The sequence below is a fragment of the Pseudoflavonifractor sp. AF19-9AC genome, from assembly GCF_003478995.1.
Taxonomy (GTDB): domain Bacteria; phylum Bacillota; class Clostridia; order Oscillospirales; family Oscillospiraceae; genus Lawsonibacter.
In genome coordinates, this window is sequence record NZ_QUGI01000007.1 from 1 (window position 1) to 56345 (window position 56345).

63 protein-coding genes and 1 riboswitch (1 of these 64 running past the window's edge) are annotated in these 56345 nt (G+C 57.7%); of the genes, 18 read left to right on the plus strand and 45 right to left on the minus strand.

All coding sequences use genetic code 11. From position 1 onward, the window contains the following. From DWX58_RS11805 to DWX58_RS11885, 17 genes are all read right to left on the minus strand, one after another. Positions 1-1043 (minus strand): aromatic amino acid ammonia-lyase (locus DWX58_RS11805; protein ID WP_147382270.1); only part of this gene is annotated, 1043 nt, incomplete at its 3' end. 63 nt (positions 1044-1106) lie between these two features. Further along, on the minus strand, positions 1107-2321 hold the full coding sequence (locus DWX58_RS11810; protein WP_158579277.1) for an MFS transporter: 1215 nt from the start codon (positions 2319-2321) through the stop codon (positions 1107-1109). Positions 2322-2433: 112 nt separating this feature from the next. After that, complete coding sequence (gene dhaL, locus DWX58_RS11815) at positions 2434-3078, minus strand: dihydroxyacetone kinase subunit DhaL (RefSeq protein ID WP_118644086.1); 645 nt, start codon at positions 3076-3078, stop codon at positions 2434-2436. Between the two features lie 38 nt (positions 3079-3116). Next, entirely contained in the window at positions 3117-4100 is a 984-nt protein-coding gene (gene dhaK, locus DWX58_RS11820) for a dihydroxyacetone kinase subunit DhaK (RefSeq protein ID WP_118644088.1), read from the minus strand. Positions 4101-4191: 91 nt separating this feature from the next. Next, positions 4192-4905: an ABC transporter ATP-binding protein gene (locus tag DWX58_RS11825; protein ID WP_347559176.1), complete on the minus strand. Its 714-nt coding sequence runs from the start codon at positions 4903-4905 to the stop codon at positions 4192-4194. Next, entirely contained in the window at positions 4902-5666 is a 765-nt protein-coding gene (locus DWX58_RS11830; protein WP_199648809.1) for an ABC transporter ATP-binding protein, read from the minus strand. The genes DWX58_RS11825 and DWX58_RS11830 overlap by 4 nt, the downstream gene beginning before the upstream one ends. 95 nt (positions 5667-5761) lie before the next feature. After that, a complete protein-coding gene (locus DWX58_RS11835; RefSeq protein ID WP_118644090.1) occupies positions 5762-6280 on the minus strand; it encodes a hypothetical protein in 519 nt (172 codons plus the stop codon). Between the two features lie 2 nt (positions 6281-6282). Further along, entirely contained in the window at positions 6283-6726 is a 444-nt protein-coding gene (locus DWX58_RS11840; protein ID WP_118644092.1) for a hypothetical protein, read from the minus strand. A gap of 23 nt (positions 6727-6749) precedes the next feature. Next, entirely contained in the window at positions 6750-7271 is a 522-nt protein-coding gene (locus DWX58_RS11845) for a hypothetical protein (RefSeq protein WP_118644094.1), read from the minus strand. A gap of 3 nt (positions 7272-7274) precedes the next feature. Next, entirely contained in the window at positions 7275-7565 is a 291-nt protein-coding gene (locus DWX58_RS11850; RefSeq protein ID WP_118644096.1) for a hypothetical protein, read from the minus strand. A 204-nt stretch (positions 7566-7769) separates the two neighbouring features. Next, positions 7770-8780, minus strand: a complete 1011-nt coding sequence (locus tag DWX58_RS11855) for a branched-chain amino acid ABC transporter permease (RefSeq protein ID WP_118644098.1) — start codon at positions 8778-8780, stop codon at positions 7770-7772. Between the two features lie 2 nt (positions 8781-8782). Next, positions 8783-9673, minus strand: coding sequence for a branched-chain amino acid ABC transporter permease (locus DWX58_RS11860; RefSeq protein WP_118644100.1), 891 nt, complete (start codon positions 9671-9673; stop codon positions 8783-8785). An 82-nt stretch (positions 9674-9755) separates the two neighbouring features. Then, complete coding sequence (locus tag DWX58_RS11865; RefSeq protein WP_118644102.1) at positions 9756-10271, minus strand: hypothetical protein; 516 nt, start codon at positions 10269-10271, stop codon at positions 9756-9758. Between the two features lie 3 nt (positions 10272-10274). Then, on the minus strand, positions 10275-10619 hold the full coding sequence (locus DWX58_RS11870; RefSeq protein WP_147382271.1) for a hypothetical protein: 345 nt from the start codon (positions 10617-10619) through the stop codon (positions 10275-10277). 118 nt (positions 10620-10737) lie between these two features. After that, on the minus strand, positions 10738-11259 hold the full coding sequence (locus DWX58_RS11875; protein WP_118644106.1) for a hypothetical protein: 522 nt from the start codon (positions 11257-11259) through the stop codon (positions 10738-10740). 3 nt (positions 11260-11262) lie between these two features. After that, positions 11263-11715, minus strand: a complete 453-nt coding sequence (locus DWX58_RS11880) for a hypothetical protein (RefSeq protein WP_118644108.1) — start codon at positions 11713-11715, stop codon at positions 11263-11265. 98 nt (positions 11716-11813) lie between these two features. Further along, the gene (locus tag DWX58_RS11885) at positions 11814-13070 is read right to left on the minus strand and encodes an ABC transporter substrate-binding protein (RefSeq protein WP_118644110.1); all 1257 of its coding nucleotides are present in this window, start codon (positions 13068-13070) and stop codon (positions 11814-11816) included. A gap of 327 nt (positions 13071-13397) precedes the next feature. Here DWX58_RS11885 and DWX58_RS11890 point away from each other — a divergent pair, with 327 nt between their 5' ends. Next, positions 13398-14270 (plus strand): LysR family transcriptional regulator, encoded by an 873-nt coding sequence (locus DWX58_RS11890; RefSeq protein WP_118644112.1) that lies wholly within the window; start codon positions 13398-13400, stop codon positions 14268-14270. A gap of 66 nt (positions 14271-14336) precedes the next feature. Here DWX58_RS11890 and DWX58_RS11895 read toward each other — a convergent pair whose 3' ends face one another. The 7 genes from DWX58_RS11895 to DWX58_RS11925 all read right to left on the minus strand — a co-directional run bounded on the left by DWX58_RS11895 (position 14337) and on the right by DWX58_RS11925 (position 18887). Further along, complete coding sequence (locus tag DWX58_RS11895; RefSeq protein ID WP_118644114.1) at positions 14337-14573, minus strand: helix-turn-helix transcriptional regulator; 237 nt, start codon at positions 14571-14573, stop codon at positions 14337-14339. Positions 14574-15044: 471 nt separating this feature from the next. Beyond that, a complete protein-coding gene (locus tag DWX58_RS11900; RefSeq protein ID WP_118644116.1) occupies positions 15045-15200 on the minus strand; it encodes a rubredoxin in 156 nt (51 codons plus the stop codon). 57 nt (positions 15201-15257) lie between these two features. After that, positions 15258-15800, minus strand: coding sequence for an NADH peroxidase (locus DWX58_RS11905; RefSeq protein ID WP_118644118.1), 543 nt, complete (start codon positions 15798-15800; stop codon positions 15258-15260). 30 nt (positions 15801-15830) lie between these two features. Further along, positions 15831-16262: a transcriptional repressor gene (locus tag DWX58_RS11910; protein ID WP_118644120.1), complete on the minus strand. Its 432-nt coding sequence runs from the start codon at positions 16260-16262 to the stop codon at positions 15831-15833. Positions 16263-16419: 157 nt separating this feature from the next. Further along, positions 16420-17100, minus strand: a complete 681-nt coding sequence (locus DWX58_RS11915; RefSeq protein ID WP_118644122.1) for a VTT domain-containing protein — start codon at positions 17098-17100, stop codon at positions 16420-16422. A gap of 116 nt (positions 17101-17216) precedes the next feature. After that, positions 17217-18083 (minus strand): methylenetetrahydrofolate reductase [NAD(P)H], encoded by an 867-nt coding sequence (gene metF, locus DWX58_RS11920; RefSeq protein WP_118644124.1) that lies wholly within the window; start codon positions 18081-18083, stop codon positions 17217-17219. A gap of 45 nt (positions 18084-18128) precedes the next feature. Next, positions 18129-18887: an exodeoxyribonuclease III gene (locus DWX58_RS11925; protein WP_118644126.1), complete on the minus strand. Its 759-nt coding sequence runs from the start codon at positions 18885-18887 to the stop codon at positions 18129-18131. Between the two features lie 247 nt (positions 18888-19134). Here DWX58_RS11925 and asnA point away from each other — a divergent pair, with 247 nt between their 5' ends. From asnA to DWX58_RS11950, 6 genes are all read left to right on the plus strand, one after another. Beyond that, positions 19135-20148 carry an aspartate--ammonia ligase gene (gene asnA, locus DWX58_RS11930; protein ID WP_118644128.1) on the plus strand — a complete coding sequence of 338 codons (1014 nt, stop codon included), beginning with the start codon at positions 19135-19137 and terminating at the stop codon, positions 20146-20148. A 115-nt stretch (positions 20149-20263) separates the two neighbouring features. Beyond that, positions 20264-20392: a hypothetical protein gene (locus tag DWX58_RS15910; protein ID WP_279229867.1), complete on the plus strand. Its 129-nt coding sequence runs from the start codon at positions 20264-20266 to the stop codon at positions 20390-20392. A gap of 50 nt (positions 20393-20442) precedes the next feature. Further along, positions 20443-21120 (plus strand): methionine synthase, encoded by a 678-nt coding sequence (locus DWX58_RS11935; protein ID WP_118644130.1) that lies wholly within the window; start codon positions 20443-20445, stop codon positions 21118-21120. Beyond that, positions 21071-23500, plus strand: a complete 2430-nt coding sequence (locus DWX58_RS11940; RefSeq protein ID WP_199648811.1) for a homocysteine S-methyltransferase family protein — start codon at positions 21071-21073, stop codon at positions 23498-23500. Before DWX58_RS11935 ends, DWX58_RS11940 begins: the two co-directional genes overlap by 50 nt. A gap of 129 nt (positions 23501-23629) precedes the next feature. After that, the gene (locus DWX58_RS11945; protein ID WP_199648813.1) at positions 23630-24532 is read left to right on the plus strand and encodes a glycoside hydrolase family 25 protein; all 903 of its coding nucleotides are present in this window, start codon (positions 23630-23632) and stop codon (positions 24530-24532) included. Positions 24533-24592: 60 nt separating this feature from the next. Further along, entirely contained in the window at positions 24593-25825 is a 1233-nt protein-coding gene (locus DWX58_RS11950) for a glycerate kinase (RefSeq protein ID WP_118644134.1), read from the plus strand. Positions 25826-25881: 56 nt separating this feature from the next. On the opposite strand, the gene DWX58_RS11955 is transcribed toward DWX58_RS11950, so the two are convergent. The 6 genes from DWX58_RS11955 to DWX58_RS11980 form a co-directional block, all read right to left on the minus strand. Further along, on the minus strand, positions 25882-26967 hold the full coding sequence (locus DWX58_RS11955; protein WP_243093465.1) for a hypothetical protein: 1086 nt from the start codon (positions 26965-26967) through the stop codon (positions 25882-25884). Positions 26968-27131: 164 nt separating this feature from the next. After that, positions 27132-27788, minus strand: a complete 657-nt coding sequence (gene deoC / locus DWX58_RS11960; RefSeq protein ID WP_118644136.1) for a deoxyribose-phosphate aldolase — start codon at positions 27786-27788, stop codon at positions 27132-27134. A 156-nt stretch (positions 27789-27944) separates the two neighbouring features. After that, on the minus strand, positions 27945-29126 hold the full coding sequence (gene metK, locus DWX58_RS11965; protein WP_118644137.1) for a methionine adenosyltransferase: 1182 nt from the start codon (positions 29124-29126) through the stop codon (positions 27945-27947). A 74-nt stretch (positions 29127-29200) separates the two neighbouring features. Beyond that, a riboswitch (SAM riboswitch) is annotated at positions 29201-29300 on the minus strand. Positions 29301-29375: 75 nt separating this feature from the next. Further along, positions 29376-30278, minus strand: coding sequence for a 3-hydroxyacyl-CoA dehydrogenase NAD-binding domain-containing protein (locus DWX58_RS11970; RefSeq protein ID WP_199648825.1), 903 nt, complete (start codon positions 30276-30278; stop codon positions 29376-29378). 189 nt (positions 30279-30467) lie between these two features. After that, positions 30468-30971 carry a GreA/GreB family elongation factor gene (locus tag DWX58_RS11975; protein ID WP_118644139.1) on the minus strand — a complete coding sequence of 168 codons (504 nt, stop codon included), beginning with the start codon at positions 30969-30971 and terminating at the stop codon, positions 30468-30470. Positions 30972-31051: 80 nt separating this feature from the next. Beyond that, positions 31052-32296, minus strand: coding sequence for an adenosylhomocysteinase (locus tag DWX58_RS11980; RefSeq protein ID WP_118644140.1), 1245 nt, complete (start codon positions 32294-32296; stop codon positions 31052-31054). 175 nt (positions 32297-32471) lie between these two features. On the opposite strand from DWX58_RS11980, the gene DWX58_RS11985 reads away from it, so the two are divergent. Continuing rightward, positions 32472-33341 (plus strand): derlin, encoded by an 870-nt coding sequence (locus DWX58_RS11985; RefSeq protein WP_243093467.1) that lies wholly within the window; start codon positions 32472-32474, stop codon positions 33339-33341. A gap of 308 nt (positions 33342-33649) precedes the next feature. On the opposite strand, the gene DWX58_RS11990 is transcribed toward DWX58_RS11985, so the two are convergent. The 10 genes from DWX58_RS11990 to DWX58_RS12035 all read right to left on the minus strand — a co-directional run bounded on the left by DWX58_RS11990 (position 33650) and on the right by DWX58_RS12035 (position 44071). Continuing rightward, a complete protein-coding gene (locus DWX58_RS11990) occupies positions 33650-34222 on the minus strand; it encodes an SIS domain-containing protein (protein WP_118644141.1) in 573 nt (190 codons plus the stop codon). Next, the gene (locus tag DWX58_RS11995; RefSeq protein ID WP_118644142.1) at positions 34219-35259 is read right to left on the minus strand and encodes a PfkB family carbohydrate kinase; all 1041 of its coding nucleotides are present in this window, start codon (positions 35257-35259) and stop codon (positions 34219-34221) included. The genes DWX58_RS11990 and DWX58_RS11995 overlap by 4 nt, the downstream gene beginning before the upstream one ends. Further along, a complete protein-coding gene (locus DWX58_RS12000) occupies positions 35256-36245 on the minus strand; it encodes a hypothetical protein (RefSeq protein WP_118644143.1) in 990 nt (329 codons plus the stop codon). The genes DWX58_RS11995 and DWX58_RS12000 overlap by 4 nt, the downstream gene beginning before the upstream one ends. Further along, complete coding sequence (locus tag DWX58_RS12005; RefSeq protein ID WP_118644144.1) at positions 36226-37068, minus strand: HAD family hydrolase; 843 nt, start codon at positions 37066-37068, stop codon at positions 36226-36228. The genes DWX58_RS12000 and DWX58_RS12005 overlap by 20 nt, the downstream gene beginning before the upstream one ends. 18 nt (positions 37069-37086) lie before the next feature. Beyond that, entirely contained in the window at positions 37087-38073 is a 987-nt protein-coding gene (locus tag DWX58_RS12010; RefSeq protein WP_118644146.1) for a sugar phosphate isomerase/epimerase family protein, read from the minus strand. A 13-nt stretch (positions 38074-38086) separates the two neighbouring features. Then, on the minus strand, positions 38087-39124 hold the full coding sequence (locus tag DWX58_RS12015; RefSeq protein ID WP_347559174.1) for a Gfo/Idh/MocA family oxidoreductase: 1038 nt from the start codon (positions 39122-39124) through the stop codon (positions 38087-38089). A 93-nt stretch (positions 39125-39217) separates the two neighbouring features. Then, positions 39218-40210 carry an ABC transporter permease gene (locus DWX58_RS12020; RefSeq protein ID WP_118644148.1) on the minus strand — a complete coding sequence of 331 codons (993 nt, stop codon included), beginning with the start codon at positions 40208-40210 and terminating at the stop codon, positions 39218-39220. Continuing rightward, positions 40188-41705 carry a sugar ABC transporter ATP-binding protein gene (locus DWX58_RS12025; RefSeq protein ID WP_243093469.1) on the minus strand — a complete coding sequence of 506 codons (1518 nt, stop codon included), beginning with the start codon at positions 41703-41705 and terminating at the stop codon, positions 40188-40190. The genes DWX58_RS12020 and DWX58_RS12025 overlap by 23 nt, the downstream gene beginning before the upstream one ends. A gap of 158 nt (positions 41706-41863) precedes the next feature. Continuing rightward, positions 41864-42973 carry a sugar ABC transporter substrate-binding protein gene (locus tag DWX58_RS12030; protein ID WP_118644152.1) on the minus strand — a complete coding sequence of 370 codons (1110 nt, stop codon included), beginning with the start codon at positions 42971-42973 and terminating at the stop codon, positions 41864-41866. Positions 42974-43051: 78 nt separating this feature from the next. After that, entirely contained in the window at positions 43052-44071 is a 1020-nt protein-coding gene (locus tag DWX58_RS12035) for a LacI family DNA-binding transcriptional regulator (protein ID WP_118644154.1), read from the minus strand. Positions 44072-44305: 234 nt separating this feature from the next. On the opposite strand from DWX58_RS12035, the gene DWX58_RS12040 reads away from it, so the two are divergent. Next, positions 44306-45256 (plus strand): ROK family protein, encoded by a 951-nt coding sequence (locus DWX58_RS12040; RefSeq protein WP_118644156.1) that lies wholly within the window; start codon positions 44306-44308, stop codon positions 45254-45256. A gap of 370 nt (positions 45257-45626) precedes the next feature. Here the strand turns inward: DWX58_RS12040 and DWX58_RS12045 are convergent, their stop codons facing one another. Genes DWX58_RS12045 through DWX58_RS12055 form a run of 3 tightly spaced genes read right to left on the minus strand, consistent with a single transcriptional unit; the run spans position 45627 to position 47123 of the window. Beyond that, entirely contained in the window at positions 45627-46343 is a 717-nt protein-coding gene (locus DWX58_RS12045; protein WP_243093473.1) for a sigma-70 family RNA polymerase sigma factor, read from the minus strand. Next, the gene (gene spoIIAB / locus DWX58_RS12050) at positions 46340-46777 is read right to left on the minus strand and encodes an anti-sigma F factor (RefSeq protein ID WP_118644158.1); all 438 of its coding nucleotides are present in this window, start codon (positions 46775-46777) and stop codon (positions 46340-46342) included. The genes DWX58_RS12045 and spoIIAB overlap by 4 nt, the downstream gene beginning before the upstream one ends. Positions 46778-46817: 40 nt before the next feature. Next, positions 46818-47123, minus strand: coding sequence for an STAS domain-containing protein (locus DWX58_RS12055; protein WP_118644160.1), 306 nt, complete (start codon positions 47121-47123; stop codon positions 46818-46820). Positions 47124-47425: 302 nt separating this feature from the next. Here DWX58_RS12055 and DWX58_RS12060 point away from each other — a divergent pair, with 302 nt between their 5' ends. Then, a complete protein-coding gene (locus DWX58_RS12060) occupies positions 47426-48763 on the plus strand; it encodes an MATE family efflux transporter (protein ID WP_158579278.1) in 1338 nt (445 codons plus the stop codon). Positions 48764-48810: 47 nt separating this feature from the next. Here DWX58_RS12060 and DWX58_RS12065 read toward each other — a convergent pair whose 3' ends face one another. Continuing rightward, complete coding sequence (locus DWX58_RS12065; RefSeq protein WP_243093475.1) at positions 48811-50211, minus strand: MATE family efflux transporter; 1401 nt, start codon at positions 50209-50211, stop codon at positions 48811-48813. 308 nt (positions 50212-50519) lie between these two features. Here DWX58_RS12065 and DWX58_RS12070 point away from each other — a divergent pair, with 308 nt between their 5' ends. From DWX58_RS12070 to DWX58_RS12085, 7 genes are all read left to right on the plus strand, one after another. Then, positions 50520-50900: a GntR family transcriptional regulator gene (locus DWX58_RS12070; protein WP_118644166.1), complete on the plus strand. Its 381-nt coding sequence runs from the start codon at positions 50520-50522 to the stop codon at positions 50898-50900. Next, positions 50897-51760 (plus strand): ABC transporter ATP-binding protein, encoded by an 864-nt coding sequence (locus DWX58_RS12075; RefSeq protein WP_118644168.1) that lies wholly within the window; start codon positions 50897-50899, stop codon positions 51758-51760. Before DWX58_RS12070 ends, DWX58_RS12075 begins: the two co-directional genes overlap by 4 nt. Beyond that, positions 51757-52392, plus strand: a complete 636-nt coding sequence (locus DWX58_RS12080; RefSeq protein WP_118644170.1) for an ABC-2 transporter permease — start codon at positions 51757-51759, stop codon at positions 52390-52392. The genes DWX58_RS12075 and DWX58_RS12080 overlap by 4 nt, the downstream gene beginning before the upstream one ends. Beyond that, positions 52393-52560 (plus strand): hypothetical protein, encoded by a 168-nt coding sequence (locus tag DWX58_RS15250; RefSeq protein WP_158579279.1) that lies wholly within the window; start codon positions 52393-52395, stop codon positions 52558-52560. Positions 52561-52573: 13 nt separating this feature from the next. After that, positions 52574-52738, plus strand: a complete 165-nt coding sequence (locus DWX58_RS15255) for a hypothetical protein (protein WP_158579280.1) — start codon at positions 52574-52576, stop codon at positions 52736-52738. Positions 52739-52821: 83 nt separating this feature from the next. Beyond that, the gene (locus DWX58_RS15915; protein WP_279229868.1) at positions 52822-52950 is read left to right on the plus strand and encodes a hypothetical protein; all 129 of its coding nucleotides are present in this window, start codon (positions 52822-52824) and stop codon (positions 52948-52950) included. 79 nt (positions 52951-53029) lie between these two features. Further along, positions 53030-53536, plus strand: a complete 507-nt coding sequence (locus DWX58_RS12085; protein WP_118644172.1) for a cob(I)yrinic acid a,c-diamide adenosyltransferase — start codon at positions 53030-53032, stop codon at positions 53534-53536. A 13-nt stretch (positions 53537-53549) separates the two neighbouring features. Here DWX58_RS12085 and DWX58_RS15150 read toward each other — a convergent pair whose 3' ends face one another. Then, the gene (locus DWX58_RS15150) at positions 53550-53849 is read right to left on the minus strand and encodes a hypothetical protein (RefSeq protein ID WP_147382272.1); all 300 of its coding nucleotides are present in this window, start codon (positions 53847-53849) and stop codon (positions 53550-53552) included. 40 nt (positions 53850-53889) lie between these two features. Between DWX58_RS15150 and ppdK the strand changes: the two genes are divergently transcribed. After that, positions 53890-56345: the 5' portion of a pyruvate, phosphate dikinase gene (ppdK, locus tag DWX58_RS12090; protein ID WP_118644174.1), read on the plus strand. Its footprint extends 178 nt past the window's final position; 2456 of the gene's 2634 nt are visible here — the first part of the coding sequence; the start codon lies at positions 53890-53892; the stop codon falls past the right edge of the window.

Genomic DNA, 56345 nt, shown 5'->3' on the forward strand with positions numbered 1-56345 from the left:
CCGCCGGACAGGAACTCGTAGTGGCCGTCGCCCTTGGGGAAGATCAGGGGGTTGTCGGTGGCGGAGTTGATCTCCACCTCGATGAGATGCTTGACGTAGGTCAGGTTCTCACGGCAGATGCCCTGAACCTGGGGCATGCAGCGCAGAGAGTACACGTCCTGAACGCGCTCCTGATAGTGGGGGTGCATGATGTCGTAATCCAGGTGCACCTTGCGGGCATCCTCGGTCACGCGCTCGCTGCCCTCCACCAGGCGCATCACGTTGGCAGCAGCCTTGATCTGGCCCTCGTAGGGACGGACGCTCTGGATGCGGGGATCAAAGGCGCGGGTCTCGCCGCGGACGGCCTCCAGAGACAGAGCGGTGGTCACCTCAGACAGCTTGTACAGACGCTCGGCATCGTGGAAGCACAGGCAGGACATGGCAGCGAACATGGTGGTGCCGTTCAGCAGAGCCAGGCAGTCCTTGGCCTTCAGCTGGAACTCAGGCTCCATACCGGCCTTCTTCAGGGCCTCCTGAGCGGGCAGCCGCTCACCCTGGTAGAAGGCCTCGGCCTGGGGAACGCCAATGAGCACGGAGACAATGTGGGCCATGGGAGCTAGGTCGCCGCAGGCGCCCACGGAGCCCTGGAAGGGAACCACGGGATGCACGCCCTTGTTCAGCATATCAATGAGGCGGTCCACCACAACGATCCGCAGACCGGACACGCCGCGGCAGAAGGCGTTCAGACGCACACACATGGTGGCGCGCACCACTTCCTCGGGGGCGGGGTCACCCACGCCGCCGCAGTGGGACAGGACGGTGCGATACTGGTGCAGGTCGCTCTCCTCAATGGACACCTTGCAGTCCTTGTGCTTGCCCAGACCGGTGTTGAAGCCGTACACAGCGGGAGCGTCCTCGCGCATCCACTCCTCTTCCATGTACTTGCGGACTTCCTCAATCTTGGCGCGGCACTCGGGGGCCAGCTCCACCTGATAGCCGTGGCGGGCTACGTTTACCACATCTTCGATCTTCAGGTCGGTTCCGTTCAAAATTACCTTGTTCATTGATGTCCTACTCCTTTTAAATCCATTGATGCACGTACAAATACATATCAGCACTGCACACCATTAGTTCTCATTTAAATCATCAATACTTTGTCTACGTAAAAATGGGCTGCATAAAAATTGATATATCAGGATTTGCACGCACGCTACTACGGCACATAAGATAAAAAGTGATTGAAAAGCCTTTAACCCAATTAACCATCCCGACAGCATTGACGCCGCACTCGTCCCGATATAATTGGAAAAGATTCGCATCCCGGCATAGCTGCCGCGCCATTGCTGGGGGACTGATTGCAACATAGGGCTGTCTACGCTAGTGTACAAGATATTGCAGGTTGCTGTACGCAATATTGTCATCCCAACGAATAACCCTCCAGGTGCAAACGTCATTACCACAAAAGCGACGACTTGCAAAAGGAAGGTCACTTTTGAAATTTGATGCAATTCAATCCGGCGCACCACAGCAGGCAATAAGAGCAGAATTGCGCATCCCGCTACTGAGTTCAGTGAAAATACAATCCCTACGACACGATCTGACATACCGTGCCATAAACGCAGTACCAGATTGAGCATGCCCGTTGACAGCGTCAACAGTCCAAAGGTGAGGAACCCGTAAACCAAATAATATCGAACACTTCTCTTTCTCAAAAGTATCCATACTCCATTGTGCTCACGGTGGTGACTCACATTGGCCGGTTGACGAGGCAATCTCCCTCGAAACCACGTAAGCAACATATAAAGGCCAGCGCAAAGCATCAAGATATATCGGTACGGATTTTCTGCTGGAAACAATGGAAGGCAAATACTGCATAATGCACTTCCCGCAATGCTGCCTAAAAAATAGATTGCCAACACCAAATTATAGCTGTATTGACGCTGGGATTCTTTTACCAGGCTCAGCGGAAGGTTAAATTCCATGGACATAACGCAGCCAAGTCCGGCACAATAGATCCCGTGACCAAGGTAAAACAGGCATAGTTGCTGAACATTTGAGACCAATATTAGGGACGCCCCCATTAAGAAGGTGCCAACTGCCATAACAAGCGGAAAACCGTATTTATCCCCTGCTGTTCCTACAAAAAATGATGTAATTGCGGTTACCAAATATCCGAGACACAGCAGTGTTCCAATTTGAGTCTCATTAATTCCGCAAGCAGCAAGGTAAAAATTCATAGCAATGGACCATGCACCATAGCAGACTCCAAAAAGGAACTCACTAAAGATGCACCGCCGTCCCAAAACAGGCAAATCTTTCAGCCTCGTCTTGTCCTTGTTCACTTGATCCCCACCCAACATTTATGCATCCAGCCCAGCCACCAGAATGAGTGTCAACAGGATGCCCCCGTTGCTCTGTATCAAGCCAGCTTGCTTATTGTCTGACTGGTATTGCTCAACACTGTTCCAACATACATTCGGAGAGAACCTTCAGCTGATAATACATAGTCACTGCACCGGGATCCAGATGTCCGACACCTTTCTCCGCCTGGTAATAGGCACGTCCGCGAATTGCCTCCATCTCCTTGGTACTCTCCATTCCGCGATAGGCAGCCCGCTCCATACGCACCAGTGCATCTCGATCCTCGGCTCCTTCCTCCACCGCCTCTTTCAGCTCGTTGGCAGCAGCGTAGAGCGTATCAATCATTGTCTTCATGCCTGGTCCGGAGTTTCCTCGCTTACAGATACCCTCCAGCATAGCCATGAGAATGCGGCTGAGAAGTGCAACATCAATATTATCCTGAGTTCCAACTTCTTTCGCCGCACTGATGTATCCGCTTCCATAGAGTACGCCGGAAGAGCCACCAATGCCACTCATCATAAGCATCCCAATCTTTTTGAACATTTCGTTCAAAGGCAGCTTAGACAGCTCATCTTTTGCCTCTACAACCTTCTGAAACCCCATGTTCAAATTAGCCCAATGATCGCCGTCACCCGTGACTGCGTCCAGTTCTGTAATGTAGTCTTTCTCCTGCGCAATTAACTCTGCCGCGCGCTGGCAGTAGTCCATATATTCCTTGCTACCGAACGAAATACTCATTGTTCTATCCCCACTTTTCTTTGTCCGAGATTTCCCGTTTACTGCCGGAGTGCTGGAGTATCACAGGGCGCATCAAGCAATTGTTTAAGCTCACCATCCAGTTTCAGCAGACTGACAGAACACCCAGCCATTTCAATGGAGGTCATGTAATTTCCTACATAAGAGCGATATACCCGTACCCCGAGCTGCTCCAGGTAGTTACACACATCGTTCTCCAAAATATATAGCTCCATCAAAGGCGTACCGCCCAGGCCATTGATCATAAGGGCCACTTCACTGTCAGTATAATCATAGTCCTCCATGATCTTGCTCACCAGAAGCTGCGCAATTTCTTGAGACGTTTTCATCTCTGTCTTGCTGACCCCTGGCTCTCCATGGATTCCCATCCCGATCTCCACTTCGTTTTCTTCCAGTGTAAAACCAGGCTTTCCTACACCGGGCAACACGCACGGGGACATTGCCATTCCCATGCTCCGAACGTTATCAATCACCTTTTGTGCTACGTCGGCAACTTCATCCAGACTTCCACCTGCCGCTGCTTTTGCGCCAGCACATTTGTGTACAAACACCGTTCCAGCAATGCCACGGCGACCGGTCGAAAACGTGCTATCCGGTACAGCTACGTCATCTTTGACCACAACACTGCGAACGGAAATTCCTTCCATCTCCGCCAGTTCCTGAGCCATAGAGAAATTCATAACGTCCCCGGAATAGTTTTTAATAACGAGCAGAACACCTTTTCCGGTGTCTGCCAATTGAATGCCTTTCAGGACACGGTCCGGACTGGGGGAGGCGAACACATTCCCGGCAACGGCTGCACTCAGCATTCCCTCGCCCACATAACCAGCATGGGCCGGCTCATGTCCAGAACCTCCACCAGAGACAATTCCGACCTGATCTCCCATTTCCTTACGGCTAATCACCTCTACTTCAGGGGTGTAGCACAACTTTGGGTATGCTTTTGCCATACCTTGGAGCATTTCTGTTACTACATTTTCGGGCTTGTTAATAATTTTTTTCATAACGGTTATGCCAACTGGTAAATTTAGATTACCAACTGACTGCTCCTTTCTTTCCAGGTTCTTAAAAATCCGTCACATGAAACCGAATCATTTAGACACCCAGATAGGCCTTGCGGACATCATCATTCTCCGCCAGTTCCGCGCCGGTTCCAGACATCTCAATTGTTCCATTTGTCAATACATATGCACGATCTGCGACTCCCAGAGCACGCACAGCATTTTGTTCCACCAGCAGAATGGTTGTTCCCTCAGCTGCGATCTGCGTAATAATTTCATATACGTCATCCACCACAACCGGGGCCAAACCCAGAGAGGGCTCATCCAACATAAGCAGCTTAGGCCGAGACATCAGCGAACGGGCAATGGCCAGCATTTGCTGCTCACCGCCGCTCATCAGGCCGGCTTTCTGGTTCTTTCGTTTTCCCAGGATAGGAAATTTTTCATAATATTTTTGAATATCTGCTTTTACCCCATCCCGGTCACGTCTGGTATAGGCTCCAGCGTTCAAATTGGCCTCAACCGTTAAATCAGGAAATACCTGTCTGCCCTCAGGCGTGTGGGCAATGCCCAATTTAACAATTGTATTAGCCTCAAGCCCAGCAATGGATTTTCCCTCGAACACAATGTCTCCACGAGTAGGCCGTACCAGCCCGGAAATAGTTTTCAGGAGAGTAGACTTTCCAGCTCCGTTGTGCCCAACGATAGCTACAATTTCTCCTTCCTTCACTTCAATGTTGACACCCCGGAGAGCTTCAATGGGGCCATAATGCACATCCAAGTCCTTAATGGAAATCAGCATTTTTATTTCCCTCCCAAATAGGCTCTGATCACGTGCTCATTGGTTTGGATCTCTGCAGGAAGGCCTTCCGCAATTTTATGTCCATTGTCCATTGCCACAATTCGTTGGGCTACACGCATCATTACTTTCATGTTGTGCTCGATCAAGATAATGGAAATTTTCTTCTCCTCTTTGATTTTTGCCACCAGTTCCATCAATTCCTGGGCCTCTACGCTATTCATACCCGCAGTAGGCTCGTCCAGCAGAAGAAGGCGGGGCTCGCACATTAATGCCCGGGCCAATTCCAGGCGCTTCTGCTGTCCGTAAGGCATGCTTCCGGCAATTTCCTGATCCATGCCCTTAAGTCCGACCAGAGTAAGCGCGTCTTCAACCAAATCTGCCGCTTTCTGCTCCTCCTCCTTAAATTTGCGTGTATGAAGCATATTATCCAAAAACGAAGTTTTAATGTTCAGATTCTGGCCAATGAGGGCATTTTCCTTCACTGTGAGTGCATGGAAAATTCTCAGATTCTGGAAGGTACGTGCAATGCCCAGGCCCGCCATCTTATCCAGCTCTTTACCCGTAATATCTTTGCCTTCAAAGATAAACGTTCCGCCTGTTGGCTTATAGATTCCTGTCAACGCATTGAAGAACGTGGTTTTTCCAGAGCCGTTTGGACCAATAATACCGAGCGTCTCATTGGTATCGACAAACAGGGACACGTCATCCACCGCGTGCACGCCACCGAAGTACATCTTAATGCCATTGGCTTCTAATAAATGTTCCACTGAATATCCTCCCGTTCATCGTGCATTCAACGGAGCTGCACGATTTCTTATTTTTGGTCGTACACGGCGCTGTGCCGTCTGATATCAGTGATAAATCAGATACCCTCGGCCAGCTTTCTGCCAACTTCGTAATAGGCTTTGTCCTTTCTGTGGAACGCACGACCGACACCCCACGGCATATACTGATATACCCATACGTTAATATTACTCAGGTAACTCCGGTAGCTGTCCAGAACCGCGACCAGCTCTGACTTCTCCAGTCCGTCCATAATCTCGTCCAGCTGCTGGAAAAACTCATACTGCTTTCTCAGGCCACAGTAACTACCAAATTCAGAGGGCTGCTTAATCCAGAAGCGTGTCATCTGACAAAGCTGCTCCATGCTATAGTTCTCTTTCTTCGCCAACTCGATGATAAAATAGCACCAATCAGCCAGGTAATTTACATCAGCGCCACCAAAAAACCAGGTGGTAAAAATCTGGTTGTCGTTGGGAACGCCGGCTCCTCCCTTGCTAATGGAATACCGGAATACATCTACCACATCCTGCACGGGCTCCAATGTGGTCAAAAGAGATTCCCGATCGATCTCAGCTTTTAATTCCTGCCAGGTCTTCATCTTTATTCCACCTCCATAAATTCGACGTGGTAAATTTCCTTCGTTCTGGTCGCGCTCTGCCACTGAAGTCTTCCCACTTTCTTCAGTACCTCCAAGTCCTTCTCCGCAACCTGCGCCACTGGGATATAGTCACGGTCATCCACACAAGCGTCATACTTTACCAGCAGCTCAGTAGTTCCTCCCTGGGGAAACAGCAGGGAAACCCGGCCGATCGGAGCATCCTTCATTTTCTCATTCTTCATCTGAGCCGCTTCCAGCTCAAAGGGAACCTTCTGAAGGTGTACCGCGCGGGCGCGCAGCATCCAGCCACCTACCATTTCGTGGCCCTGAATGGCCTTCACAGGCATATTGTCCACAAGGATATCCAGTGCCTCCTGATTTTCAGAAATCCCATCGCACATAACTTCCATTTTCAATGCGGGCCAACGCATTTTAAATTTTTTCATCGTTATTCTCTCCTTCGCTGCTTTTAGACAAAACTCTCAACATTCCGGGTGCCCATATCCACCAGTTCCTCACGGGTGGGAATCCGGAAGGCCTGTCCAATGCCCCACTTCATATAGTGATGGATCCATGCGTTCATATTGGACCCATACAGATATAGAGCATTAAGCAGCTTCAGCATATCCTCCTTCGTGTCCAGATCCTTCATGCAATCCAGAACTTTTTGGGCAAGTTCGGCATAGGTTGCCATTCCGCACAGCTTCGCAGTACCCACTGCTTTGGGCAGCAGCTGGAATGTCATTTCCTTGACTTGCTGAGCCGTGTAGCCAGGCAGACCTGCCAGCTTGACAATATTGTAAACGTAATACGGACCTACATAGCGGCTGGCAGTCGCTCCTTCAAACCAGGGGCCCAACATCAGCCCGCCAGTTCCGCCCTCGGTTTCCAGAATTTCATATTTAAAAACGCGCAGTACATCTTCGGGAGGTGTTTTAAGGATTCTGGCATTTTCCTCATCAATGGTCTTTTTCACAGTTTTCCAGTCCATGATTTATTCCTCCACACCTAAAAATTCCACATAGATCGGCATCTTATCGCTCATGGTGTTCTCCCAGACCCGATTGCCCACCTCACGCAGAATGGGCTTGTCCTCTTCCACCACTTCCGCCCAAGTCACATAGGACATAGGCTCGGTCATTTGATCAAATTTGCAGCTGAGATTTGCCACATTGCCCGTAGTCATAAAGAAGGTCATCCGGCCCTCTGGCATCTCCACAACATCTTCCAGTGGACAGTTCTCCTGGATCCAGTTGCATTCCTGGCTCATAGGCAAATTCAGCATAAACAAAGACTTTCCTGCCACAACGGTAACAGTCTGCAAACAAGATGTGGGGAGATTTGTCAAGAACCAGTCAAAAATTTCCTGGTTATGATCAATGGACTCCACTCGCACTTGCTTGTTCAATGCACTCCATCTCATTATAAATTGCTTTTTAGCCATCTTAATCTCCTCAATTCCTTATAGTGATAGACAGCAAGTTCATACTTAAGCCTGCTTTGCCTGCTGTCTCTTGCGCAGGAAGGAACGGATCTTTTCCTGGAAACCTCCCTTGCCCGCATAGGCTCTGGAGCCCATAATGCCTTGAGGCCGGAACAGCATGCACAGAATCATGATCACACCGCCGACACCGACTCGGTAAACTGCCAGCGGCCGGATAACTTCAGGCATAATGACAAAAAACGCTGCACCAACAATTGCACCAGGCATACTGCCCAGGCCGCCGATGATACACATCTGCAGAACCAGCAATGACTCGTCAAACGTAAAGTTGGTCGGACCCACAAATCCGATAAAGTGAGCCATCAGGCTGCCTGCTAAACCGGCAAAAAACGTACCGATTGCAAAAGCCAAAACTTTACTGTTATTCACATTTACGCCTACAGAGCTGGCACCGATTTCATTATCCCGTACTGCCTGCAGTGCCCGTCCGATTCTGGACTTAATTAAGTTATTCAGAATCACATAGGTCAACACAACCACGCCGAACATCAGATAAAAATTTCTGATCGGTGTATTAAACTCAAACCCAAACAGCTTGGCTGGAGGAATTCCAGGTACGCCGGAGGGTCCGCGGGTCAATCCCGTCCAATTGTTCAGAATGGCAGTAAAAATATTGGCAAATGCAATGGTGATAAGGCTTAGGAAGTCGGTCTCCACACGCAAGCACGGAACTGCAATGATGACACCAATCAAAGCAGTAATTAGACCCGCTGCCAGAAAACAAACAATAAACGGAAGATCAAAATTAACGGCCAACAGCGCCGAAGCATAGGCTCCTACTCCATAAAAGGCCGCCATACCTTGGTTCAGCATTCCTGTGTAACCGCAAATCAGCATGGCACCCATCGTTAAGATGGAGTAAATCATGATGTTTGTGCCCACACGGATTGTCATACCGCTACTGACCCATGGGAAAATAATTACCGCTACAAACAGAAGAACAATGAACAGGCGTTTATGTTTTTTGGCCGTTGATTTTAATACACGTATATCCATGCTTACACCTTCTTTGCTCTCTTTTTGCCAAACAGGCCAGTGGGTTTAAACAACAGAATGATGACAATCACAATGTAGCCAATGGCCTCTTTAAAGCCCGTGCTGATATATGCTCCAGCAAAGGTTTCCGCCAGGCCAAACAAAATGCCGCCAAAGAAAGAACCGTAAAAGCTTCCGACACCGCCCAGCATAGCCGCAGCCCATGCTTTAATTGTTCCCCACATGCCCATATCAATGGAAATGATATTATAATACGAGGAAAACAGCACGCCGCCGATCACGCCAAAGAAACCGCCCAAGCCATAAATCAGAGGAATAATCTTATTGACAGGGATACCCATCAGGGAAGCTGTGGTAATGTCCTGCATAATACATTGTGTTGCTTTTCCCAGCTTAGTCTTTTCCATGACCCAAGTCAGGACCAGCATGGCAACAGCAGCAACAGCCAGAACAAGCATCTGCTGATACTGAATCTGGAACTCACCAATGGTAATGCCTGCGCCTCGGGAAATCAGAGCAGGGAATGCCATCGGTTCAGTTCCCCATGTGACCTGCGCAATCGTCCGAAGCACGAAAGCAGCTCCCAGAGCACTAATCATGGGCACCATACGACTGGCTCCACGCACAGGACGATATACGGTACGTTCAATGGTCATTCCGATTAATGCGGCAGCGAATCCAGCCAAAATCATGGCCGCCACAATAGGTAATCCACTGGTACACAGGGCAAGTGCGATAAAGGTACCAAACACGTACAAGTCGCCGTGTGCAAAGTTAATTAAGTACAAAAGGCTATACACCATGCTGTATCCTACCGCGATCATGGCGTACATGCTGCCCAGGGAAAGGCCGTTAATAAGCTGATTTAAAAAATATTCTAGTTCTGGGTTCATGCTCTCATTCCTTTACAAAAAAATCGCACTGTAACCACCTATCTATGCATAGCGAGAACTTTCTCTTTTTCCTGCTATGAAATTATCCATTGCAAAGGGACAGGGCTTCCTCATAATACTTCTGATCCTTGCGCATAAAAGCCTGACCCACACCCCATGGGAAATACTGGAACACCCAAACATTTACATTTGCAATATAGGCACGGAAAGCAGAAAGCAATTCCACAAATTCCTGTCGGGTAAGCGTATCCATGATCTTGTCAATCTCTTTGGTGAAATAATACTGCTTATAGAGTCCACAATACTCTCCAAAGTGAGAGGGTTGTACAAACCAGAAGCGAGCAATTTTGCAAAGCTCCTCCATGGAATAATACTCGTCTCTGGCCAGTTCTACCAAGAAATAACACCAATCTGTTACATATCCGCAGTCGGGAGCTCCATAGAACCAGGTTGTGAAAATCTGGTTATCCTGAGGATATCCAGCGCCCGCTTTGCTGATGGAATAACGGAACACATCCAGCACATCCTGATCGGGCTCCAGAGACGACACGGCGATCTGCTCCTCAATTTCAGCCTTGAGCTGTTTAAACGTCTTCATATTTCAGTCCTCCGCAACAAATTCCACAACCAACACTTCTTTAGTGCGTGTGGCGCTCTTCCACTGCAGCTTTCCAACCTGCTTCAGGGTCTCCAGATCCTCTTCCACCACATCCGCCACAGGCGTATAGCTGCGAGAATCCTCACACTCATCATACTTTACCAGCATCTCTGTACTGTTCCCCTGAGGAAACAGCAGACTGATTCGCCCGACCGGGGCATCCTTCATGCATTCACTCTCCATCTCCTGGGGCGGAATGTCAAAAAAGCGCTTTCCCATGTAGACAGATCGATTTCGGAGCATCCAACCGCCCACCATCTCATGGCCTTGGATCGTCTTAATGGGCATATTCTCAATAAGTGCTTTCAGTGCATTTTCATTCTTTCCACAGGACTGGCAACGGACAGACAAATTGAGCTGCGGCCAAACCATTTTAAACTGTAACATCATTTGTTCCTCCCAAGGTTCAAATATAGCTTTCGTCGGCGCGGCAAGCCATTTCCACCAGTTCTTTGCGGTTGGGAATGACAAACGCGGCACTCAGGCCCCACTTGACCCGATAATTTTGCCAGGCATTGATGCTCGAGCCATACAAATAGAGCGCGTTGAGCAGCTGCAAAATCTCATCTTTATCGTTCATCTCGTTGACACATGCCATGGTACGGCGGGTCAAATCAGCCAGAGTCCACATACCGGACAGTTCTGCAGTTCCAAGCGCCTTCGGAAGTAGCAGATTCATCTGCTGCTTCATCTTCTCTACCGGCAGATTGGAATCCTTGGTCAGTTTGATGATATTGTAGACATAATAGGGAACCAGATAGCGGCTTGCCGTAGCACCCTCGAACCAGGGACCCATCATCAGGCCACCTGTACCGCATCGAGAAGGAGCAATTTCGTACTCAAATACCCGAAGAATATCTTCCGGACAGTTCTCCACACTCTGTGCGGCTATGGTCTCAATTTCGTTCTTCAATGCTTTCCAGTCCATCTTTTAATCCTCCGCCGCAAAAAATTCAACATGGTACGTCTTCTTATCCATCAGAAGGCTTTCCCAAATGGCATTCGCTACCGTCACAAAGGTCTCTTTATCCTCGTCAGCCACTTCTGCCCAAGTGGGATACGGCATGGGTTCGGTTGCGTAGCCAGCCTTCACGGTAAAATTAGCCACATATCCAGCTGTCATAAAGAACATAAACCGACCCACAGGGTAATCGGCCATGTACTCCAGCGGCTGATTTTCCTGAATCCAATTACACTCTACTTTTGGCATCTTTACATTCTGCATGTATAGCTGCAGTCCGGCTACTACGGTGACAGTCTGTACACACTTTGTAGGCAAGTTGGACATGAACCAATCAAACAGCTCCCGGTTGTGATGAATAGGACGACACCGAACCTGCTTGTCAAATTCAGGCCACCGCATAATAAACTCTGATTTACTCATAACTATATACGTTTCCTTTCTGGCTTTTGTATATCTGTTTCTGAGAATTGCAGGACCGTAGTCCCGCAATTCTCAGAAACTTTTTTACTTGATGGGTCTTAGCCGACAACGCCTTCCATATCAATACCAGACACGTCCACAGCAATATCCGTGCTTACAAACTCGCCCTCGGGGCTGACCTTCAGCATTTCAACACCGCGGGGAGTAACGTCACCCTTGCTGTCCCACTGGACCTCATCGCCCAGAAGCAGATCATGTGCCACAAAGGTCTCTTGATCGGGCACCAAGTTCTTAATAAACAGAGCCAAATTGTCTTTGGTCGCACCAGCCTCAATGGCCTGAGCATAGACCTTGACAATATCATAGCTGAACGCGCAGGGTTCGGAGGGAATCTCACCGGGACGCACTGCCTGGAACTCTTCCATGAACTTCACAACAGGCTCACGGGTAGAATAGGGATTGAAGGTAACCGTCATGTACAGATTCTGAAGGGCATCCACACCAGCCAGCTCAATCAGGCGATTATAGGTCAGAGAGCTCTGTCCAACCCAGACCATGTCTTCCATACCCAGCTGATAGGCCTGACCCAGAATCATACCGCCCTCTGTATAGTCAGCGTAAATTGCAATTCCATCCGGCTCAGCCTTCTTGATCTTGGTCAGCAGAGCAGAGAAATCCTTCTCAACACCAGGGTTATAAGTCTCAGTTGCTACTACCTCGAGCCCCAACTGCTCAGCAACCTCCAGAGAGGTCTCCAGGTTGCCCTGACCGTGGTCGTTGTTGGCGTAAACAATAGCGATCTTCTCAAAACCCAGGTTATTGGCCATGAAACCAATGACCTGGGGAGCCTGTCTATCCTCGCGGATAACATGACGAACCAGGTACTGATATCCCTGCTCAGTCACAGACGATGCGCTGGAGCTAGGAGCCATGTTCGTCAAGCCAGCCGCCTCGTAAATAGGAGCCGCAGCCAGAGTCTGTGTGCTGCCACCGTGGGAAATTACAGCAAAGATATCCTCATTGTCGCAAAACCGCTGGGCAACCAGTGCAGCTTCCTTAGGATCGTTTTTATCATCATAGGCTACGATCTCAACCATCTGGCCGTTGACACCACCGTTGGCGTTCAATTCCTCTGCCGCCAACTCAGCACCCAGCTTCATCAACTCACCATACGAAGCAGAAGTTCCGGTCAGAGGACATCCAATACCGATCTTCAAAGTGTCGCCAGAGCTCCCGGAAGAGGAGGAACTTCCTGAGTTAGCGCTGCTGCCAGAAGAAGACGTCGTGTTGCCGCATCCGGTCAAGCAGGCAAGGGTCAAAGCGATTGCTAGGATGGAAGCTAACTTTTTCTGCATGATGTTTTCTCCTTTGCTTCTTTAATTTTATTCATTGCTGCGCCTACGTTTTTATTGGTTGCATACAACCTTGTTCTTACTGCTTTTCAGCAAGACGGAGATGATCCATAGGCCCAACAAAAAATAGCCAAAGTCTTTTCTCCTTAATTAGCGTGCTAAATTAGGTTTTATTAAAAATTAGGGAGTAAGCTCCCCTCTCTTTTTCATTTCCACAAATTTTATTTTTCCCCTTGCTTTTTTCTTGTCCAAATTGTATATTGTTTTATATCATTTGTAAATTAAATGTTATAAATCATAGGCATAATATTTTGTTATGGAGGTATCGCTTTGAGCATTCAGAAATATCGCGCTTTCTTAACTGCAGTTGAAGAAAAAAACTTAACAAAAGCAGCAAAAATTCTGGGTTATACGCAGCCTGGAATCAGCCTCATGATTTCTTCTTTGGAACAGGACTTTGGTTTTCCACTGCTTATCCGAACAAAAGACGGGATCTTACCCACTGAAAATGGGCAATACTTACAGGGATTCATGCAACAGATTATTTCTCTTGAAAACTCGTTGGTAGAGGCCTCCTATCGTCTCAAGGGGCTCGAAATTGGAGAGTTGCGGATTGGAGCGCTTCCCAGCGTCTGCTCACAATGGTTACCAGAAATTATCTACCGATTTCTCCTTAAGCACCCCAACATCGATCTCAAAATATTTGAAGGTGTTTACGGCACGATTCTGGAAGATCTATCGAAAGGCCAAATTGACGTTGCATTTGTTTCTACCCCTGTTCCAGAAAACTTTGATTTTATTTCTCTGTGGACGGATCCTATCCTGGCCGTATTATCCAGAGATAATCCTCTTTCCCAACAAAAGAAAATTGATTTAAAAGACCTCATCCAATTTCCCTTTCTTGTACCTAACTCTGGGGGAGACGAAAGTGTTCTATATGTATTGCAGTCAGAGAATTTAACCGCAAATATCCGTTTTCGAATCAAAGGAGACGTGGCCACCATTGCCATGATAGAGCGCGGTCTAGGTGTTTCGTTAATTCCAAAGCTTGCCATAACTGCCCACTCCCGAAACGTAGTTACACGTCCGCTAACAAGAAATTATAACCGCAACATTGGAATATGCATTCGCTCGCTAAAATACGCCTCGCCTTTAGCCAGTGCCTTTATCCAAGAGTCCAAAGACTTTATTGCTTCTATATGAAAAGGCCACAACCTGGGTGGCCTTTATCATTTCTCATCATCTTATCGACCCTATAGCAACACATGTCTATAATTCTTTTTCCATAAACTCTTCCATTTTCTTTACCAGTTCGTTTGGCCGCATATCCAACGCATACGCAATTTTCCAAATTGTTTCAAAATTAGCCTGTTTTTTCCCGTTTTCAATCATCGACAAATGTGTTCTAGCAATGCCTGCAAACCCACTTAATACATCTTGTGAAATTCCTTTTGACCGACGCAGGGTCCGAATTGTCTGACCGACAGCATTTTTCCTAAACTGCACATCAACCCCTCTTTTCCTGCCTTATTTTATGGGAAAAAAGAGGTTGTTATGTCTACGAAGGTAGATACTCCTGCTTTAATTACGATTACCTCCTGAAATTATCGATGTCTCAACATCTCAATTAGCAATATCATAAAACTTATTTCAGGCGAATTCGCATTAAAAATTTTGTATTACGACTCGTCTTTCTATGAAATCATTTATTCTAATAGGCCGCTTAATACACTATTTTTTTATCTAATTTCTCTTATAAACTTTATTGTTAAAATTCCTTCGCTCTCAGGCTAGGCATTATTTAACCAAAACCCTATCTCAAAAAATAAAAAAGCAGAGCTCACGGTATAATCCTTGTACCATGAACTCTGCTTCTCAGGTTACGTTTAGATAGAAACTATTGACAAACTATAATATGACAATAAAACATATACAAAAGAAGGCGGGCAACTTTGCCCGCCTTCCCACCAAGCTACTTTACTCCTTCTCGAACATGTCCTTGCCCAGGCCGCACACGGGGCACACCCAATCCTCGGAAACCTGCTCCCAGGGGGTGCCGGGGGCGATGCCGTGATCGGGGTCACCCACAGCGGGGTCATACACGTAGCCACAGGGGCACACATACTTATCCATCGGAAAAACTCCTTTCACCAAATATGAAGTCAGTTTCGCCAACAGGGCGGAATTTTATTAGCCGAAGTAGCGCTTCAGCAGGCCCTCGAAAGCCTTGCCGTGGCGGGCCTCATCGCGAGCCATCTCATGCACGGTGTCGTGGATGGCGTCCAGACCCAGCTCCTTGGCCTTCTTGGCCAGCTCGAACTTGCCGGCGGTAGCGCCGTTCTCGGCGTCCACACGCATCTCCAGGTTCTTCTTGGTGGAGTCGGTCAGGACCTCGCCCAGCAGCTCAGCAAACTTGGCGGCGTGCTCGGCCTCCTCATAGGCGGCCTTCTCCCAGTACAGACCGATCTCGGGGTAACCCTCGCGGTGAGCCACACGGGCCATGGCCAGATACATACCGACCTCGGAGCACTCGCCCTCAAAGTTCATGCGCAGGCCCTTGATGATCTCTTCGTCCACGCCCTGGGCCACGCCCACCACGTGCTCAGCAGCCCAGCTCTTCTCGCCGACCTGCTCCTTGAACTTCTCAGCGGGGGCCTTGCAGATGGGGCAAACCTCAGGAGCGGCGTCGCCCTCGTGAACATAACCACAAATGGTGCATACAAACTTCTTCATAATAAAATTTCCTCCTCACATAATGTTGCGTTATACGCAGATGGATTCTTTGGTTGGCATCTTGGATTGCTCTTTGGTCATGCAGGCTTGGCAGGAACCATAAAAGGTCAGCTCGTGCCGCTCCACCGCCAGACCATACTCCTCCGCTATGCTGCGGTCCAGTGCCGGGTCCAGCTTGACCCGGTGCAGGTCCATGACCGCGCCGCAGCAGCGGCAGATAAAATGGCTGTGCGGTGTGGCAACGCCGTCAAACCGCTCCTGGCCATTGACCACGCCCACACTCTGTATGATCCCCTGCTGCTGAAACAGGCTCAAATTTCGGTAGACTGTTCCGAGACTCAGGTCAGGGTGGGTTGGTTTCAGGGTCTGATAGACCCATTCGGCGGACGGGTGGATATCCGTTGCACGGATGGCATTTAAAATTGCCTCCCGCTTCTTGCTGTATCTGGTTGCACGTTCCACAGGCCACCTCCCTAACAGTATTGATTCTTATTTACAACAAGATATTAGCATATTCCGAAGCGCTTGTAAAGGGGGTAATGAAAAAATTTTTAAAATCTTTTTCTCCCGCAAAAACGAGCCATCCTGCCCAGTGTACAGAATGGCTCGTCTGTTCGAATTATGTTTGGTCCGGCTCCTTCCGGTGGTGCACCAGATGGCGGAGCACCCACTGTTCCACCCGATCGCCATACTTCATGCCCAGCACAAAGATGGCCAGTCCCGCTGCGCCCAGCGTCGCCAATCCCCATATGGGGACACGGACCGTAGAGCCGCCCAGGGCGCTGGCCACCAGAAGGCCCCAGGGCCTGGTGAGCAGCACGATAAGGGCAAACCGCCGGAAGGAGATGTCCGTCAGTCCGGCCAGAATACACAGCACGTCGTCGGGAAAATAGGGAAACAAAAAGGCCAGCGTCAAAAACACGGTGGTTTTGGCGTGGATCACCGCCTGGTACTTCTCTGACAGGCGGCGGCTGACCACCTGGTCCGCAAAGTTCCGCCCCAGCGCCCGGGCCAGCCCAAACACCAGCAGGGAGCCCAAAAATACGGCCGCCCAAGTGAGCAGAAATGCGCTCCACATTCCAAAGAGCACCCCGCCCGCCAGGGCGGTGATGTTGCTGGGAATGGGAGCCAGCACCACCGAAAGAAGCTGCAGAAGAAAGAACCACAGCTGGGCATAGGGCGCCCGCCGGGCAATGTAGTCCTGAAGGGCCTGCTGGGAGGTACAGGCGGCAAAAAAGCCGCTTTGGTAAAGGCCCCAAGCCCCGCCTGCCAGCAGCAGCACGGTGGCCGCAAGGCACACTCTCTTGGCTGTCTTTCCCGTGGTTATCACCTCCTTATCTCTCGTTTCCCACAGAATACCACGGGCCGATTAGAGGAGGACAAAATTTTTCTTAAATCTTCTTAAATTTTTTCCTTTTATACTCTGCGGATGGAGGAAATGCTGCCGGCAATCTGCTGGGCCACGGCGGGATTGTTCATGGTGTAGAGGTGGATGCCGTCCACGCCGCCGGCAATGAGGTCGGAGATCTGGTCAATGGCGTAGGCAATGCCCGCCTCACGCAGGGCGTCGGGGTGATCGCCGTAGCGGGCCAGGATGCGGGTGAGCTTGCTGGGCATGCTGGCGCCGCACATGGACACCATCCGCTGGATGGAGGCCTGGGACAGCACGGGCATGATGCCCGCCTCAATGGGCACGTTGATGCCGGCGATGCGGCAGCGCTCCAGGAAGCGGAAGAAGTCCTCGTTGTCGAAGAACAGCTGGCTCACCAGGTGCTGGGCGCCCGCGTCCACCTTCTCCTTTAGGTGGCGGATATCGCTGACCATGTCAGGGCTCTCCAGATGTCCCTCGGGGTAGCAGGCGGCGGACACGCCGAAATCGCTGTGGCTGCGGATGTAGGTCACCAGGTCGCTGGCGTGGGCAAAGTCGGTCTTGGGGGGCACGTCGGGGTTCACATCGCCCCGCAGCGCCAGAATGTTCTCCACGCCGTCCGCCTTCAGGTCGGCCAGCAGCTGATCCACGTCATTCTTGTCGGCTCCCACACAGGTCAGGTGGGCCATGGCAGGAATGTGGTATTTATTTTCAATGATGGAGGCAATCTCCCGGGTGGTCTGGTTGACCTTGGAGCCGCCAGCGCCGTAGGTGACGCTGATGAAGTCCGGGTGGATGTCCTTCAGCCCATCCAGGGTAGTGTAGATGCTGTCAATGGGCATGTCCCGCTTGGGGGGAAATACCTCACAGGAAAATACAGTCTTTCCCTGTCCGAACAGCTGTGCCAATTTCATACAGATTCCCTCTTTCTATGCTGTTTTATCCCTCAGTCTCCGGGATCAGAGATCCAGCTCCAGCAGCACCGGGCAGTGGTCGCTGCCCTCCACGCTGCTGAGAATTTCCGCCCGGCGGATTTTATCCCGCAGGCGGTCGGATACAATAAAATAGTCAATGCGCCACCCCGCGTTCTTCGCCCGGGCCTGGAAGCGGTAGGACCACCAGGAGTAGGCCCCCGTGACGTCCGGGTAGAGGAAGCGGAAGGTGTCGGTGAAGCCGGAGGACAGCAGGGCGGTCATTTTCTCCCGCTCCTGGTCGGTAAAGCCGGCGTTCATGCGGTTGGTCTTGGGGTTTTTCAGGTCAATCTCCTGGTGGGCCACATTCAGATCACCGCAGTAGATGACCGGCTTATGCTTGTCCAGGGACATGAGATAGTCCCGCAGATCGTCCTCCCACTCCATGCGGTAGTCCAAACGCTTCAGCCCGTCCTGGGAGTTGGGGGTGTAGCAGCACACCAGGTAGAAGGGCTCATACTCCAGAGTAATAAGCCGCCCCTCGTGGTCGTGGGGTTCCCGGTCCATGCCGTAGGCCACGGCCAGAGGTTGGTGGGGGGTAAAGACGGCAGTGCCGGAGTAGCCCTTCTTCTCCGCGGAGTTCCAGTACTCCAGAATTTCCTCCCCCAGGGGGACGTCCGCCTGGCCCTGCTCCATTTTGGTCTCCTGCAGACAGCAGAAGTCAGGCCGCTCCTGCTGGTAAAAGTCCAAAAATCCCTTCTTCATGCAGGCCCGCAGGCCGTTTACGTTCCAGGAGATGAATTTCATAGTGCCTCCTACCGCCGGACTAGCCGGCGCATGTCCTCTGGCTTTCCTTTGGATGGGACGGGCCCACAGCCAAGGCTTCCATCTGATAGAATAGCACTTATTATATGATAGAACCCCCGTCTTTGCAAGTGCCCTTAGGCAATCTTGCCGGAAGGCGAAAAAAGCCAGGGTCTGCCGTTGCTTTTCCAGGGGGGATTTTGTATAATAAAAAAATCAAAATCCGATTATCTGATTAGGAGTGTTGATCATGCGTCACATTACCGTTCCCCAGGGCTATACCTCCCTGCTTTCCATTTATGAGACCCAGAAGGCCATCGGCCTTTTAAACCGCCTCTTTGAAGACAAGCTGGCCGGCGCCCTGCGTCTGCACCGGGTGTCCGCCCCCCTGTTTGTGGCCGCCTCCTCCGGCCTCAACGACGACCTGAACGGCGTGGAGCGCCCCGTGGCCTTCGACATCAACGGCGTGGAGGGCACTGCCCAGGTGGTCCACTCCCTGGCCAAGTGGAAGCGTCTGGCTCTGAAGCGCTACCAGTTCCAGGTAGGCGAGGGCCTCTACACCGACATGAACGCCATCCGCCGGGACGAGGAGCTGGACAACCTCCACTCCGCCTATGTGGACCAGTGGGACTGGGAGAAGATCATTGCCAAGGAGGACCGGAACCTGGGTTACCTCCATGCCACCGTACAGTCCATCGTGGGCGCTCTGGCCGACACCCAGTACTTTCTGCGCACCGTCTTCCCCCAGCTGTGCGTGCTGCCCGAACTGTCCACCCAGGTGACCTTCATCACCACCCAGGAGCTGGAGGATCTCTACCCCACCATGACCTCCAAGGAGCGGGAGAACGCCTTTGTGAAGGAGCATCCCGTCACCTTCCTCACCGGCATCGGCGGCAAGCTGCGCTCCGGCAAGCCCCACGACGGCCGCGCCCCCGACTACGACGACTGGGACCTCAACGGCGACCTGCTGTGCTGGGACAGCATCAACGGCCAGGCCATCGAGCTGTCCTCCATGGGCATCCGGGTGGACCCCGAAAGCCTGGACCGCCAGCTTACCCTGGCCGGCTGCGATCACCGCCGTGAGCTGCCCTTCCACAAGATGCTGCTGGAGGGCCAGCTGCCCCTCACCATGGGCGGCGGCATCGGTCAGTCCCGCGTCTCTATGCTGCTGCTGGGCAAGGCCCATATTGGCGAGGTCCAGTCCTCTCTGTGGGATGAGGCCAACCTCCAGGCCTGCCAGAGCGCCGGCATCACCCTGCTGTAACAAGCCAAGATGGGCCTTGCCCAGCTGGCCGCTTCCAGCGGCCCGGCGCTATGCGCCGTAAATTCGACGCGTTAGCGGAGAATTTTTCCAGGGCGAATTCATTTCGCCCGTCGAAATGAAAATGGGGCCCCATTCCCGCCTTGGCGGGAATGGGTACAAGGCCCACATTGGCGAGGTCCAGTCCTCCCTGTGGGACGAGGCCAACCTCCAGGCCTGCCAGAGCGCCGGCATTACTCTGCTGTAACTAAAGCGGGCCAAACCAACCTAATTTTTCACGGAAAGGAGGGGCAGCGCATGAATCTGTCCATCTCTGAACTGAATCTCGACGAGGTACTGCGGTACATGGGCTGTCCCCCCGACCAGGCAGATGAGAGGCTGCGGACCCTGGCCCGGCAGGCCTGCGGCCAGATTCTCCGGGAAGCCAGGCCCCGCTGGGCCTGGCGTTGCTTTGACGTGACAGCAGAGCCGGAGGGCGTGCGCCTGTCCTGCGGGCTGCTCCTCCCCGGCCAGGACCTGAAGCGCCATCTGGAGGGCTGCCGCCGGGCAGCGCTCTTCTGTGCCACTCTGGGTGTCCAGACGGATTCTTTCATCCGCCGGGCACAGAGTGTGGACATGCTCCATGGCCTGGCTCTGGACTGCGCCGCCGACGCAGCGGTGGAACAGGTCTGCGACCAGATTGAGACGGAGCTCCAGGGCCAATTCCCCGGCTGCTTCTTCCCCTTCCGGTATAGTCCCGGCTACGGCGATCTGCCCCTCACCCTTCAAAATGATCTGCTGGATCTGCTGGACGCCCCCCGCCGGGTGGGCCTCACTGCCAGCGCCAGCCACATTCTCATCCCCCGCAAGTCGGTCACCGCCATTCTGGGTGTGGCCGATCAACCAATCGCTCAATCCGTCCGCAGCTGTCTGAGCTGTCCCGCTCATGCCGGCTGTATGTATCGAAAGTCAGGTGGACACTGTGGAATTTCGTGAATTACTGAACGCGCCCGGCCCCATTCTTCTGGACGGCGGCATGGGTACCATGCTCCAGGCCAAGGGTCTGGGCATCGGCGAGGCCCCGGAGCTGGCCGCTCTGGAGCACCCGGACTGGATTCTGGACATTCACCGGGCCTATGTGGAGGCCGGCACCCAGATTCTATGCGCCAACACCTTCGGCGCCAACCGGGAAAAGCTGGCCCGCACGAGCAAAACCCCCGATGAGGTCATCCCTCCCTCCATCGCCCTGGCCAAGGAGGCCGCCGCAGGCCGTGCTCTGGTGGCCCTGGACATCGGCCCCATCGGCCAGCTGCTGGAGCCCACCGGCCTTCTGCCCTTTGAGGAGGCGGTAAACCTCTTCAAGGAGGAAGTCCGGGCCGGCGTGAAGGCGGGGGCCGACCTTGTGATGATCGAGACCGTAGCCGACCTCCAGGAGGCCCGGGCCGCCCTACTGGCCGTGAAGGAGACCTGCGATCTCCCCGTAATGGTCACCATGACCTACGAGGAGCGGGGCCGCACCTTCCTAGGCTGCGATCCCGCCTCTGCCGCCCTCACCCTGGAGGGCATGGGGGCGGACGCCATCGGTGTCAACTGCTCCCTTGGCCCTCGTGAGATGCCCCCCCTGGTGGAGGAGCTGACTCGCTGGTCCACCCTGCCCATCTCCATCAAGCCCAACGCCGGTCTGCCTGACCCCAGCGGCTCCGGCTATGACATCAGCGCCCAGGAGTTTGCCGAGAGCATGGCCCAGCTCACCGAGCTGGGGGTGAAGTTCTACGGCGGCTGCTGCGGCACCACCCCGGAGTATATTGCCCTGCTGGCCAAGGCTCTGAAGGGCCGGACCATCCGGGAGATTCCCCGCTCCGTCCCCGCCGCGGTGTGCAGCGGCACCCGTACCGTGCCCATCGACCGTGTCCGGGTCATCGGCGAGCGCATCAACCCCACCGGCAAGAAGGCCATGAAGGAGGCCCTGAAGCGGGACAACATTGACTATATGCTGGGCCAGGCCCTGGAGCAGACCGAGGCCGGGGCGGACATTCTGGACGTGAACGTGGGCCTGCCGGAAATTGACGAGGCGGACATGATGGTCCGGGTGGTCAAGGCAGTGCAGGGGGTGACCGACGCCCCTCTGCAGCTGGACTCCACCCGCCCCGAGGTGTTGGAGCCCGCCCTGCGTATTTACTGCGGCAAGGCCATTGTCAACTCCGTAAACGGCGACGAGGAGACCATGGCGGCCATTCTCCCCCTGGTGAAGAAGTACGGTGCCTCCGTGGTGGGCCTCACCCTGGACGAAAACGGCATCCCCAAGTCCACCCAGGCCCGGATGGACATTGCCCACCGGATTCTGGACCGGGCTCTGTCCTACGGCATCCGCCGGGAGGACGTGTATATCGACTGCCTCACCCTCACCGTCTCCGCCGAGCAGGAAGGAGCCGCCCAGACCCTGGAGGCCCTGCGGCGGGTCCACAGCGAGCTGGGATTGAAAACGGTGCTGGGTGTCTCCAACATCTCCTTCGGTCTGCCCGCCCGGCCCCTGGTGAACCAGAACTTCCTCACCATGGCCATGACCTGCGGGCTGGACCTGCCTATCATCAACCCCAACGTGGACGCCATGATGGCGGCGGTACGCAGCTACCACCTGCTCATGAACATCGACACCGACGCCCGGGACTTCATTGCCGCCTACGGCGACGTGCAGGTGTCCACCTCCATCACCGCCGCCTCCCGCCCCGCTTCCGCCGCCCCTGCCGCGGGCGGTACACGGGATCTGGGGGAGCTGGTGAAGGCTGGACTGAAGGGCGAGGCCGGCGAGGCCGCCCGGGCCCTTCTGGAGACCCGGGAGCCCCTGGACGTGGTGGACAACGTGCTCATTCCCGCCCTGGACCAGGTGGGCGCCGACTTTGAAGCCGGCCGGGTCTTCCTGCCCCAGCTCATCCAGGCCGCCGGCGCCGCCCAGGCCGCCTTTGAGGTCATCCGCGCCCGCCTCTCCGGTCAGCCCGGCCAGGAGGCCGGCAAGGGCCCCATCGTGCTGGCCACGGTGAAGGGAGACATCCACGACATCGGCAAGAATATCGTGAAGGTACTGCTGGAAAATTACGGCTACACCGTCATTGACCTTGGCCGGGATGTGCCGCCGGAGGCGGTGGTCCAGGCCGCCCAAAAGCATCAGGCCCCTCTTGTGGGCCTGTCCGCCCTCATGACCACCACCCTGGGCAGCATGGCGGACACCATCGCCTTGCTCCGTCAGGAGAAGGTCCCCTGCAAGGTTGTGGTGGGCGGCGCGGTGCTCACCCCCGACTACGCCCAGCAGATCGGCGCCGACTTCTACGCCCGGGACGCCAAGGAGAGCGTGGACGTGGCCCGGCAGGTCATCGGATAACTGCTGTGCCGGGTTTGCCGTTGCATCCCTCCGGTCAGCCTGCTATAATAATGTCTAAAAAAGGGGCCGCACCGCGGCCCCTTCCCGGGATGTGCCCGGTTTTCAAAAAACGTCCGAACGGAGGATTCCATGGGACACAGTGTTACTCCCCCGTCCGGCCAGAATCCGGAAAAGCGTCCCGCTCCATCCCGCCGCGCCCCCTCGTCCAAGCTGCGCTGGCTGTGGATTGTGGTGGTGCTCCTTCTGGCGGCCGGCGGCATTCAGCTTTACCGCATCAGCCAACAGCCCGTCACCTTTCTCTACCGTGACATGACCCTGGAGGCCATAAAGGGCGTGCCGGTGAACAAACTGGAAGAGGAAAACTTCTCCACCTCGCCCTCCGGCCGGGTGACCTACACTCAGGACGGCCGGGAGGCCAAAACCGGCATTGACGTCTCCTTCTACCAGCAGAACGTGGACTGGCAGGCCGTGGCCGGGGACGGCATCGACTTCGCCTTTCTCCGTCTGGGCTACCGGGGCTACACCCAGGGGGCCCTGAACACCGATACCTGCTATGAGGCCAACCTTCAGGGTGCCCGGGACGCGGGCCTGGAGGTGGGCGTCTACTTCTTCTCCCAGGCTCTCACCCCGGAGGAGGCCCGGGAAGAGGCCCAGTATGTGCTGGACACCCTGAACGGCAGCCCCCTGGAGTACCCGGTGGTCTTCGACTGGGAATTTATCACCCACGACAGCGAGGCCCGCACCCACGGCATGGACGGTGAAACTCTCACCCAGTGCGCTGCCGCCTTCTGCCAGGTCATTGAGGAGGGAGGCTACACCCCGGCGGTCTACTTCAACCGGGACATGGGCTACCTCTACTACGACCTGTCCCAGCTGGATCAGTATCCCTTCTGGCTGGCCGACTATGACAGTGTGCCCGACTTCTACTACCGCTTCCAGCTGTGGCAGTACACCCACACCGGCACGGTGGCGGGCATCGAGGGAAATGTGGACCTGAATCTGGACTTTGGGCCCATTTATGACCCGTCCTGACCTTGTTTTTTCCTGCGCCTGATGCGCAGATGACATTGAATTAGGGGAGGAACTTACTTTATGGCACTGAGAAACGACTGCGACACCATCGTTAAAGAGGCCATTGCCCAGGTACGTCCGGATGCGGCGGTGGCCCGGGCCCTGGCCGGACGCACCTTCGGGCCTGGCCGGCTCATTCTGGTCTCTGTGGGAAAGGCCGCCTGGTCCATGGCCGACGCCGCCTGGAAGAGCCTGGAGCACAAGCCCGACGCCGGCATCGTCATCACCAAGTACGACCACAGCCAGGGGCCCATCGGCACCCTGGAGATCCACGAGGCTGGCCACCCCGTCCCCGACGAGAACACTTTCTCCGCCTCCGCCCGGGCTCTGGAGCTCACCGAGGGCCTCACCGGGGAGGACACCGTGCTGTTTCTCCTCTCCGGCGGCGGCTCCGCCCTCTTTGAAAAGCCCCTCATCCCCGGCGAGGAGCTGCAGGACGTGACAAAGCAGCTGCTGGCCTGCGGCGCGGACATCGTGGAGATGAACATCCTGCGCAAGCGGCTGTCCGCCGTGAAGGGCGGGCGCTTTGCCCAGCACTGCGCCCCCGCCAAGGTCTTTGCCGTGGTCCTCTCCGACATCATCGGCGACCCCCTGGACATGATCGCCTCCGGCCCCGCCTATCCCGACGGCTCCACCTGCCAGCAGGCCCAGGCCATCGTGGAGAAGTACGGCCTGAAGCTCACCCCTCAGGCTACCGCTCTCCTGGCCCAGGAGACCCCCAAAGTTCTGGACAACGTGGAGACCCAGATCACCGGCAGCGTGCGGGAGCTGTGCCGGGCAGCCGCGGAGGTGTGCAAGGGCCTGGGCTACGAGCCTGTGGTCCTCACCGACAGCCTCACCTGCCAGGCCCGGGAGGCTGGCTCCTTTCTGGCCTCCATCGCCCGCTATCACCAGGACACCGACCGCTCCCTGGCCTTCCTGGCCGGCGGCGAGACGGTGGTTAAGCTCACTGGCAAGGGCAAGGGCGGCCGCAACCAAGAGATCGCCCTCTCCGCCGCTGAGGGCATTGACGGTCTGAAGGACACCGCCGTCTTCTCCTTCGGCTCCGACGGCACCGACGGCCCCACCGAGGCGGCCGGCGGCTTTGTCTCCCATGAAACAAAGGCCCAGCTCTCCGCCAAGGGCCTGTCTATCTTCGACGTGCTCCAGGACAACGACGCCTACCACGCCCTGGCCGCCTGTGACGGCCTTATCGTCACCGGTGCCACCGGCACCAACGTCAACGACGTGGCCGTGGTCCTCATTCGCCGGTAATTCCCCTCATACACAGTTCCCCGGCGCCCTCCCTGTGGGAGAGCGCCGGGGTCTTTTTAGGTCAGGGACAGGATTTCATTCCCCACTCGCCGGGCGGTTTCCTCCACCCGGCCGAAGTCCACATAGGGATTATAGATGGCCTCCAGGTCGTCGTGCATGGCCTTGGCCTGGGCCAGGGAGCTCACCGCCTCCTCCACCAGGGCAGCGGACACCTTCTTGGCAAAGCGAACCCGGGGCCGGCCCCGGCGCAGCAGGTTTTCATCCGCCGCCGCGTCCAGACGGATTCTCCGGTAGGGCTTTTCCGGCAGAGGAAGCGCGGGGGTGGAGGTAAGGAAGGCCAGACCCTGCTCCGGCACCAGTAGGTGGGCCAACCGCTCCGGCGCCATGGGGTCGGGGCAGGCCACCACGTCCCAGCCCCCCGCTGTGGCTCCCGCCAGCAGGTGGATGAGCATCTCATGGGCCAGACCGTACTGGTCGGACAGCTCATACACCCGGGAGCACTGGGCCAGGGCGGTGTCAAAGAGGCACATGGCCCCCTTGTGGGTCACTGCGCCCAAAAAGCGCTGCTTCACCTGACCGCCGGTGATGCCCTTCTTCCGCCGCAGCTCCCGGGAAAGGATGCCCCGGGCCCGCTTGGCCAGCTTCTCCGACAGCTCCTGGGTGAGCAGGGTGGCCCGGATGTCCTCAAAAATCTCCGCCGACGCTCCCAGACAGCGGTAGGCCCGCTGATAGCAGCCCTTATAGCCCGTCATGCAGGCCATCAGCGCCTCCCGCCGCTCCCACAGCGCCTGGGTGTCATAGCACTCCCCCAGGTTGACGTAGCGCTCCACCGCCCCGGGGTATTTGGGCTCCACCACGTGGGGGGCGGTGCCGTCCACAATGGCCACCCCCAGCTTGGGCAGCACCAGGGCGTCCAGGGAGGCCGGGTCCCCGGAGCAGAGAATGTGCTCCGTCTCCAGCCCCTCTTCCTCCATCCGCTCCCCCACCCGGCGCATCAGGGTGGACTTCCCGCAGCCCGGCCCGCCCTTGAGGATGTAGATGGCCCTGGCCTGCTCCGGCGGGAGGAGCTGGGGGTAGAGGGAATAAAATCCGGTGGGGGCGTTGGCCCCCAAAAAGTATTCAATATGGGGTAAAGCAGTCATAAGCGACCCTCCGTATCAGCAAATCTGTACTCCAGACTATGCCGACCGTCCCCCTTGGTGTTCCTTGCTTCACGGCTCTCTTTTCCCGCTTCCACCCCCTGCGGGGCACAAAAAACGGAGGTCGGCGTTTGCCGGCCTCCGGGGTAGGTTCTCTTGAATGGAGTTCAGCCCTTTGCCTGCTTGGCCAGGGCCACCAGGGCACTGGCTCCGATGCGGTCCGCGCCCGCCTCCACCATGGCCTGGGCCTGCTCGAAGGTGCGGATGCCCCCCGCTGCCTTCACCCGGATGTCGGGGCTGACCTTCTCCCGGAACAGGCGCACATCCTCCACGGTGGCGCCCCCGGTGGAAAAGCCGGTAGAGGTCTTGATAAAGTCCGCGCCGGACATGGAAACGATGCGGCACATGGCTACCTTCTCCTCCTGGGTGAGCAGGCAGGCCTCCACAATGACCTTCAAAATCCGGCCCTTACAGGAGGCCTTCACCGCCTTGATCTCCGCCAGAACGCCCTCCCAGTCACCGGCCTTGGCCAGGCCCAGGTTGATGACCATGTCGATCTCGTCCGCACCGTTGCGGATGGCGTCCTCCGTCTCAAACACCTTGACCTCGGGCGTGGAATAGCCGTTGGGGAAGCCCACCACGGTGCAGATTTTCAACCGGTTGCCCACATAGGCCGCCGCCTGCTTCACGTAGCGGGGAGGGATACAAACCGAAGCGGTGGAAAACTCCATGCCCTCGTCACACACAGCCTTCACCTGTTCCCAGGTGGCGGCAGGGGTCAGGATGGTGTGGTCCACCTTGCTTAAAATGTCTGTTCTGTCCATAAAATCTCCTCCTTACAGGAAAAGCTCCTGCAATTCCGAACATAGCTTTCTTGGTGTAATCCATTTTACTCCAGTGTATCCGCTGTTGTCCAGTCCTAAACCCAAAACGTCCGCCCCACCCGGAACGGGCGGAGCGGACGTTCACTTTGTTTTGGATTACAGGTTCTGCTTGAGCTGCTCCATGCGGTCGATGCGCTCCCAGGGCAGATCCAGCTCGGGACGGCCGAAGTGGCCGTAGGCGGCCAGCTGGCGGTAGATGGGCCGGCGCAGGTCCAGGTCCCGGATGATGGCGCCGGGGCGCAGGTCAAAGGTCTTCTCCACGGCCTGCTCCAGCTGTGCATCGGACACGGTGCCGGTACCAAAGGTGTCCACACGGACGGAGACGGGGCGGGCCACGCCGATGGCGTAGGCCAGCTGCACCTGGCAGCGCTTGGCCAGGCCGGCGGCCACCACGTTCTTGGCCACCCAGCGGGCGGCATAGGCGGCAGAGCGGTCCACCTTGGTGGGGTCCTTACCGGAGAAGGCGCCGCCGCCGTGGGGGGCGGAGCCGCCGTAGGTGTCCACAATGATCTTCCGCCCGGTGAGGCCGGAGTCGCCCTGAGGGCCGCCCACCACAAACCGTCCGGTGGGGTTCACATAGATCTTGGTCTCCCCGTCCAGCAGCTGCTGGGGCAGGATGGGCTTGATGACCAGCTCAATCATATCCTTGCGGATCTGCTCCAGAGAGGCCTCGGGGCCGTGCTGGGTGGACACCACCACCGCGTCAATGCGCTTGGGGGAGCCGTCCTCGTTGTACTCCACCGTCACCTGGGTCTTGCCGTCGGGCCGCAGGTAGTTCACCTGGCCCTCCTTGCGCACCCGGGTGAGCTGCATGGCCAGCTTGTGGGCCAGGGAGATGGGCAGGGGCATGAGCTCCTCGGTCTCGTCGCAGGCGTAGCCGAACATCATGCCCTGGTCGCCGGCGCCGTTGTCCAGGCCGTCGTCCTGCTCCCCTTCCTTGGCCTCCAGGCACTTGTCCACGCCCATGGCGATGTCGGGGGACTGCTCGTCAATGGAGGTGAGCACCGCGCAGGTGTCGCAGTCAAAGCCAAACTTGGCCCGGTCGTAGCCGATGTCCCGCACCACCTGGCGGGCAATCTTGGGGATGTCCACGTAGCAGTGGGTGGTGATCTCACCCATCACATGGACCAGGCCGGTGGTCACCGTGGTCTCACAGGCCACACGGGCAGCGGGATCCTCAGCCAGGATGGCGTCCAGAACCGCGTCGGAAATCTGGTCGCAGATTTTGTCGGGGTGACCCTCGGTCACCGATTCGGAGGTAAACAGTCTCTTTGCCATTCTTATTGTTCCTTTCTTGCCGGGAGGATGAAAAAACGCTCCGCCGGATTGGCGGAGCGTTGTGTCTGTATGCACCCTCATCTTGCGATACACTACCGCCGGATTTGGCACCTTGCCCGAAGGCAGGTTGCCGTGGCGTCATGGGGCCGGTCCCTCAGCCACTCTTGATAAGGCTATGGAATTGTACTGGATGATTATATCAGGTTTCCCGGCGTTGTCAACCGTTTTCCTGCCTATGGGACAAAATTCTTACTCCTCGCACAGGTGGTGCTCCCGGGTCAGAGCGGGGTTGACGCCCATCTTCTTGCCGTCCTCATAGAGGTAGAAGCCGGCGCCGCTCTTGCGGCCCAGGAAGCCGGCGGTGACCATCTTCCGCAGCAGCATGGAGGGGTGGTACTTGGCGCCGTACTCCTTGTCCATAACCATCATCACGTTGAGCAGGATATCCAGACCCACCATGTCCGCCAGCTCCAGGGGACCCATGGGGTGGTTGCAGCCCAGCTTCATGCCGTTGTCCACGTCCTCCACGGTACCGATGAAGGAGCCCACAATGACGCAGGCCTCGTTGAGCATGGGCAGCAGGGCGCGGTTGACGATAAAGCCCGGCTTGTCGTCGGAGAGGATGAGGGTCTTGCCCAGCCGCTCGCCCACTTCCTTGATCTCGTCCAGCACCGCCTGATCGGTGAGCAGGCCGAAGATGACCTCACAAAGGCGCATCTTGGGCACGGGAGAGAAGAAGTGCATGCCCACCACGCGGGAGGGGCGCTTGGTGGCGGCGCCCAGAGCGGTGAGGGAGATGGAGGAGGTGTTGGAGGCGAAAATGGTCTCCGGGGGGCAGATCTCCTCCAGAGCGCTGAACACCGCCTGCTTGGCCTCCAGATTCTCATAGATGGCCTCAATGACCAGCTGGGCCTCCCGGGCGCTCTCCATGGTGGTGTCGAAGCTCAGGCGGCTCATGGCCTCCTCGCAGGCCTCCTGGGTCATGCGGCCCTTCTCCACGTCCCGGTTCAGGGCGCGCTGAATGCCCACTTTGGCCCGATCCAGGGCCTCTTGCCGCTGGTCGTTCAAAATGACGTCATATCCGTTGGTAATGGCGGTCTGGGCGATGCCGCTGCCCATCAGACCGGCGCCTACCACGAAAATCTTCTGAATTGCCATGCAATATTCCCCTTTTCATTCATTTTTGTCTCTTGTTTGTCCGCTCCTCCGCCCTTCCAGCTGCGAAGAAGCATTCTCTATGCGCCGCTATCTTATCACAGCACCCCGCGCATGTCTCCGCATAAATGGGCCTAAAATCCTCTTATCTTGACCTTCCCCGCTGAATTTAGCGGGCACTTTCCTTTAGTAGCGGTTTAATGCCACGCTGCCGTCGTCCGTACCCTTCTCAATGGCTCGCACTTGGGCATAGTAGCCATAATCGGGGCTGACCTGGACAAAAAAGCGCTCTCCCACCTTTTTCCCCATCAGGACGCTCCCCATGGGGGACTCCTTGCTGATGAGGCCGTGGAGCACATCCTGCCGCACGGTGGTGACAATCTGCCAGGTTTCCTCCTCGTCATCCTCCTCCAGATACACCGTCACCTTGTCGTAAAGGCCCACCGTGTCGGCATCTGAGTTGTCCCGGATGACTACGGCGGTCTTGATCATATTCTCCAGGAAACGGATGCACTTCTCGTTCTTGTTCTTCTCCTGCTTGGCCGCCTTGTACTCAAAATTCTCGCTGAGATCTCCGAAGGAGCGGGCCACCTTCACCTCCTCCAGAAGCTGGGGCCGCAGGGTGATCCGGCGGTAGTCCAGCTCCTCCTTCATCTTCTGAATGTCAATTTCGGTTAACTCATTGTGCACGGCTTCGCCGGCTCCTTTCCCATGCAGGCTTTCTGCTCCGTGTCAGGTATCCCTGGCCCACATTCTGCATTCTGCATTCTTTACGCTTCCCAGCCCGCCAGATATTCCTTCTGCTCCTGGGTGAGGGTATCAATGGCCAGACCCATGGCGGCCAGCTTCACCCGGCCGATCTGGTCATCGATCTCCTCGGGCACCTCATAGACCTTCTTTTCCAGGCTGCCCTGATGCTTGGCCAGCCACTCCAGGGACAGGGCCTGCACCGCGAAGGACATGTCCATAATCTCCGCCGGGTGTCCGTTGCCCGCGGCCAGGTTGACCAGCCGTCCCTCGGCCAGCACGTTGAGGGTGCGGCCGTCGGGAAGGCGGAAGCCCTCGATGTTCTCCCGCCGTGGGAACCGCTCCACCGCCATGGCACCCAGGGCGGCCACATCCACCTCGCAGTCGAAGTGGCCAGAGTTGCAGAGGATGGCGTTGTCCTTCATCACCTGGAAGTGGCGCCCCACGATGACGTCCTTGCAGCCGGTAGCGGTGACGAAGATATCGCCGTACTTGGCCGCCTCGTCCATGGGCATGACCTGGAAGTTCTCCATGGTGGCCTCCAGCGCCTTGAAGGGGTCCACCTCGGTGATGATAACCTGGGCGCCCATGCCCTTGGCCCGCATGGCGATGCCCTTGCCGCACCAGCCGTAGCCTGCCACAACCACCGTCTTGCCCGCCACCATCAGGTTGGTGGTGTGCATGATGGCATCCCAGGAGGACTGGCCGGTGCCGTACTTGTTGTCGTAGTAGTGCTTGGCCTTGGCGTCGTTCACCGCCATCATGGGGCAGGGCAGGATGCCCGCCTTCTCCCGGGCTTGGAGGCGGTGGATGCCGGTGGTGGTCTCCTCACAGCCGCCGATGAGCCGGTCGGCGTATTGGGCACACTTTCCGCCCAGCAGCTGAATGAGGTCTCCGCCATCGTCCACGATGAGATGGGGACGGCACTTCAGGGTCTCCACCAGCAGATCCTCATAACCCTGCATGTCCACGCCGTGGACGCCGTAGGTATCCACGCCCAAATCGGCCATGGCGGCGGCCACATCGTCCCGGGTGGAGAGGGGGTTGCAGCCGGTGAGATGGACGTCGGCGCCGCCCTCCCGCAGCACCAGCCCCAGATTGGCGGTCTTGGCCTCCAGGTGGACGGAGACGGCAATGGTCAGTCCGGCAAAGGGCTTCTCCCGGCGGAAGCGCTCCTCAATGCCGCTGAGGGCGGGCATGAAGTCCCGCACCCACTGAATTTTCTGATGGCCCGAGGGGGCCAGGGACATATCCTTCACAATGCTCATTGGAACAAACTCCTTTCGGCGGGCCTGGGCGGCCCGTGGCAAGATTATTGTATCACAGCCGCTAACCGGAAGAAAGTGCACCTTAAAAATGTTTACAGATTTGTCATGGACTTTTCCCCAAAAAGCGGGTACAATGAACGGTACTGTACCAATCACTTCCCAAGGAGGTCTGTCCATGAAGGCTATTTCCCGACGCCTGGACCGCTTTTGCTACAATCATCCCAATTTCGGCATTCCCAATCTGATGCTTTACATCTCCGCGGGCACCGCTTTGGTCTATGTGGCCAACCTGCTGACCAACAACGCTGTGATCTCCTGGCTGTCCTTCATGCCCGGCATGATTTTCCAGCATTTCCAGGTCTGGCGTATCCTCACCTTTGTTCTGGTCCCTCTGGACCAATCCCCCCTCTGGTTCATTCTGACCACCTACCTCTACTACTCCCTGGGTACCACGCTGGAGCAGCGCTGGGGATCGGCAAAATTCACCGTCTTTTACGGCCTGGGCATCCTGCTCAACGTGATCTACGGCATGATCATCTACTTCATCATGGGGCAGCCCGTCTACCTGGAACTGGCCAACATGCATTATATCAACATGTCCCTGTTCCTCTCCTTCGCCACCCTGTACCCCGACGTCCGCTTCCTGGTCTATTTCATCATCCCAGTCAAGGGCAAGTGGCTGGCCTGGATTGACGTGGCTTACATGGCCTATCATGTGTTCGTCTACTTCTCCGCCGGTCTGTGGTTCTGGGGCCTGCTGCCTGTGGTGGCCACCTTGAACTACCTCATCTTCTTCTGGGAGGACCTCACCGACGCCCTGCGCTGCGGCCAGGCCCGCGCCGCCCACCGGGTCAATCCCCAGACCATCAACTTCAAGAAGGCACAAAAAGAAGTCCAGCAGCGCAAGGGCTATCTCCACAAGTGCGCGGTGTGCGGCATCACCGATGCCGACGACCCCAACATGGAGTTCCGGTACTGCTCCAAGTGCAATGGCTATTACTGCTACTGCATGAATCACATCAACAACCACACTCACGTGCAGTAACCTGGTCCTCGTATTCCCCAAATCTCCGCCGTCCGGGGGAATCCCCCCGCCGGACTGATCTTCCAGATTTCTGAATCCCCGGCAGATACTGCTTTGGCAGTATCTGCCGGGGGTTTCTTTTCTCCCCTTTGCCGCCCCCAGGCTTCCCGACATAAATAAAAGTGACCGCAAGCCATCACAATGACTTGCGGTCACTTTCTATACACCGTATTGATGTTGTCTTTAAGGCGCAGGTTCACCTTGGATTACCTTGAGCCGAGGCCTTCTACACCGACTACACCGAAATCACAGTTGTTCTCACATCTAACTCACTGCTGCTCGTTCAGACTGGCCAGCACGTACATCATCATATGATCCAGAATCATATGTACGTCCTCCACAATCTGCATGTTGTCGATGTTGACATGGACCGCATGCTCGGCCTCCTGCAGAAGCTTGCCGCCGCTGTAGCCCACCAGGGCCACGGTTTTGGCTCCGTGCTCCCGGGCATACCGGATGGCGCGGACCACATTCTCCGAATTGCCGCTGCCCGAGATGCCGATGACCAGGTCGCCCTGGTGGAGCTTGGCCTTCAGGGGGATGACAAACACGTCGTCGTAGCTGATGTCGTTGGCGATGGCCGTCATCAGCGGTGTGTTGTCGCTGAGGCACTCAAAGTCATACTTGACCTCCTGGTTCAGGCTCACGCCCTTGCAGAAGTCGCAGACAAAGTGGGAGGCGGTGGCGGCGCTGCCACCGTTTCCGCAGATGAAGATGCGCTTGTGGTTCTGCCGGGCCTCCTCCATCAGATTCATAAGGGTGCTGACAGAGTCCAGATCCAGCTGGGCCAAAATTTTCTGCTCCGTTTCCAGATAGTCCCGGAGCTGTGGAACATAATTCATACTGATTTCCCCTCCTGATAAATCCGCAGCCGCTCCACCACCTGGGGCACGCTGGCCGAGCCGGTGACGCCCAGCTGCTGTATGGTAATGGAGGAGATGCAGCAGCCCAGGGCGGCGGCCTCCTCCTCGGTCAGGCCCAGGGTGAGCCCCAGCACAATTCCGGCACTGGAGGCGTCCCCCGCCCCCACGATGTCGATGGGGCCGGTGACGTGGACCGCAGGCACGGAAATGGCTGCCTCGTCCTGAAGCACCAGCATGCCCTGGCTGCCCCGGGTGACAAAGAAGGTGTTGCCCGTCCGGCTGCGCAGAAGCTGAGCCTGCCGGAGCAGGGCCTGAGGATCCTCCGGGGAGCCCGCCTCCTCCGGTGCCGAGGCCATCAGCTCCAGGTTGTTGCACTTGACAATCATATTCCGGAACTCACCGGAGAAGGCCCGGGAGTCCACATAGAAAATTTTCTCCGGGTGGGCCTGGGCCAGCTCGTTGAGCCGGTCCCGCACATAGTCGGTGATAACCCCCAGATTCCGCTGGCAGAACTGGTCGATGAGGATGACCGCGTCCGCCTCCCCAAGCCGCTCCTCCAGCCGCTCCAGGAGCCGCTGCTGCAGCTCCATGGACGGAGGGGCGAAATTGCGGAAGTCCAGCCGGTTCATCTCCTGCCAGCTGCCGTCGGGCTGCAGGCGCATGGGCTTGGTGTAGGTGCAGGTGCACAGCTCCCTGGTGCGCACCATGGAGGCGGTGTCCGCCCCCACGGCGTCCAGGCAGCGCTGCAGCTCGTACCCCTCACCGTCCTCGCCCATGAGGCCGATGGAGATGACCTGGGCCCCCAGGGCCCGTAGGTTGTTGGTAATGGTACCGCCGCAGCCGGCGTACATCCGCTTCTCATGGACCTGGTAGGCGGTGAGGCCGGTCTCCACCGAGGGCTCATCCCGGGCCGGGTCAATGTAGAGGTATTTGTCCAGGGTGTAGTCCCCGAACACCACAATCCGGGCTTGTCCGGTGCCCGCCAGGGCGCGGATGATGTTTTCCCCGTCGATCATAGGCTGCGCCCCTCGTCGGCCGCAAACACCGCCTTGGCCAGGTTGGGCACCGTACAGCGGTGCTCGCCCCGGACGTAGTGGCTGATGCCGCCGTCGGCCACGGTGCGGGCCAGAATGGTCTTCCAGGGCCGGAAGTAGTAGCGGGGATCGCTCTTGGGCGGGGTGGCCTGGTAGCCGTCGCTGTCGTCGATGGGCTGCAGGTCAAAGACCGCCGTGTGGAAGTGACAGATTTCCTCCCCCTCCTGCTTGGCCACGTTCCGGGCCATGGCCAGGGCCTTGAGGTAGACCTCCGGGCCCGCCACGGCGGAGCCGAAGTCCAGGAAGACGCCGTGCTCCAGGCGGGTGACGCTCTGGGCGTAGACCAGGAAGTCGGTGTAGGAGCAGGCACCCATGGCCGCGCCGTCGCAGTTGGGGTGCTCGTGAATGATGTCGTTGCCCACGCCCACGTGGACGGTGACGGGGACGCCCAGGTGGTAGCCCATGGCCAGCACGCTGGACTCCCGGTAGGGGAAGTTGTTCTCCCAGATGTAACGGCCCAGGGCCTCGCCCCAGCCGATGCCCTCCTTGGCACCCTGGACAATGATGTCATTGATGAGGCCGGTCTCATTCCAGAGGCCGAACTGTCCCTCGCTGATGTACTTGGCCACGCTCTCGCAGGTGTGGCCGATCATGGCCAGCTCAAAGTCGTGGATGGAGCCGGCGCCGTTGGTGGCAAAGTGGGTGACAAGCCCCCGCTTCATCAGCTCAATCATGTAAAGAGCGTTGCCCGTGCGGATTACGTGGGCCCCGTACATCATCAGCACGGTGGCGTCGTAGGTGCGCCGGGCCTCCACAATGGCCTGGGCCAGCTCGGGCAGCGCGGGGTGGGAAAACTCCGGGGCCGGGTCGGCGGGGTTCAGCAGAACCTTTTGAAGATCCACGTCGTGAATCCGCTGCTCCAGGGGCAGCAGATTGAGCTTGGAGCGGTCAAACTGCGGATACGGCATGACAATCCCTCCCAATGGCTTCATAAAGCTCCTGGCCCGCACGGAAATCGGGGATGATGGCGTTGGCGCCCGCCGCGATGAGGCGGCTGCGCTTCCAGTCGTTGATCCCCTGGCGGGTCTCCTCGTTGGTGGCGGCGCCGATGGCCAGACCGCCCAGGTTGGCCACCAGCTCTACCTCCACATAGCCGTCCCCGAAGGAGACCAGCTCCCGGGGCTTGATGTGTTCCTTTTCCAGCATGTCCCGGATGACCAGCTCCTTGGAGCAGGTGGTGACGGCGTCGTGGGCGCCGTGGATGCCGCCCTCAAACACGCCGTCCAGCCCCAGCAGATGGGCCTCGTAGAGTACGTCGGCCTCGTCGGTGCCGCTGGCCAGATAGCAGCGCACGCCGTGCTGCTGCAGAAGGTCGATGAAGGGGCGCACGCCGGGCACCAGATAGTCCTCCGGCCGGGCCGCTCCCGATTCCAGGGCCTGCTTCCGGCTGTGGATGCGCTCCTCCAGCCGGCGCAGGTACTCCTGCTTATACACCAGCGGGTCCCGTTCCGGCCCGCCCCGCTTCATGACTTCCTCATTGAGGCGGATGCATTGGAAAATGGTCTGTTTTCCCGTGAGGGTGTCCACAAAGTCCCGCACGCAGGTGAGAATCTGCTGGGGATCCTCCTCCGGAGCTGCCTCCTGGAGGACCTGGGCAAAGTAGGGGATCATAATGTCCTGCCAGCCCTCCCGGATGAGGCTGATGGTACCGTCAAAGTCAAACAGAGCATAGCGGATGTCGAAGTCTTTCCAGGGCCGGATAATTTCCACCTGGGACGACGTATTGTGCATGGGAATGTCCTCCAATTCTCAGTCGGTCTTCAGGGCAGAGTCAAAGGCTACGTCCGAGGGGGCGAAGTCCGCGCGCTTGGTAAACTCATAGGCCTCCTTGGCGCCGAACATGCGCTCCATGCCCGAGTCCTCCCACTCCACGGAGAGGGGACCCTGGTAGCCCATGGCGTTGAGCTCCCGGATGATGCCGTCAAAGTCCACGTCGCCGTGGCCCAGGGAGACGAAGTTCCAGCCCCGGCGCAGGTCGCCGAACTCGATGTGGCTGCCCAGGATGCCCGCCCGGCCGTCCAGGCGCACCTTCACGTCCTTCATATGGACGTGGTAGATCCGGTCGGCAAAGTCACGCAGGAACAGACAGGGATCCATGCCCTGCCATACCAGGTGGGAGGGGTCGAAGTTGATGCCCAGGGTGGGCCGGCGGTCGAAGGTGGCCAGCAGCTTCTGGGTGCTGTAATAGTCGAAGGCGATCTCGGTGGGGTGGACCTCCAGGGCGAACCTTACATCGCACCGGTCGAACTCGTCGAAGATGGGGGTCCACAGCTCCTTGATGCGGCCGAAGCCGTCGTCAATCATCTGCTGGGAGGTCTGGGGGAAGGAGTACCAGTAGGGCCAGATGGGGGAGCCGGTGAAGCCGGTGACAATGTGGACGCCCATCATCCGGGCGGCCTGGGCCACGGCCATCATCTCGTCAACGGCCCACTTGCGGATCTCCTCCGGCTTGCCCGACAGGCGGGTGGGGGCGAAGTTGTCCAGGCGGGGGTCCCAGTTGTCCCCCACGCACTGGCCGGCCAGATGGGCCCCCAGGGCCCACACCTTCAGGTTGTTTTTGGCCAGGTTTTCCTGAATGGAATCCCGGTAGGCGCCGTCCGACAGATAGCGGTGGGCGTCCAGGTGGGTGTGGCAGGCGATCTCCAGTCCGTCGTAGCCGATGCCGCCCATGATGGAGCAGAGCTTGTCAAAGGGCAAATCGCCGTACTGGCCGGTGGTAATGGTAATGGGTCTCATTGGAACAGCCTCCTTATTTCACCAGCTCCGCCTGGCCGCTCTCGCTGGAGCGCTGGTTGGCGAAGATGACCTTCATGGCGTGCAGGGCGCTCTCCCCGCTGATCATGGGCTGGTGGTCGTTGACCACCGCGTCCACAAAGGCGTCGATGATGCCGGTAGAGGTGCGGCCGCCGCTGGTCTGCTCCTTGTTGGAGGTGAGCTGGTCCAGCTGGTAGGGCACCACGGTGCCGTCCTTCTTCTCCACGATGAGGGAGTAGGTGGGGTCGTCATACATGCGCATCACGCCGTTCTGGCAGTAGAGCTTGGTGGAGTTGTCCTCAGCGCCGTAGTTGGTCCAGCTGACGTGCATGGTGCCCACGGCCCCGGTCTCCAGGGTGTAGAGGGCGATGGCGTTGTCATCCACGTCCACCAGACGGCCGTCGGGGTAGCGCTTATCCACGGTGGCCAGGGTGGCGGAGGTTTTCACGATCTTTTTGCCGGTGAGGTAGTAGAGCAGGTCGGTCTTGTGTACGCCCAGATCCGCCATGACGCCAAACTGAGCGGTCTTCTTGTCGAAGAACCAGGAGTTGGCCTGGCCGGTCCAGCCCTCGGGGCCGGGGTGGGAGAAGTGGGTCTCAAAGGTGAGAACCTCGCCCATCTCGCCGCTGTCCAGAATCTCCTTAGCCTTCACATGGGCCTTGGCCAGACGTTGGTTGAGACCGATCATCAGGTACTTGCCGGCCTCACGGGCGGCCTCCACCATGGCCTCGCAGTCCTCCTCGGTGGTGGCCATGGGCTTTTCGCACAGCACGTGCTTGCCTGCCTTCAGGGCCTGGATGCTGATGGCGGCATGGAACCGGTTTGCCACACACACGCTGACCGCGTCCACGTCACTGGCCAGCAACTCCTCCACCGAGGCGAAGGCTTTCCCGCCGTACTCCTTGGCCAGAGCCTGGGCCTTTTCCGGCACCACGTCGTAAAAGCCAGCAATTTCACAGTGAGGATTCTCGTGGTACTCAGGGGCGTGGCGGACCTCGGTGATCTTGCCGCAGCCGATAATTCCTACTTTCATAATAACCTCCATTTCCCGCCGGACCGTGTCCGGCAACGGTAGATTCCAACCGTCTGGCCCCGGCTTTTGTCCGGGGCCAGACGCTGCGTTTATTTAGTGGCGCTTGTTCTGGAAGTTCTGCATGAGAACGGCCAGGACGATGATGGCGGCGCTGATGGCACCGTTGAGGTAGGAGGAGACGTTGGCGGCGGTGAGGATGTTGCTGATGATCTTGAACATCAGAACGCCCAGGAAGGTGCCCATGATCTTACCGCGGCCGCCGCTCATGGAGGTACCGCCGATGGCCACGGCCGCGATGGCGTCCATCTCCCAGCTCATGGCGGCGGAGGCGGCAGCCACAGCGGTCATGCGGGAGGCATAGAGCAGGCTGGCCACGCCGCACATGGCGCCGGTGACCATATAGGTGATGATCTTCACGCCGTCCACGTTGATGCCGGATAGGCGGGCGGACTTCTCGTTGCTGCCCACGGCGAAGATGTGCTTGCCCAGCTTGGTCTTCTTCATGACGATGTCAAAGATGATGACCGCCGCAATGAAGATGATCATGAGGTAGGGAATCTTGAAGTTGGGACCCAGCTGGATGCCGCCCACGGCCAGCTGACGGAAGCGGTCGTAGATGGACTTATCCACGGTGAAGGGGCCGGCGGCGCCGTAGTAGTTGATGATGGCGCGGCAGGCGCTCATGCTGGCCAGGGTAGCTACCATGGCGGGCATGCCGCCCTTGGTGACCAGCAGGCCGTTGACGGCGCCGATGGCCAGGCCGAAGGCCACGCAGAACAGCAGCATGAGAAAGATGCTACCCGTGGCGTTCAGGGCCCAGATGCCGAAGCCGCCGATGATAGCCACCTGGGAGCCCACGGAGATGTCGATGAGGCCGGCGCCAATGACCATGGTCATGCCCAGTGCGATGAGGCCAATCATGCTGCCCTGAACGAAGAGGTTGGAAATGTTGCTCCAGGTAAAGAAGTTCTTGTTGACGCAGGCGCCGATGATGACCAGCAGGATGAAGGACAGTACAAAGCTGTACTCCCGGGTCAGCGCACGGCCCAGGCTCTTTGCGGTGTCAGCATTCAGTCGTTTTTCCATCTTTCAGACCCTCCAAATTCGCTCCGGTGGAGTAATACATAATGTTTTTCTCGGTCAAGTCCTCCCGGCTTAGCCGGGCGTTGCACATGCCCTTGTAGAGGACAATGCAGGAGTCGGCCACATTCCGAATCTCCGGAAACTCCGCGCTGAACATGATGATGGCCTTGCCGGCCTCGGCCAGACGGAGAATCAGGTGATAAATTTCGAATTTTGTACCCACGTCGATGCCCTGGGTGGGATTGTCCAGCAGGAGCACATCGGCGTCGGTCTCCAGCCACTTGCCCAGAATGACCTTCTGCTGGTTGCCGCCGGACAGCGAGGTGATGGGGTTGCGGGAGTTGCTGACCTTGATGGCCATGGCCTTCTGCTGCCGGTCAAAGCGCTGGCTCTCTTCCTTGGCACTGATAAAGGGCTTCTTGTGCAGGGCGTTTAAGTAACCCATGGACAGATTGTCCTGGACGGACAGGTCGTTGTGGATGCCGCGCTCGGGGCGGGAGCGAGGCACCATGCCCACCTTGTGGCGCATGAAGTAGCGCACCGAGCGGTCCCGGGCCTTGTTGGGCATGCGGGTTCCCTCCACATACACCTCGCCCGTGAAGGACTCCACGCCGAACAGAACATCCGCCAGGGTATCCCGGCCGGAGCCCTGAAGGCCGGTGACCGCCAGGATTTCGCCCCGGTGCAGCTCGAAGGACAGATCCTTCAGTACGCCGCTGGAGACGCCCCGCACCGACAGACACACCTCGTCGGTGGCCCGGCAGATGTGATTTTCAAACTCGTCCGCCTTCAGGTTGTGGCCGATCATCATCTCGGTGACCTGCTCCTCGTTGATGTCCTTGAAATTGCCGTGGGACACCAGCTTGCCGTCGCAGAGGATATAGTACACGTCGCAGATCTCAAACAGCTCGGGCATTTTGTGGGAGATGTAGATGAAGCTGACGCCCTCCTCCTTGAGCTGCCGCATGATTTCAAACAAATTTTCAATTTCCGCCGTGGCCAAAGCCGTGGAAGGCTCATCCATGATGATGAGCTCTGAACGGAACAGCAGGGCCCGGCCGATCTCAACCATCTGCTTCTCCGCCGCGGAGAGCTGTTCCACGACGGTGTTGGGATCGATGTCAACCTTCATGCGCCGGAAGACCTCCCGGCACTTTTCCATCATGGTTGCTTTGTTGAGAAATACCGCGTTTTTGGAAATCTCGTTTCCAAGGAACATATTTTCATAGACCCGCAGGTCGTTGCACAGATTCAATTCCTGGTGGATAAAGCGGATACCGCATTGGTCGGCGGTACGCACGCCTTTCATAACCGTTTCGTTCCCATTGATCAGGATCTTGCCGGAGACGGGGGAATACACACCGGCGAGCACGTTCATCAATGTGGATTTTCCCGCGCCGTTTTCACCCAGCAGACCCACAATTTGCCCGGGCTCCACGGTGAGATCCACATTGTCCACCGCGCGAACCGGTCCAAATTCCATTACAATGTTTTTCATCTCTAACCGCATAGCAATGGTTCCTTTCCTCGACATCTTGTTCCGGCCCCCTGACAGGCGAGCCGGCTCTTCCCGCTTTTCGGCGGCCGGATGCAGACGGGGCCGGCTGACTTTCAGCCGGCCCCGTTGAATGGTTCATTCAGATATGGACAGAAGACTTAGAAATCACCGATGGAGTAGCGCACGGCGTACTCATCGCTGGCTCTGTACTGCTCGAAGTCATAGTCAGCGCCGCCGGCGTTGCTGATGGAGAAGGAGGGGATCAGATAGATGCCGTCGGTCTCAACAGCGGTGCCGCTGAAGGGCAGGCCCATGGCGGTCTCAGCGGTGAAGTCCACGCACTCACGGATGAAGGAGGGAGCGAAGAACCAAGTGACAAACTTCACGTCCAGCTTGGTGTTCTCAAACTTCTGCAGGGTATCCTCGCGGCCGCCCACGGAGGTGATCAGCTTCACGTTCAGCTGAGCGTTGCCGGTGTAGGCGTCCAGAGCGTTCATCAGGCCGTCCACGATCTCGTCGTCATGGGTGACGATGAGGTCCAGAGACTCGATCTCTTCCTTGGTGTGGGCGTTGAGCCAGTTCTCCATCTGCTCCTGAGCTTCCTCGGTGGACCAGTTGGTCACGAAGGTCTCGTTGATCTGGTTGAACTTGTTGGCGTCAATGACCTCGTCCATACCGCCGGAGCGCTGGGAGGTAACGGTGGAGCTGTCGCCCACGAAGCGCAGGTAGTTGACCTGGTCGTCGTCAGCAAAGTAGGTGTTCAGGTACTCGCCCATCTCTTCGCCGATGCTGAAGTTGTCGCCCATCATCTGGCCCTTCAGACCCTCAAAGTCCTCAATGAGGCGGTCATAGACCACCAGGTCGATGCCGGCTTCCACGATGGTCTGAGCGGCGGAGCGGAGAGCCTCGCCCTCGGTGGGCCACAGCATGATGGCGTCGATGTCGCCGCCAGCGATCAGGTTGTCGATCTCAGTGATCTGAGCGGAGGCCTCAGCGCAGGACTTGACGACGATCTCCAGGTTGTCGTACTTCTCCATGAGAGCCTCAGCTTCCATTTCAGCGTGGCGGACGGACTCGCCAGTGAAGCCGTGGTCACCGGACAGGATAACCAAACCAATCTTGTAGGAATCGCCGGAAGCGCCGGAACCGGAGCCAGCGGCAGAACCGGAACCAGCAGCGGAGCCGGAGCTGGAGCTGTTGTTGCCGCAGCCGGCCAGCAGGGACAGGGACAGGGCAAGACTCATGGCCAATGCTAAGAACTTTTTCATGGTAATCCTCCTCATGATAAATAGTGCGGGTTTCCGCATTTATTTTACGGCCGCTCCCCGGCCGAAAAATACGCTATTTCATTCGGGACGAACCCCGCCCGGCGCGGGGCAGGTGGACTCGCGGGCCACAAAGCCGTGGGGAAGAATCACATTGCGGTTCTCCAGCGTTCCGGTGGTGATGATCTGGTGGAGCATCTCAATGGCATGTTCTCCCAGCTCGGCACAGGGCTGAACCATGGTGGTCAGGTAGGGGTGGATCATCTTGGTGTAAATTACGTCATCAAAGCCCACCACCGAGACATCCTCGGGGACGGAGATACCCAGTTCCCCAGCCACCACCACCGCCGCCAGGGCGATGGAGTCGCCGATACAGAAGAGGGCATCGGGGCGATCGGGCTGAGAGAGGAGCTTGCGGGCCGCCTCCAGGCTGCTCATGTAGCTGTAGCTCTCGTCTGAGCAGGCCACATAGCGGTCCTCCAGAGGGAGTCCTGCATCCGACAGGGCGTCCTGATACCCCCGCATACGCTGGAGGGTGGACATCACCCGGTTGTCAGAGCTGATCATGCCCACCTTCCGGCGGCCCAGCCCCACCAGATAGGAGGTGGCCTCATAGCCGGCCCGGTAGTTGTCCACCGAGACGTGGGCGGTGTCGCAGGGGGCGGCGTACTCACAGCACTGCACGATGGGGAAGCGGTCGCTGTATTTCTGCAGCCACCGGGCGTCCCGGTTGATGTGCAGCAGGATGGCGCCGTCGGCACGGTTGCAGTCAATGGCCTCGCTGAGCAGGGCCTCGGGGTTGCGCCCCTCAGTGCTGCACAGGAAGAGGTTATAGCCCAGGGCCTGGGCCCGTTCGTTGATTCCGTCAAATACGTTGGCGTAGTATGGGTTTGTAATATTTGGAAGCAGTACCAAAACCGTCTTGCTCTCGTTGCGCCGCAGGTTCCGTGCCTGCTGGTTTGGTACATAGGACATCTCCTGAATGGTCTGCCGGACAATCTGCGCGGTGGATTCGGCCACCAGATTGCTGTTATTCATAACCCGGGAAACCGTGGCTACGGAGACGCCGGCTGCTTTCGCGACATCAGCAATCGTTACCATATATGTAATCCTTTACATTTTCTGTTTTCTATATATTATCAAAAATTGTAATCCATTTCAATGTGCAAATCCAACATATTATTTTCCTGCTTTTTGGGGGAAGAATACAAAGTTTTTCTCCGAGGGTGTTTCTTTTTAATCTGACGTGACGAACCGAGGGGACTGTGCTATGATTTCCGTAACAACAGAAAAAGGCGGGCTGAGGAAAGCCCGCCCCTTGGAGGAGGAAACGTCATGGAGAAGTATGGAGTGGGAGCCTCGGCGGGTCCCTATTATCTGGCCGTCGAAATTGGCGGCACCAAGCAGCAGATGGCGGTGGGCACAGCGGATGGCCGGATTGCAGAGCGCCGGCAGGTCAAGCTGGGCGCGGCCACCACAGCACAGAACATTCTCCGGTGGATCAAGGAGACGGGAGAAGAGCTCCGGACAGCCTGGGATATCCAGGGAATTGGCGTCGGCTTCGGCGGCCCCATCGATCCCGATACCGGTGTCATTGTGTGTTCCCTGCAGGTGGAGGGCTGGAATCAGTTTCCGCTGCGCGCCTGGTTTCAGGAGACCTTTTCCCTCCCCAGCCGTGTACTCAATGACACGGTGACCGGAGGACTGGGGGAGCTGTACTGCGGAGCCGGACGGGGCAGCAGGCGGCTTTTCTATACCAACATCGGCACGGGTATTGGCGGCGGCCTCTATTGGGACGGCGGCTTCGGAGCCAGTTCCCTGGGTTACGTCTGGGTGCCGGACTGGACCGCCCAGCAGACCGGAGCGGAGACCCGGCTGGAATATCTGTGTGCCGGTCCCTTTATTGAAAAGCGTCTGAATACGCCGGGCTATGTGCCGGAGGGCTCCCTGCTGGCAGCTCGTGAGAAGCCGCTGACCTGTCTGGATTTGGCTCATGGTGTGGAGCAGGGGGACCCCTTCTCTTGTCAGGAGCTGGATCGGGTGGCCAAGACCTTTTCCCTGGGCCTGGCGGATATGCTGGCCCTGGCCTTCCCGGAGCGGATTGTAATCGGGGGCGGCGTGGCCAAAATGGGCGAAATTCTGTTTTCCCGCCTGCGGACCTTTACCGGGCAGTGTGCCTTTGTGGCCGACGTGGATCGTTTCCAGATTGTACCCAGCCAGCTGATGGATGACGCAGTCCTGGTTGGCGGTCTGCTGCTGGCGGGTGGGCCTGTAAACGGTGTTTGAAGGGCGGCATCCCGCAGATGAACGTGTAGAAACCATATGACTTGTTGTTTTCCCGCTAAGCCGCCCCTGGGCTCCGAGGATTTGCTTGCGCAAATTCTCTATCCTTCCGGCCTCCTTTGCGCGATTTTAACAGGGAGTCCCGCTCCATTAACGATCTTTTAATTTGTTCTTTGCTATAATAAAGTCAATCGGAAGCGTTCCGGCCCCGCTCAGGTGCCCGTCCCGCTTCCCGGCAGCCGATCTCCCTCACTGAATTTCGGTTGTTTTCTCCGCAGACGTGTGCCGGTTGTTCTCTCTCTCCTAACAATCGGCCCCGTTGTGGAACATGCCGGCAGCCCCCCTTCCGCCAAAGGGGGGCTGCTTTTTTGTCCTATGGGGTCAACTCCTGCCGCAGCCGCTCCAGCGCCCGGCGCTCCAGCCGGGACACCTGGACCTGAGAGACTCCCACCACCCGGGCCGTCTGCACCTGGGTCATCCCCCGGTAGTAGCGCAGCAGCAGCACCTGCTGCTCCCGCTCCGGCAGGGCTGCCAGCGCTGTGCGCAGGGTCATCCGCTCCACCAGGCCTTCCTCCTCGCTGCCTGCGGTGAGGATTCCCTCCAGGGTAAGGCCGTTTTCTCCCGTCTCCGCCTGGAGGGAGATGACCGGCTCCACCGCCGTCTCGGCGGCGGCAATTTCCTCGGGAGTGAGCCCGGTCTCCTCTGCCAGCTCGGACAGACTGGGCTCCCGGCCCAGCTGGGCGCACAGTCGGGTCCGGGCGCCCCGGACACTGACGCCCCGCTCCTTCAGGCCCCGGCTCACTTTCACCGGTCCGTCGTCCCGGAGGAAACGGCGGATCTCCCCGGCGATTTTAGGCACCGCGTAGGTGGAAAACTGGGTGCCGTACTGGGGATCGAAGCCCTGCACCGCCTTGAGAAAGCCCATGCACCCCAGCTGGTACAGGTCGTCCGGCTCCACCCCCCGGCCGTAGTAGCGGCGCACCACGCTCCAGATGAGGCCGTTATTTTCCTCCAGCACCTGCTCGCAGGCCCGGCTGTCCCCCTCCCGGGCCGCCTGAAGAAGCTCTGCGGCGGACAGCGTGCCGCTCACCGCCCTGCCCGGCGGGCAATTTTCCGCCGCATGGTCACTGTGGTCCCCTTTCCAGGGACGGAGCGCACCTTCAGCGTATCCATAAAGCTCTCCATAATGGTAAAGCCCATGCCCGCCCGCTCCTGATTTCCGGTGGTGAACAGGGGCTCCCGGGCCTTTTCCACGTCCTCAATGCCCACTCCCCAGTCCTTCACCACGATCTCCAGGGCGTGGCCCTCCAGCAGGGCCACGCGCATGACGATCTTCCCGATACGGTCGGGGTAGGCGTGGACAATGGCGTTGGTCACCGCCTCGCTGACGGCGGTTTTCACGTCGTTGACCTCCTCCAGGGTGGGGTCCAGCTGGGCGGCAAAGCAGGCGGCCGCCGCCCGGGCAAAGCTCTCGTTGGCGGAGCGGCTGGGAAACTCCAGCGACACATAGTTTTCTTTTTTCATTATGTACGTCCTCCTCGGTATGGAAATGGGTGGGGCCACACTACTCAAAGCGGATCATCCGCTCCAGCCCCGCGGCCCGAAAGACCTTCTCCGCCTGGGCCGGGGTGCCCACCACCCGCATGGAGCCCTGAATCTGCCCCATCCTGCGCCAGGCCCGAAGCAGCACCGCAATTCCCGAGCTGTCCGTAAAGGTGAGCCCCTTCAAATCCACTGTCAGCTGACGGGGCAGGGCCTGGTCAATCCGCCCCTCCAGCTCCTCCATGACGGCCTTGGCCTCGTGGTGGTCCAGTTCCCCGGACACCGTCGCTATGAGGGTCCTCCCCTCCTCCCGGCAGGTCACCGGCATATGCCACCGCTCCTTTCTCTCCCGTTCCGGAGTCCGCTTTCGCCTCTCCGGTATCCTCTGGGTATAAAATCGGTATTTGATTTCAGATTTTAACGTCATGATTATAGGACAGGCCCCAGGTCGGAACCGGGCGTTTTCTGTCCCCACGGGAAATTCCCCCTGGGGATTTGGGTTTCTGCTCCGGGGCATCCTAATAAGGGCCCCGGCAAAAGAAGTCTTTGCAATGGGAGCCTGTTTGGCGTATCATGAAACCGAACAGGCCGCCTCTGCGGCCCCGTACCACGTCCACAGGAGGTCATGCCGTGTCCCGCCCGCTCCACCTCACCTCCGGCCCCATCACCTCCCAGCTGCTGGGGCTGTGTCTGCCTCTGCTGTGCGCCAATGTGCTGCAGCAGCTCTACAACATTGCAAACTCCCTCATCGTCACCCGGTACATCGGCGGACAGGCCTTCGCCGCCCTGGGCGTGGCCGAGAGCGTGATGAACCTCTATATTTATGTCATTACCGGGGCCTGCATGGGCTCCTCCGTCCTCATCGCCCAGTTTTACGGCGAGGGGGACATGGCCAAGCTGCGCCGGCAGCTCTATGTCTCCGCCGTCCTCATCGGCGGGTGTACCCTCACCGCCGTGGTTCTGGGACAGCTCTTTCTCCCCCAGCTCCTCGCCCTCATTCAGACGCCCCAGGAGCTGATGGCCGACGCCGCCCACTACCTGCGGGTCATCCTGGCAGGGATGGTCTTCACCTTTGCCTACAACTATCTGGCCTCCACCCTGCGGGCGGTGGGCGACACCCGGGCGGCGCTGTACTTTCTGCTCCTCTCCCTGGGCTACAACCTGATTGCCGCCTGGCTGCTGGTGGCCGTGCTGGACCTGGGCATCACCGGCACCGCTCTGGCCACCGCCTCCGCCCAGTTCCTCTCCGCCCTGCTGTGCGCCCTCTATATCAAAAAACGCCGCCCCTTCCTGGCCATCACCCGGCAGGATGCCCGGCTGGACGCCACCCTCATCCGCCGCACCAGCAGCTACGCCGCCGTGGCCGCTTTGCAGCAGTCCAGCCTCTACCTGGGCAAGCTGCTCATCCAAAGTGCCGTCAACGGCATCAGCCTGGTGGACTCCGCGCCCATCTCCGCCTTTGCTGCCGCCACAAGGGTAGAAAACTTCACCCAGGCCTTCGGCATCAGCGGCTGTGAGGCCATCGCCATCTTTGTGGCTCAGAACGTGGGGGCCGGGGACCGGAAGCGGGCATTGCAGGGCTTTGCCCGGGGGGCCGGGATGGTGCTGAGCACCGGAGCGTTTTTTGCTCTGCTGCTGTTTTTTGCCGGTGTTCCCCTCTCTTCCCTCTTTCTCCAGCCGGGCAGCCGGGATGCGGCGCTGTGCGCCTCCTACCTGCGAAACATCGCCCTCTTCTACCTTCTCTCCTTCACCGGCCACACCTTTGTGGGCTGGTTCCGGGGCACCGGCCGCATGAACATCACCTTCTGGGGCACGACCCTTCAGATTGTCGTGCGGGTGACCGCCTCCTACCTCCTGGTGGACTCCCTGGGTCTGGACGCAGTGGCCTTTGCCACCGGAGGCGGCTGGGTGCTGATCGTGGTATTCCAGCTGACTGTTTTCTTCCTGGAGCGCCGAAAACAGACATAAAAAAACCGCTGCCCGAAAAGGCAGCGGTTTTTTATGCAGTTTTCGAATCATGCACGGCTGAGCCGGGCTGCGGGAAGCTGTTCCAGGGCGCGGCGATTCACCCAGTTCCGGCGTGTCCAGTACACCAGAGTGCTGACCACAGGCGGAATCAAATCCGACACCGCTTCCGCCAGGAAGGCAGCGTTCACTCCGAGAAGTCCGGGCAGGGTGAACAGGGCGATGAAATAGACCACCTTGCGCTGGAGGGAGAGAGGCAGGGAGTACTGTACCATGCCCATACCGGTAAAGGCATCCACCACCGCAAACTGGACGGCCAGCGGGATAATGCCCATGGTAGAAATACGGATAGCCTGCACAGCCAGACTGGACACCGCCGCATCTGGAGTAAAGACACGGGTGAAGGGAACGGCACAGAACTGAGCGATGAGGAACAAAACGCCGGTATAGATGAGGCACAGGGTAACAATCCATTTTTCCGCCTCCTGGATCCGGTCCGGCTGGCCGGCGCCGAAGTTGTACCCCAGAATGGTCTGCGTCCCTCCGGTGATGCCTCCCATGGGCATAGTGACCACCAGCATGAAGGACTGGCAAATAGTAGCGGCCGCCACCAGCTGGTCTCCTGCCGCGCCGCCCTTGCTCTGGAGCACGGCGTTCAGGCTGATGATCATTACGCTGTCAATGGCGTACATCAGGAAGGGGGCCAGCCCCATCAGCACCACACGCCCCAGAATCTTGGCCTGGTAGCCGCCGAAGGTGATCCGCACCGGCGGGACCTTGGAGAAGAGGAAGCAGAGCACATAGAGGCAGCTGCCAAACTGGCTGATGACAGTGGCAATGGCCGCTCCACGCACTCCCATATTCAAAACGAAGATAAACAGGGGATCCAGCACGATGTTCAGCACCGCCCCCAGCATCACCGATATCATCCCCTTTTTGGCAAACCCCTGGCAGATGATAAACTGGTTCATACCGGTGGATAGCAGGGCAAACAGAGTACCGCACACGTAGATGGTGAAGTAATCCATGGCATAGGGCAGGGTATCCGGACTGGCGCCGAACAGCACCAGCAGCGGCCGCCGGAAGGCCAGCGCCCCCGCCGTCAGCGCCAGCGAGATGGCGCACAGCAGCATGAAGCAGTTGGCCAGGATGGTCCGGGCCTCCTCCGTCCGCCCGCCGCCCATGCGCATGCTCACAAGCGGCGCGCCGCCGATACCCACCAAGAAGGCAAAGGAGGCAATGAGGGTGACGGCCGGGCCGCACACGCCCGCGCCTGCCAGAGCCAGACTTCCGATCTCCGGAATATTACCAATGTAAATACGGTCCACAATGCTGTACAGCACGCTGACAAACTGAGCCAGCAGGCTTGGAATCGCAATGCGAAGCACCAGACTCCGCACGGGATCCCGTCCCAGATCATTTTCCAGCTTCACAGTTTTTCGCTCCTTCAAACACAATCCCGTTTTCATCCATTTTGCGCGAGGCGCATTATACCACCGAAAAAAGCCCTTGTAAATGGTTGAACTGCATAGGATTTCCCCTGTTTCTTTAAAATTTCAAAGTATCCGTTTGTTCGTGTCTGGCCCGCTCCCCCATTTTCTTGCTGCCGACTCTTGACAAACGGCAAAAGCGTGTTATACTGTGCATATAGTATATATACAGTATTATCACAATAACAGCAGATGGCGGGACGGCGGCGTTGGACTTTGCGCAGAGCCGACAGCACACCACCCGTACACCTGCTTAGAAGGGGCGCCACATGGACATTATTCTCAGTAACTCCAGCGGAAAACCAATCTACGAACAGATCACCGACCAGGTGAAGGAGCAGATCATGACCGGTGCGCTGGCGGCGGGGGACGCCCTGCCCTCCATGCGGCTGCTGGCCAAGGAGCTTCGCATCTCCGTGATCACCACCAAGCGGGCCTACGAGGAGCTGGAACGGGACGGATTTCTGGAAAACGTCCCGGGCAAAGGCTGCTTTGTAGCGCCCCAGAATCAGGAGCTTTTGCGGGAGGCCCGCCTGCGGAAGGTGGAGGACGCCCTGTCCCTGGCCGTGGAGGAGGCCCGCAAAGGCGGCCTCACCCTGGAAGAGCTTCAGGAAATGCTGAACTTATTGTATAAAGGTGATAATCTATGACAAATAGTATTGAGATTCAAGGGCTCAACAAGTCCTACCCGGACTTTGCCCTGCGGAATATCAACCTCACCATGCCCGGTGGGGCCATCATGGGACTCATCGGGGAAAACGGAGCGGGCAAGACTACCCTCATGAAATGCATCCTTAACCTGGTCCGGCGGGACAGTGGGACCATCACCCTGATGGGCCATGACAACATCAAAGAGGAGCGGCTGGCCAAGGCGGAAATCGGCGTGGTTCTGGATGAGTGCTTCTTCCATGACACTCTGCGCCCCAAGGACGTGGGGGCCATTCTGGCCCCGGCCTTTCGGGACAGCTGGGACGGAGCACTCTACCGCGACTACCTGGACAAATTCCAGCTGCCCCAGGGCAAGCTAATCAAGGAGTTCTCCCGGGGCATGAAGATGAAGCTCTCCCTGGCCGCCGCCCTGGCCCACCGTCCCAAGCTCCTGCTGCTGGACGAGGCCACCGCTGGGCTGGACCCGGTGGTGCGGGATGAAATTCTGGATGAATTTCTCTCCTTTATCTGCGACGAGGAGCACTCCATCCTCATCTCCAGCCACATCACCTCCGACCTGGAGAAGGTGGCCGACTACATCACCTACCTCCACCAGGGCCAGATCGTTCTCTCTGACGCCAAGGACACCATCCTGGACAGCTACGGAAGGGTGGGCTGTACCGCGGCGCAGCTGGAAACCATCGATCCGGCAGATCTGGTGCGGGTGCGCCGGGGCTCCTTTGGCTGTGAGGCCCTGGTTTCGGACCGAAAGACCTTCCACCGCAGCTATCCCAGTCTCATGGTAGACCCCATCGCCCTGGAGGACATTATGCTCTTCATCGGAAAGGGGGCGTCGGCATGACCGGCCTCGTCTTAAAAGATATTCTGGTTCTGCGCAAATCCCTGCGAACCTACCTTCTGTTTCTCATCTTCTACTTCATCATGGCTTTGCTGGACCTGTTTTCCATCGCCTTTATCACTGCCTTCGTCCAGGTCATTGTGATGATCCTTCCCATGTCCTCCTTCGCCTACGACGAACAGGCCAAGTGGGACCGGTATGCCATGACCCTTCCCCTGGGCCGCCGGGCGGTGGTGGGCGCCAAGTATATTTTTGTGGTGCTGATGATTCTGGTGGCCGCCACTTTCGCCCTCCTGTCCTGCGTGGCCCTGTCCATCACCGCCGCGGAGCCGGTGGAAGAAAATCTGCTTTCCGGCGTGGCATCCCTGAGCGTGGGCCTGCTGGCAGTGGAGCTGACCCTGCCTCTCAACTACAAGCTGGGGGCGGAACGGGCCCGTCCCTTCCTCTTCGCCATCATCTTCATCCCCGTCATTTTATTTGTTCTGGCCGCCCGGGCGGGCTGGCTGGACGGACTGGATCAGCTCTCCCCTGACGTGGTTCTGCCCCTGCTGTGCCTCATCCCCCTGCTCCTTCTCCTGGGACTTCCGGTGTCCTACCTCGTCTCCTGCCGCATCGTGGAGCAAAAGGAGTTTTAAATGAAGGCCGGTGTGCTTTTGATCTGGACCGGCTGTCTGCTGGCCCTGGCTCTGGCTGCGCTCCACTTTGCCTTCGTGGCCACTCCCCGGGAGCGGCTGCTCACCCTGGCTCTTCTCCTGTCCACGGCCTGCAGTCTGGACCGGAACGTCCGCTCACCTCATAAATAGAAGGCTTATAAATATGCAACCAAATCCCGTTCTGATCTGGGCCGGACGCATCGCCGCCCTCCTCATGGTTATCCTGACTCTGACCGGAGTCATCCCGGCGGGCGGCGTATTGTCCTGGAGCCTGGTCGCCCTGGCCGTCATCCTGATTCTACTGGGCGGCGGCGGCCGGCGGCACTGAAAATTCCCCGCTCCTCTTGTCTTTCTCCCACCGGGTGTGTTAAAATAAGGTGTACTGAATAAAGTTTCAGGGGAGTGTGTGTTATGACTGCAAAAGAGGCAATTCGGGAGCTGGAGCAAATCAAGCAATACTGCACCGCCAGGGCGATTCCTGCGGTGGACTACGCCATCAAGGTTCTTCAGCAGACCATGGAGGAATCCAAGGAGCAATAAACCCGTAATCCATCCGGCTGCCGGGCCGCTGCGTCTTCGGCAGCCGGACTTTTCTATGTTCTCCCACAGGAGGTTTTTCATGATTCACATCTATTGGGGCGACGGCAAGGGCAAGACCACCGCGGCCATGGGGCTGGCGCTCCGCATGGCCGGTCGGGGCCGGCCGGTGGCCATCGCTCAGTTTATGAAGGGGCAGGACAGCGGCGAGCGCGCCGCTTTGGCCCAGCTGCCCAATGTCACGCTGCTGGACATCCCAAAGGAGGTCAAGTTCTCCTTTGCCCTCACTCAGGAGGAATTCCAGGCGGAGGCCGATCGCAGCCTGCGGCTGTTGGAGGAGGCGGCCGCCCTGGCCCGCCAGCCAGGCTGGGGGCTGCTGGTTCTGGATGAGGTGTGCACCGCTGTGGAGACAGGGCTTCTCCCCCTTCAGGCCGTGCTGGACTGCCTGGACACCCCTGCCGAAGTCGTGCTCACCGGACACAATCCTCATCCGGCTCTGCTGGACCGCGCGGATTATATAACCCGCATGGAAAAGGTGCGCCACCCTTACGATCAGGGAATTTCCGCCCGGAATGGTATCGAATTTTAAGTTAAGCGCCGCTTTAACTTTCTTTTTTAACTGCCCAATCTGCATCTTGCGTTTCTTCTCCTCTCCGTGCCGGAATTAAGCCTCCTTTTCCGCCCGGAAAGCCCTCTTTTTCTTTTTTCACAGAATTTTGCGTTTTCGTGTCCGATTTGTTTCTTTTCACATAAGAACTCCATTCTTTTTCAAATTTTGTTGCAGTTTTTTTAAGAAAATGATTGCAATATTTCCTGCAAATGGTATAATGACTTTTGCGGTATTTTTCGCCGTTCAGGCGGCAGACCGCTGCGATTATATCCTCCGGCTTCGGATGGGGCACACCCTGCCTGAGGCCGCTACTGAAGAAAGGAATGACGTAAATGGCAAAGAAATTCGTGTACCTCTTCTCCGAAGGCAACGGCAAGATGCGTGAGCTGCTGGGCGGCAAGGGCGCCAACCTGGCCGAGATGACCAGCCTGGGCATGCCTGTGCCCCAGGGCTTCACCATCACCACCGAGGCCTGCACCCAGTACTATGAGGACGGCGAGAAGATCAACGACGAGATCCAGGCCGAGATCATGGAGTACATCACCAAGATGGAAGAGATCACCGGCAAGAAGTTCGGCGATCTGGAGAACCCCCTGCTGGTCTCCGTCCGTTCCGGTGCCCGCGCCTCCATGCCCGGCATGATGGACACCATCCTGAACCTGGGCCTGAACGAGGACGTGGTTGAGGTCATCGCCAAGAAGTCCGGCAACCCCCGCTGGGCTTATGACTGCTATCGCCGCTTCATCCAGATGTACTCCGACGTCGTCATGGAAGTGGGCAAGAAGTACTTCGAGGAGCTCATCGACGAGATGAAGGCCAAGCGCGGCGTCACTCAGGACGTGGAGCTCACCGCCGACGACCTGAAGGAGCTTGCCGGCCAGTTCAAGGCTGAGTACAAGGAGAAGATCGGTGCCGACTTCCCCACCGACCCCAAGGAGCAGCTCATGGGCGCCATCAAGGCCGTGTTCCGTTCCTGGAACAACCCCCGCGCCATTGTGTACCGCCGCATGAACGACATTCCCGGTTCCTGGGGCACTGCCGTCAACGTTCAGTCCATGGCCTTCGGCAACATGGGCGACGACTGCGGCACCGGTGTTGCCTTTACCCGTAACCCCGCCACCGGCGAGAAGAAGCTGATGGGCGAGTTCCTGACCAACGCCCAGGGCGAGGACGTGGTGGCCGGTGTTCGTACCCCCATGCCCATCCAGGAGATGGCCGACAAGTTCCCCGAGGCCTTCAAGCAGTTCGAGCAGGTCTGCCAGACTCTGGAGAACCACTACCGCGACATGCAGGACATGGAGTTCACCGTTGAGAACGGCAAGCTCTACATGCTGCAGACCCGTAACGGCAAGCGTACCGCTGCCGCCGCTCTGAAGATCGCCTGCGACCTGGTGGACGAGGGCATGATCTCCGAGCAGGAGGCCGTTGCTATGATCGACCCCCGCAACCTGGACACCCTGCTGCACCCCCAGTTCGACCCCGCCGCTCTGAAGAAGGCCACCCCCGTGGCCAACGCCCTGCCCGCCTCCCCCGGCGCTGCCTGCGGTAAGATCGTCTTCACCGCCGATGACGCCAAGGAGTGGGCTGCCCGCGGCGAGAAGGTGGTTCTGGTCCGTCTGGAGACCAGCCCCGAGGACATCGAGGGCATGGTCGCTTCCCAGGGCATCCTGACCGTCCGCGGCGGCATGACCTCTCACGCCGCCGTCGTGGCCCGCGGCATGGGCACCTGCTGTGTCTCCGGCTGCGGCGCCATCAAGATGGACGAGGACAACAAGCAGTTCGAACTGGCCGGCAAGGTCTACCACGAGGGTGACTGGCTCAGCCTGGACGGCTCCACCGGCAACATCTACGGCGAGGCCATTCCCACTGTGGACGCCTCCATCTCCGGCGAGTTCGGCCGCATCATGGCTTGGGCTGATGAGTTCCGTGACCTGAAGGTCCGCACCAACGCCGATAACCCCCGCGATACCAAGCAGGCTGTGAAGTTCGGCGCCGAGGGCATCGGCCTGTGCCGTACCGAGCACATGTTCTTCGAGGGTGACCGTATCCGCGCCATCCGCGAGATGATCTGCTCCGACACCGTGGAGCAGCGCGAGAAGGCTCTCAGCAAGCTGGAGCCCATGCAGCAGGGCGACTTTGAGGCCATGTATGAGGCTCTGGAGGGCCGTCCCATGACCGTCCGCTTCCTGGATCCCCCGCTGCACGAGTTCGTGCCCACCGAGGAGGCTGACATCGAACAGCTGGCCAAGGATATGGGCAAGTCCGTCGCCGACATCAAGGCCATCATCGCCGGCCTGCATGAGTTCAACCCCATGATGGGTCACCGCGGCTGCCGTCTGGCTGTCACCTATCCTGAGATTGCTGCCATGCAGACCCGCGCCGTCATCAAGGCCGCTCTGAACGTCCAGGCCAAGCACCCCGACTGGAACATGGTTCCCGAGATCATGATCCCCCTGGTTGGCGAGGTCAAGGAGCTGGCTTTCGTGAAGAAGACCGTGGTGGAGACCGCCGACGCCATCATCAAGGCTGCCGGCTCCAACATGAAGTACCACGTTGGTACCATGATTGAGATCCCCCGCGCCGCCCTCACCGCTGATGAGATCGCCAAGGAGGCCGAGTTCTTCTCCTTCGGCACCAACGACCTGACCCAGATGACCTTCGGTTTCTCCCGTGATGACGCCGGCAAGTTCCTGGAGTCCTACTACACCAACAAGATCTACGAGAGCGATCCCTTCGCCCGTCTGGACCAGAACGGCGTGGGCAAGCTGGTCAAGATGGCTGCTGAGCT

Bases quoted from the DNA above. Each gene is read 5' to 3' on its own strand.
- dhaL (WP_118644086.1), bottom strand. From the start codon at position 3,078: ATGAGTATTTCGTTCGGTAGCAAGGAATATATGGACTACTGCCAGCGC.
- dhaK (WP_118644088.1), bottom strand. From the start codon at position 4,100: ATGAAAAAAATTATTAACAAGCCCGAAAATGTAGTAACAGAAATGCTC.
- DWX58_RS11835 (WP_118644090.1), bottom strand. From the start codon at position 6,280: ATGAAGACCTGGCAGGAATTAAAAGCTGAGATCGATCGGGAATCTCTT.
- DWX58_RS11840 (WP_118644092.1), bottom strand. From the start codon at position 6,726: ATGAAAAAATTTAAAATGCGTTGGCCCGCATTGAAAATGGAAGTTATG.
- DWX58_RS11845 (WP_118644094.1), bottom strand. From the start codon at position 7,271: ATGGACTGGAAAACTGTGAAAAAGACCATTGATGAGGAAAATGCCAGA.
- DWX58_RS11850 (WP_118644096.1), bottom strand. From the start codon at position 7,565: ATGCTGAATTTGCCTATGAGCCAGGAATGCAACTGGATCCAGGAGAAC.
- DWX58_RS11855 (WP_118644098.1), bottom strand. From the start codon at position 8,780: ATGGATATACGTGTATTAAAATCAACGGCCAAAAAACATAAACGCCTG.
- DWX58_RS11860 (WP_118644100.1), bottom strand. From the start codon at position 9,673: ATGAACCCAGAACTAGAATATTTTTTAAATCAGCTTATTAACGGCCTT.
- DWX58_RS11865 (WP_118644102.1), bottom strand. From the start codon at position 10,271: ATGAAGACGTTTAAACAGCTCAAGGCTGAAATTGAGGAGCAGATCGCC.
- DWX58_RS11870 (WP_147382271.1), bottom strand. From the start codon at position 10,619: ATGCCCATTAAGACGATCCAAGGCCATGAGATGGTGGGCGGTTGGATG.
- DWX58_RS11875 (WP_118644106.1), bottom strand. From the start codon at position 11,259: ATGGACTGGAAAGCATTGAAGAACGAAATTGAGACCATAGCCGCACAG.
- DWX58_RS11880 (WP_118644108.1), bottom strand. From the start codon at position 11,715: ATGAGTAAATCAGAGTTTATTATGCGGTGGCCTGAATTTGACAAGCAG.
- DWX58_RS11885 (WP_118644110.1), bottom strand. From the start codon at position 13,070: ATGCAGAAAAAGTTAGCTTCCATCCTAGCAATCGCTTTGACCCTTGCC.
- DWX58_RS11900 (WP_118644116.1), bottom strand. From the start codon at position 15,200: ATGGATAAGTATGTGTGCCCCTGTGGCTACGTGTATGACCCCGCTGTG.
- DWX58_RS11905 (WP_118644118.1), bottom strand. From the start codon at position 15,800: ATGAAGAAGTTTGTATGCACCATTTGTGGTTATGTTCACGAGGGCGAC.
- metF (WP_118644124.1), bottom strand. From the start codon at position 18,083: ATGAAATTGGCACAGCTGTTCGGACAGGGAAAGACTGTATTTTCCTGT.
- DWX58_RS11925 (WP_118644126.1), bottom strand. From the start codon at position 18,887: ATGAAATTCATCTCCTGGAACGTAAACGGCCTGCGGGCCTGCATGAAG.
- asnA (WP_118644128.1), top strand. From the start codon at position 19,135: ATGCGTCACATTACCGTTCCCCAGGGCTATACCTCCCTGCTTTCCATT.
- DWX58_RS15910 (WP_279229867.1), top strand. From the start codon at position 20,264: ATGAAAATGGGGCCCCATTCCCGCCTTGGCGGGAATGGGTACAAGGCC.
- DWX58_RS11935 (WP_118644130.1), top strand. From the start codon at position 20,443: ATGAATCTGTCCATCTCTGAACTGAATCTCGACGAGGTACTGCGGTAC.
- DWX58_RS11940 (WP_199648811.1), top strand. From the start codon at position 21,071: ATGCCGGCTGTATGTATCGAAAGTCAGGTGGACACTGTGGAATTTCGT.
- DWX58_RS11945 (WP_199648813.1), top strand. From the start codon at position 23,630: ATGGGACACAGTGTTACTCCCCCGTCCGGCCAGAATCCGGAAAAGCGT.
- DWX58_RS11950 (WP_118644134.1), top strand. From the start codon at position 24,593: ATGGCACTGAGAAACGACTGCGACACCATCGTTAAAGAGGCCATTGCC.
- DWX58_RS11955 (WP_243093465.1), bottom strand. From the start codon at position 26,967: ATGACTGCTTTACCCCATATTGAATACTTTTTGGGGGCCAACGCCCCC.
- deoC (WP_118644136.1), bottom strand. From the start codon at position 27,788: ATGGACAGAACAGACATTTTAAGCAAGGTGGACCACACCATCCTGACC.
- metK (WP_118644137.1), bottom strand. From the start codon at position 29,126: ATGGCAAAGAGACTGTTTACCTCCGAATCGGTGACCGAGGGTCACCCC.
- DWX58_RS11980 (WP_118644140.1), bottom strand. From the start codon at position 32,296: ATGAGCATTGTGAAGGATATGTCCCTGGCCCCCTCGGGCCATCAGAAA.
- DWX58_RS11985 (WP_243093467.1), top strand. From the start codon at position 32,472: ATGAAGGCTATTTCCCGACGCCTGGACCGCTTTTGCTACAATCATCCC.
- DWX58_RS11990 (WP_118644141.1), bottom strand. From the start codon at position 34,222: ATGAATTATGTTCCACAGCTCCGGGACTATCTGGAAACGGAGCAGAAA.
- DWX58_RS11995 (WP_118644142.1), bottom strand. From the start codon at position 35,259: ATGATCGACGGGGAAAACATCATCCGCGCCCTGGCGGGCACCGGACAA.
- DWX58_RS12000 (WP_118644143.1), bottom strand. From the start codon at position 36,245: ATGCCGTATCCGCAGTTTGACCGCTCCAAGCTCAATCTGCTGCCCCTG.
- DWX58_RS12005 (WP_118644144.1), bottom strand. From the start codon at position 37,068: ATGCACAATACGTCGTCCCAGGTGGAAATTATCCGGCCCTGGAAAGAC.
- DWX58_RS12010 (WP_118644146.1), bottom strand. From the start codon at position 38,073: ATGAGACCCATTACCATTACCACCGGCCAGTACGGCGATTTGCCCTTT.
- DWX58_RS12015 (WP_347559174.1), bottom strand. From the start codon at position 39,124: ATGAAAGTAGGAATTATCGGCTGCGGCAAGATCACCGAGGTCCGCCAC.
- DWX58_RS12020 (WP_118644148.1), bottom strand. From the start codon at position 40,210: ATGGAAAAACGACTGAATGCTGACACCGCAAAGAGCCTGGGCCGTGCG.
- DWX58_RS12025 (WP_243093469.1), bottom strand. From the start codon at position 41,705: ATGAAAAACATTGTAATGGAATTTGGACCGGTTCGCGCGGTGGACAAT.
- DWX58_RS12030 (WP_118644152.1), bottom strand. From the start codon at position 42,973: ATGAAAAAGTTCTTAGCATTGGCCATGAGTCTTGCCCTGTCCCTGTCC.
- DWX58_RS12035 (WP_118644154.1), bottom strand. From the start codon at position 44,071: ATGGTAACGATTGCTGATGTCGCGAAAGCAGCCGGCGTCTCCGTAGCC.
- DWX58_RS12040 (WP_118644156.1), top strand. From the start codon at position 44,306: ATGGAGAAGTATGGAGTGGGAGCCTCGGCGGGTCCCTATTATCTGGCC.
- spoIIAB (WP_118644158.1), bottom strand. From the start codon at position 46,777: ATGAAAAAAGAAAACTATGTGTCGCTGGAGTTTCCCAGCCGCTCCGCC.
- DWX58_RS12055 (WP_118644160.1), bottom strand. From the start codon at position 47,123: ATGCCGGTGACCTGCCGGGAGGAGGGGAGGACCCTCATAGCGACGGTG.
- DWX58_RS12070 (WP_118644166.1), top strand. From the start codon at position 50,520: ATGGACATTATTCTCAGTAACTCCAGCGGAAAACCAATCTACGAACAG.
- DWX58_RS12075 (WP_118644168.1), top strand. From the start codon at position 50,897: ATGACAAATAGTATTGAGATTCAAGGGCTCAACAAGTCCTACCCGGAC.
- DWX58_RS12080 (WP_118644170.1), top strand. From the start codon at position 51,757: ATGACCGGCCTCGTCTTAAAAGATATTCTGGTTCTGCGCAAATCCCTG.
- DWX58_RS15250 (WP_158579279.1), top strand. From the start codon at position 52,393: ATGAAGGCCGGTGTGCTTTTGATCTGGACCGGCTGTCTGCTGGCCCTG.
- DWX58_RS15255 (WP_158579280.1), top strand. From the start codon at position 52,574: ATGCAACCAAATCCCGTTCTGATCTGGGCCGGACGCATCGCCGCCCTC.
- DWX58_RS15915 (WP_279229868.1), top strand. From the start codon at position 52,822: ATGACTGCAAAAGAGGCAATTCGGGAGCTGGAGCAAATCAAGCAATAC.
- DWX58_RS12085 (WP_118644172.1), top strand. From the start codon at position 53,030: ATGATTCACATCTATTGGGGCGACGGCAAGGGCAAGACCACCGCGGCC.